This is a genomic window from Parapedobacter sp., assembly GCF_053550995.1.
Window position 1 is genome coordinate 1 of sequence record NZ_JBMQOC010000040.1, and the last position, 47,431, is coordinate 47,431.

General features: G+C 49.3%; 47 protein-coding genes. 18 read left to right on the forward strand and 29 right to left on the reverse strand.

Features of this window, described 5'->3' with window-relative positions; all coding sequences use genetic code 11:
• The 6 genes from ACO1NT_RS06150 to ACO1NT_RS06175 all read right to left on the reverse strand — a co-directional run.
• Nucleotides 1-584: RagB/SusD family nutrient uptake outer membrane protein (locus ACO1NT_RS06150; RefSeq protein WP_449047549.1), on the reverse strand; the 584-nt coding region annotated here is incomplete at its 3' end.
• A 16-nt stretch (nucleotides 585-600) separates the two neighbouring features.
• The gene (locus tag ACO1NT_RS06155) at nucleotides 601-3,777 is read right to left on the reverse strand and encodes a SusC/RagA family TonB-linked outer membrane protein (RefSeq protein WP_449047550.1); all 3,177 of its coding nucleotides are present in this window, start codon (nucleotides 3,775-3,777) and stop codon (nucleotides 601-603) included.
• Between the two features lie 182 nt (nucleotides 3,778-3,959).
• Nucleotides 3,960-4,826, reverse strand: a complete 867-nt coding sequence (locus ACO1NT_RS06160) for an AraC family transcriptional regulator (RefSeq protein ID WP_449047551.1) — start codon at nucleotides 4,824-4,826, stop codon at nucleotides 3,960-3,962.
• Between the two features lie 290 nt (nucleotides 4,827-5,116).
• Nucleotides 5,117-5,599 (reverse strand): DUF2231 domain-containing protein, encoded by a 483-nt coding sequence (locus ACO1NT_RS06165; protein WP_449047552.1) that lies wholly within the window; start codon nucleotides 5,597-5,599, stop codon nucleotides 5,117-5,119.
• Nucleotides 5,600-5,604: 5 nt separating this feature from the next.
• The gene (locus ACO1NT_RS06170; protein ID WP_449047553.1) at nucleotides 5,605-5,952 is read right to left on the reverse strand and encodes a hypothetical protein; all 348 of its coding nucleotides are present in this window, start codon (nucleotides 5,950-5,952) and stop codon (nucleotides 5,605-5,607) included.
• Nucleotides 5,953-6,077: 125 nt separating this feature from the next.
• A complete protein-coding gene (locus tag ACO1NT_RS06175) occupies nucleotides 6,078-6,458 on the reverse strand; it encodes a hypothetical protein (protein WP_449047554.1) in 381 nt (126 codons plus the stop codon).
• Nucleotides 6,459-6,846: 388 nt separating this feature from the next.
• Between ACO1NT_RS06175 and ACO1NT_RS06180 the strand changes: the two genes are divergently transcribed.
• The 6 genes from ACO1NT_RS06180 to ACO1NT_RS06205 all read left to right on the forward strand — a co-directional run bounded on the left by ACO1NT_RS06180 (nucleotide 6,847) and on the right by ACO1NT_RS06205 (nucleotide 12,127).
• On the forward strand, nucleotides 6,847-8,439 hold the full coding sequence (locus ACO1NT_RS06180; protein ID WP_449047555.1) for a molybdopterin-dependent oxidoreductase: 1,593 nt from the start codon (nucleotides 6,847-6,849) through the stop codon (nucleotides 8,437-8,439).
• A 29-nt stretch (nucleotides 8,440-8,468) separates the two neighbouring features.
• Entirely contained in the window at nucleotides 8,469-9,455 is a 987-nt protein-coding gene (gene moaA, locus ACO1NT_RS06185; RefSeq protein WP_449047556.1) for a GTP 3',8-cyclase MoaA, read from the forward strand.
• An 11-nt stretch (nucleotides 9,456-9,466) separates the two neighbouring features.
• Nucleotides 9,467-10,672 (forward strand): molybdopterin molybdotransferase MoeA, encoded by a 1,206-nt coding sequence (locus ACO1NT_RS06190; RefSeq protein ID WP_449047557.1) that lies wholly within the window; start codon nucleotides 9,467-9,469, stop codon nucleotides 10,670-10,672.
• Between the two features lie 15 nt (nucleotides 10,673-10,687).
• Nucleotides 10,688-11,161, forward strand: coding sequence for a cyclic pyranopterin monophosphate synthase MoaC (gene moaC / locus ACO1NT_RS06195; protein ID WP_449047558.1), 474 nt, complete (start codon nucleotides 10,688-10,690; stop codon nucleotides 11,159-11,161).
• Complete coding sequence (locus ACO1NT_RS06200) at nucleotides 11,145-11,780, forward strand: NTP transferase domain-containing protein (protein WP_449047559.1); 636 nt, start codon at nucleotides 11,145-11,147, stop codon at nucleotides 11,778-11,780. Before moaC ends, ACO1NT_RS06200 begins: the two co-directional genes overlap by 17 nt.
• 92 nt (nucleotides 11,781-11,872) lie before the next feature.
• Nucleotides 11,873-12,127, forward strand: a complete 255-nt coding sequence (locus ACO1NT_RS06205; RefSeq protein WP_449047560.1) for a HesA/MoeB/ThiF family protein — start codon at nucleotides 11,873-11,875, stop codon at nucleotides 12,125-12,127.
• Here the strand turns inward: ACO1NT_RS06205 and ACO1NT_RS06210 are convergent.
• The 7 genes from ACO1NT_RS06210 to ACO1NT_RS06240 form a co-directional block, all read right to left on the reverse strand.
• Nucleotides 12,116-12,823 carry a transporter gene (locus ACO1NT_RS06210; protein WP_449047561.1) on the reverse strand — a complete coding sequence of 236 codons (708 nt, stop codon included), beginning with the start codon at nucleotides 12,821-12,823 and terminating at the stop codon, nucleotides 12,116-12,118. The two genes, ACO1NT_RS06205 and ACO1NT_RS06210, sit on opposite strands and share 12 nt — an antisense overlap.
• A 13-nt stretch (nucleotides 12,824-12,836) precedes the next feature.
• The gene (locus ACO1NT_RS06215) at nucleotides 12,837-15,191 is read right to left on the reverse strand and encodes an FdhF/YdeP family oxidoreductase (RefSeq protein ID WP_449047562.1); all 2,355 of its coding nucleotides are present in this window, start codon (nucleotides 15,189-15,191) and stop codon (nucleotides 12,837-12,839) included.
• 11 nt (nucleotides 15,192-15,202) lie between these two features.
• Complete coding sequence (locus tag ACO1NT_RS06220) at nucleotides 15,203-15,556, reverse strand: DUF7009 family protein (RefSeq protein WP_449047563.1); 354 nt, start codon at nucleotides 15,554-15,556, stop codon at nucleotides 15,203-15,205.
• A gap of 157 nt (nucleotides 15,557-15,713) precedes the next feature.
• Complete coding sequence (fdhD, locus tag ACO1NT_RS06225) at nucleotides 15,714-16,598, reverse strand: formate dehydrogenase accessory sulfurtransferase FdhD (protein WP_449047564.1); 885 nt, start codon at nucleotides 16,596-16,598, stop codon at nucleotides 15,714-15,716.
• A 40-nt stretch (nucleotides 16,599-16,638) separates the two neighbouring features.
• A complete protein-coding gene (locus ACO1NT_RS06230; protein WP_449047565.1) occupies nucleotides 16,639-16,806 on the reverse strand; it encodes a molybdenum cofactor biosynthesis protein MoaE in 168 nt (55 codons plus the stop codon).
• 16 nt (nucleotides 16,807-16,822) lie between these two features.
• Complete coding sequence (locus tag ACO1NT_RS06235) at nucleotides 16,823-16,957, reverse strand: hypothetical protein (RefSeq protein ID WP_449047598.1); 135 nt, start codon at nucleotides 16,955-16,957, stop codon at nucleotides 16,823-16,825.
• Between the two features lie 15 nt (nucleotides 16,958-16,972).
• The gene (locus ACO1NT_RS06240; RefSeq protein WP_449047566.1) at nucleotides 16,973-17,749 is read right to left on the reverse strand and encodes a sulfite exporter TauE/SafE family protein; all 777 of its coding nucleotides are present in this window, start codon (nucleotides 17,747-17,749) and stop codon (nucleotides 16,973-16,975) included.
• A gap of 211 nt (nucleotides 17,750-17,960) precedes the next feature.
• On the opposite strand from ACO1NT_RS06240, the gene ACO1NT_RS06245 reads away from it, so the two are divergent.
• Genes ACO1NT_RS06245 through ACO1NT_RS06255 form a run of 3 tightly spaced genes read left to right on the forward strand, consistent with a single transcriptional unit; the run spans nucleotide 17,961 to nucleotide 20,848 of the window.
• Nucleotides 17,961-18,860, forward strand: coding sequence for a DnaJ C-terminal domain-containing protein (locus ACO1NT_RS06245; RefSeq protein ID WP_449047567.1), 900 nt, complete (start codon nucleotides 17,961-17,963; stop codon nucleotides 18,858-18,860).
• Nucleotides 18,861-18,871: 11 nt separating this feature from the next.
• Nucleotides 18,872-19,168 carry a chaperone modulator CbpM gene (locus ACO1NT_RS06250; protein WP_449047568.1) on the forward strand — a complete coding sequence of 99 codons (297 nt, stop codon included), beginning with the start codon at nucleotides 18,872-18,874 and terminating at the stop codon, nucleotides 19,166-19,168.
• A 45-nt stretch (nucleotides 19,169-19,213) separates the two neighbouring features.
• Nucleotides 19,214-20,848: a hypothetical protein gene (locus ACO1NT_RS06255; RefSeq protein ID WP_449047569.1), complete on the forward strand. Its 1,635-nt coding sequence runs from the start codon at nucleotides 19,214-19,216 to the stop codon at nucleotides 20,846-20,848.
• Here ACO1NT_RS06255 and ACO1NT_RS06260 read toward each other — a convergent pair.
• The 3 genes from ACO1NT_RS06260 to rocD form a co-directional block, all read right to left on the reverse strand.
• Nucleotides 20,845-21,468, reverse strand: a complete 624-nt coding sequence (locus tag ACO1NT_RS06260) for an alpha-ketoglutarate-dependent dioxygenase AlkB family protein (RefSeq protein ID WP_449047570.1) — start codon at nucleotides 21,466-21,468, stop codon at nucleotides 20,845-20,847. The two genes, ACO1NT_RS06255 and ACO1NT_RS06260, sit on opposite strands and share 4 nt — an antisense overlap.
• 7 nt (nucleotides 21,469-21,475) lie before the next feature.
• Nucleotides 21,476-22,867, reverse strand: a complete 1,392-nt coding sequence (locus ACO1NT_RS06265) for a Gfo/Idh/MocA family protein (protein WP_449047571.1) — start codon at nucleotides 22,865-22,867, stop codon at nucleotides 21,476-21,478.
• A 216-nt stretch (nucleotides 22,868-23,083) separates the two neighbouring features.
• Entirely contained in the window at nucleotides 23,084-24,322 is a 1,239-nt protein-coding gene (gene rocD, locus ACO1NT_RS06270; protein WP_449047572.1) for an ornithine--oxo-acid transaminase, read from the reverse strand.
• A gap of 155 nt (nucleotides 24,323-24,477) precedes the next feature.
• On the opposite strand from rocD, the gene ACO1NT_RS06275 reads away from it, so the two are divergent.
• The 5 genes from ACO1NT_RS06275 (at nucleotide 24,478) to ACO1NT_RS06295 (ending at nucleotide 28,447) form a co-directional block, all read left to right on the forward strand.
• Nucleotides 24,478-25,077 carry a TetR/AcrR family transcriptional regulator gene (locus tag ACO1NT_RS06275; protein WP_449047573.1) on the forward strand — a complete coding sequence of 200 codons (600 nt, stop codon included), beginning with the start codon at nucleotides 24,478-24,480 and terminating at the stop codon, nucleotides 25,075-25,077.
• A gap of 51 nt (nucleotides 25,078-25,128) precedes the next feature.
• A complete protein-coding gene (locus tag ACO1NT_RS06280) occupies nucleotides 25,129-25,761 on the forward strand; it encodes a nitroreductase family protein (RefSeq protein ID WP_449047574.1) in 633 nt (210 codons plus the stop codon).
• Nucleotides 25,762-25,806: 45 nt separating this feature from the next.
• Nucleotides 25,807-26,760: an aldo/keto reductase gene (locus ACO1NT_RS06285; protein ID WP_449047575.1), complete on the forward strand. Its 954-nt coding sequence runs from the start codon at nucleotides 25,807-25,809 to the stop codon at nucleotides 26,758-26,760.
• A gap of 125 nt (nucleotides 26,761-26,885) precedes the next feature.
• Complete coding sequence (locus ACO1NT_RS06290) at nucleotides 26,886-27,596, forward strand: DsbA family oxidoreductase (RefSeq protein ID WP_449047576.1); 711 nt, start codon at nucleotides 26,886-26,888, stop codon at nucleotides 27,594-27,596.
• Between the two features lie 92 nt (nucleotides 27,597-27,688).
• On the forward strand, nucleotides 27,689-28,447 hold the full coding sequence (locus ACO1NT_RS06295; RefSeq protein ID WP_449047577.1) for a superoxide dismutase: 759 nt from the start codon (nucleotides 27,689-27,691) through the stop codon (nucleotides 28,445-28,447).
• A gap of 101 nt (nucleotides 28,448-28,548) precedes the next feature.
• Here the strand turns inward: ACO1NT_RS06295 and ACO1NT_RS06300 are convergent, their stop codons facing one another.
• A complete protein-coding gene (locus tag ACO1NT_RS06300) occupies nucleotides 28,549-28,950 on the reverse strand; it encodes an SRPBCC family protein (RefSeq protein WP_449047578.1) in 402 nt (133 codons plus the stop codon).
• An 18-nt stretch (nucleotides 28,951-28,968) separates the two neighbouring features.
• Nucleotides 28,969-29,619, reverse strand: coding sequence for an orotate phosphoribosyltransferase (pyrE, locus tag ACO1NT_RS06305; RefSeq protein WP_449047579.1), 651 nt, complete (start codon nucleotides 29,617-29,619; stop codon nucleotides 28,969-28,971).
• Between the two features lie 22 nt (nucleotides 29,620-29,641).
• On the opposite strand from pyrE, the gene ACO1NT_RS06310 reads away from it, so the two are divergent.
• A complete protein-coding gene (locus ACO1NT_RS06310; protein WP_449047580.1) occupies nucleotides 29,642-30,229 on the forward strand; it encodes an NUDIX hydrolase in 588 nt (195 codons plus the stop codon).
• Between the two features lies 1 nt (nucleotide 30,230).
• On the opposite strand, the gene coaD is transcribed toward ACO1NT_RS06310, so the two are convergent.
• From coaD to fbaA, 8 genes are all read right to left on the reverse strand, one after another.
• Nucleotides 30,231-30,707, reverse strand: a complete 477-nt coding sequence (coaD, locus tag ACO1NT_RS06315) for a pantetheine-phosphate adenylyltransferase (protein ID WP_449047581.1) — start codon at nucleotides 30,705-30,707, stop codon at nucleotides 30,231-30,233.
• Between the two features lie 47 nt (nucleotides 30,708-30,754).
• Complete coding sequence (locus ACO1NT_RS06320) at nucleotides 30,755-31,930, reverse strand: RsmB/NOP family class I SAM-dependent RNA methyltransferase (protein ID WP_449047582.1); 1,176 nt, start codon at nucleotides 31,928-31,930, stop codon at nucleotides 30,755-30,757.
• An 11-nt stretch (nucleotides 31,931-31,941) separates the two neighbouring features.
• Nucleotides 31,942-33,207 carry an ABC transporter substrate-binding protein gene (locus ACO1NT_RS06325; protein WP_449047584.1) on the reverse strand — a complete coding sequence of 422 codons (1,266 nt, stop codon included), beginning with the start codon at nucleotides 33,205-33,207 and terminating at the stop codon, nucleotides 31,942-31,944.
• The gene (gene guaA / locus ACO1NT_RS06330; protein WP_449047599.1) at nucleotides 33,164-34,714 is read right to left on the reverse strand and encodes a glutamine-hydrolyzing GMP synthase; all 1,551 of its coding nucleotides are present in this window, start codon (nucleotides 34,712-34,714) and stop codon (nucleotides 33,164-33,166) included. Before guaA ends, ACO1NT_RS06325 begins: the two co-directional genes overlap by 44 nt.
• A gap of 53 nt (nucleotides 34,715-34,767) precedes the next feature.
• Nucleotides 34,768-36,204 carry an alanine/glycine:cation symporter family protein gene (locus ACO1NT_RS06335; RefSeq protein ID WP_449047585.1) on the reverse strand — a complete coding sequence of 479 codons (1,437 nt, stop codon included), beginning with the start codon at nucleotides 36,202-36,204 and terminating at the stop codon, nucleotides 34,768-34,770.
• Nucleotides 36,205-36,459: 255 nt separating this feature from the next.
• Nucleotides 36,460-37,251, reverse strand: coding sequence for a hypothetical protein (locus ACO1NT_RS06340; protein ID WP_449047586.1), 792 nt, complete (start codon nucleotides 37,249-37,251; stop codon nucleotides 36,460-36,462).
• Nucleotides 37,252-37,286: 35 nt separating this feature from the next.
• Nucleotides 37,287-37,976: a hypothetical protein gene (locus ACO1NT_RS06345; RefSeq protein WP_449047588.1), complete on the reverse strand. Its 690-nt coding sequence runs from the start codon at nucleotides 37,974-37,976 to the stop codon at nucleotides 37,287-37,289.
• 169 nt (nucleotides 37,977-38,145) lie between these two features.
• Nucleotides 38,146-39,225: a class II fructose-bisphosphate aldolase gene (gene fbaA, locus ACO1NT_RS06350; RefSeq protein ID WP_449047590.1), complete on the reverse strand. Its 1,080-nt coding sequence runs from the start codon at nucleotides 39,223-39,225 to the stop codon at nucleotides 38,146-38,148.
• 304 nt (nucleotides 39,226-39,529) lie between these two features.
• Between fbaA and ACO1NT_RS06355 the strand changes: the two genes are divergently transcribed.
• The 3 genes from ACO1NT_RS06355 (at nucleotide 39,530) to ACO1NT_RS06365 (ending at nucleotide 41,471) form a co-directional block, all read left to right on the forward strand.
• Nucleotides 39,530-40,303, forward strand: coding sequence for a carboxypeptidase-like regulatory domain-containing protein (locus ACO1NT_RS06355; RefSeq protein ID WP_449047591.1), 774 nt, complete (start codon nucleotides 39,530-39,532; stop codon nucleotides 40,301-40,303).
• 94 nt (nucleotides 40,304-40,397) lie between these two features.
• A complete protein-coding gene (locus tag ACO1NT_RS06360; protein WP_449047592.1) occupies nucleotides 40,398-40,967 on the forward strand; it encodes a YdeI/OmpD-associated family protein in 570 nt (189 codons plus the stop codon).
• A gap of 18 nt (nucleotides 40,968-40,985) precedes the next feature.
• A complete protein-coding gene (locus ACO1NT_RS06365; RefSeq protein ID WP_449047593.1) occupies nucleotides 40,986-41,471 on the forward strand; it encodes a YdeI/OmpD-associated family protein in 486 nt (161 codons plus the stop codon).
• Here ACO1NT_RS06365 and ACO1NT_RS06370 read toward each other — a convergent pair.
• The 3 genes from ACO1NT_RS06370 to ACO1NT_RS06380 all read right to left on the reverse strand — a co-directional run.
• On the reverse strand, nucleotides 41,468-43,912 hold the full coding sequence (locus ACO1NT_RS06370; protein WP_449047595.1) for a right-handed parallel beta-helix repeat-containing protein: 2,445 nt from the start codon (nucleotides 43,910-43,912) through the stop codon (nucleotides 41,468-41,470). The genes ACO1NT_RS06365 and ACO1NT_RS06370 overlap by 4 nt on opposite strands.
• A gap of 267 nt (nucleotides 43,913-44,179) precedes the next feature.
• Nucleotides 44,180-45,427 (reverse strand): efflux RND transporter periplasmic adaptor subunit, encoded by a 1,248-nt coding sequence (locus ACO1NT_RS06375; RefSeq protein WP_449047596.1) that lies wholly within the window; start codon nucleotides 45,425-45,427, stop codon nucleotides 44,180-44,182.
• Nucleotides 45,428-45,444: 17 nt separating this feature from the next.
• The coding region (locus ACO1NT_RS06380; RefSeq protein ID WP_449047597.1) for an efflux RND transporter permease subunit at nucleotides 45,445-47,431 on the reverse strand (1,987 nt) is incomplete at its 5' end.

Here is a 47,431-nt window from a genome sequence, read left to right on the forward strand (position 1 = left end):
ATCAATGCCACGCAATAATCCACCACTTCATCCACCGGCTCACGAAACACCTTCGTATCTTCGGTTGCCGACGTTACGGGCAAATTTTCCCTGATAATCGGGATGGGACCGTATTGACGCATCAGCAAGAAATGATAATATGCTTTCAGCACGTTGACTTCTGCAATCCAATATCCGCGTTCGTACTCCTCAATGTCGGGCACACGGTCGATATGTTCCAGGAAAATATTGCAATCGCGCAGCGCTCGAAAAATGTTACCGTCCCAACTATTGAATATGGGGTTGACAATTGACTGGGCCCCCTTCGCTACATCCAGCACATTTGCGCTATAGAAATTCACGGGGGTATAATGCCAGAATTCATTTCCCGCAAAATGGGCAGGGTTCGCGTTTGGATTCGAAAAATCAGGAATATAGCTATAACAGGTTGCAAGGTAACGCTGTGCTTCCGTACGCACCGCGAACGCGTTTTCGAGCTCCGCGACGTTGTCGGGTACTACATCCACAAACTGCTGGCATGACAGGGCGCCGAACATGCCACACAGGATCACGACCGATCGATATATTTTGATGATTATCTTCATGATATTACTCGTTTTACTACAGGGTTGTTTTAACACCGATATTGAATACGCGCTGCAACGGATAATTCAGGCCATCGCCAGCCATTTCGGGATCCCACATTTTGAACGGAGCCCATACTAAAAGGTTAGATCCACTTACATATAACCTGAATTCACCGAAGCCAAGCCTTTCGAAGAATCCTGACTGCCGCTGGTTGAAGTCGTAACCGATTTCGACTTGTTTCAACCGGATGAAAGAAGCGTCGCGCAAAAACCAGGTATTACGCACGCTGTTGTTCTGGAGCCCGTAGCTGCCATCAGCGGTTAGTCGTGGCCATAGGGCATAAATATTACGGTTGGTTTCGGACCAATAGTCATCTGCATAAGCTTTAAGCAGCTGCTTGTCGTTGATAAACGGTGCTGTGCCAAAATTATCGCTGGCGATTTCTGAGCCTGCATTGATCCAGAAGCTTTCGCGGGCGGAGCCCTGGAAGAAAACCGAAACGTCGAGTCCCTTATAGCCGATGGAAGCACCCGCTCCATAGGTAATCTCCGGCACATCCGGGAAGCCAATCGGAACCATGTCGCGTGTTGAAATCATACCGTCGTCATTGACGTCGCGGTACTTGATGTCGCCCGCGCCGTAATTCCCGAAACTCTGTGTTGGTGAATTCAACACATCTTCGTCGTCCACAAATAGGCGCTCCGCGATGTACCCCCACTGTTGCCGGAAAGAATAGCCGATCCGCGACCGGTAAGGTTCATCGTAATCGGGTTCTTCAAACTTCGTATACTTGCTTTGCGCGAAGGTGAAATTACCGAAGCCGGCAACGAACCACTTATTATTAATGGATTTGTTGAAGTTAAGTTGCACATCCACTCCACGGCTTTCCCCTTCACCGATATTATCCCGGGTAACAGCCGCCAGCCCCATGGTTGAGGGCAGATCGCCACGCGTCTGGAGCATATTCGTGCGTTTAAAATGGTACAAGTCTACATTGAGTGTATACGTGTTGAACAGCCCCAATTCGAAAGCCAGGTTTTTTTGGTAGGACCGCTCCCAAGTGATGCGCTCATTGGCATACCGCAGGGTATTGATACCCGAGATCGTCGGGTTGTCGAAGCTCTCCCCGAATCGGTATCCGCGCGCGCTGCTGCGTAGGTCGATTTCGGACAAGTAGAAAAACCGGTCGAAGGCGTCGCCTATGGCGTCATTGCCTATGATGCCATAGGTACCGCGCACCCGCAAGTTAGTAACCGCGTCTTTGAGCGGTTCGAAAAACGGCTCATTGGATATGGTCCAAGCCACTCCAAAGGAAGGGAAGAAGCCAAAGCGATTGTTCCGTGCAAAACGCTCTGTACCGTTGTAACCGAAATTGAATTCGGCAAAGTACCGGCTGTCGTACGTATACGTCGCTTTCCCCGATACCCCGATGTTCCGGAACGGCAATGACGTTTGCAGCGTCGCCGGCCGGCCACCCAAGCGGATGCCGCTACCCACCTTATCGCGCATCATGTATACGAAAAACAGCCCGATGTTGTGCTTATCGGCAAGTAATTTGTTATAGGTCAGTGTCGATTCCAAATGCATCACGGAAGTCACCTCCGGCGTGCTTTCGGTAAAATCCAGAAATTCGCGCCCACCATCGGGATTGATCGGAAGTAATAGATAATCGCCCGTCTGCCGGTCATAGGAACCGATATCGTAATAAAACGGCATGGCAGACCGATCTATTGAAAACCTCGCCTCCCGTGTGGTGTTTGCCATCACCCGGAAAAGGAGTCCGTCGATCCAATTGGAGAAATCATGGCGGTATTCCAGCATGGCGTTCATGTTCGATCGGTTCTGCTGTTGGTAGCCCCGCATCAGGTCGGCGTACGGATTGTATTTCGAAGGCGTGTTCGACTCGGCGTTTATCCGGGAATTGCCGAACATGATGTGCCGGATATGGGCCGTCCGCTCGTCGGCGGGATAATACGCTGGAAATAGTACGGGGTTGCTCCGCATGATGTTGCGGAACATACCCGCTCCTCCCGGGATAGGGCCCTTATACTGTTCAAATGTGCCGTTAAGCCGGACCAGCAATTTCGACTGCTTGCTGAAGTTCAGTGTCACGTTAGACAGCAACGAGAAGGTATTGTTGCGTGCATTGCTATTGAAGTTGTTGCGCTCGTCTACCATCAATAATCCGTTATCTCGCGTGTATGCTCCGGACACATAATAGGTGGCCAGTTGGCCTCCGCCATTGATATTGACATTCGCCCGCTGGTTCATGGTATACGGCTTAATGATCTCCTGTCGCCAGTCTGTAACCGGAAAAAGCAAGGGATTGGAGCCGGGTTGGCCGGTGTTATCGATTTTCTCATACGGATACAACAACTCTTGCAAGGGTTCGCGCGTAAGGATGGCCTCGTTGTGCATTTTCATGTAGGTAACGGGGTCTGCCAACTCGATGTGGTGCGTGGGTTGGGAAATCGAATTTTCCAAACGGACACTCACTCTCGCACGGCCCTCCTTCCCTTTCTTTGTTTCCACGAGGATCACACCGTTTGCTCCACGCGCACCATATATGGCCGTGGCCGTGGCGTCTTTCATGATCGAAAAGCTTTCCAGATCGTCTGTTTGCAGTACGGAGAGGTCATCGACCGAGCTTTCGATGTTATCAATCAGAATAAGCGGTTTGTTTTGCGTGCCGAATGTCGCAATGCCGCGGATAAAAAAGTCAGCATCGTCCCGCCCCGGTTCCCCACTACGTTGGAATCCGATCAATCCGGATACACGTCCCTGCAACGCCTGGGTGAGATTGCTGGCGGGCACTTTCAGGTCGGATGGCCTGACGGAAGTGATCGAGCCGATCATGTCGGTTCGCTTCCGCGTGCTCCCAAACCCGGTAACGACCACTTCATCGATTGCAGCATTGGCGAGTGTAAGGGTCACGTCGATTTCCGCATTACCCTTTACCGCAATCTCTTGGGATTCGTACCCCACCATTGAAAACAGCAGTACGGAGTTGTCGGGCACAGAAAGAATGTACCTCCCGTTAAGATCGGTCGTGGTGCCCAACGATGTTTTACCTTTTACGGTTACCGAGACACCCGACAACACATGTGCGGACGTGTCAGTAACCGTACCGTGCACCTCACTTTCCTGTGCTATTGAGCGAAAGGATACCATGCCTAGGAAAAGCAAACAAAGTAAGTTCAGTCTCATCATTAGTTGTACTGTTAGATTTATAAAATATTTGGTCGGCAATAATTACCTCGTACAAAGGTATAGGGGAAGAAGGGATCGACTCTTGTCTGCTATTGACAGACTATTACGCGAAATTGACTTGCTTCAGGACGGCTCGGGACAGCTCGGGATGGCTCAGGATGGACGATATGTCTTGGAAGTACTTATGGCCGGGTAACGTCATTTCGGTAATTCAGCGGGCTTTTGCCCACGGCCTCTTTGAAGCTCCTGTGGAAACTACTGAAATTATTGAATCCGCATTCAAAACAGATTTGTTTAATCGGCTGGGTATTTTCACATAATAAACGGCATGCTTCATCGATACGCATATTGTTGATGTATTGCGTAAAGGTGACACCGATATGGGATTTAAAAAATCGACAAAATGCACCTGGGCTCATGCTGGCAATCCCCGCGATTTCCCCAAGGGAAATCTCCCTTTTGAAATGAATGTGTATATAATCCATGATCAAGCTCCAGCGCTCATCTTTAGGATAAGCCCTGCCCTCCATCATCGGTTTGGAAAGATATTCGATTTTTTCGGATGCAATGGTAATCAATATACGGATCAGGCCCAACAGGCGGAACGCACCTTGCAATTTAAGCACGTTCGCCATCATCCGGCCCACCTTTTTCCCGTTACCTCCCGCAGCCAACCTTATGCCATGCTTTCCGTCTTCCAAAAGACATTTAAGCGATGCATTTTCGGGTAGGTTTAAGAAATCGCTACCCCATAAACCCATATCGAAGTGGAATACCTTGACGTCTACGGGCGATGCTACGTTTTTCATAAAATAACTTCGATCAAACCGGTAGTAATGGGGCTGATTAGGGCCGGTCAGGAATACATCTCCAGGCTGGAAGGACACGTTTCGGTCTCCGATATGCAAGATTCCGGTACCACTGGCTATGGCCACCAACTCATACTCCGGATGGAAATGCCAGCGGTTGTTTACCGTCGGCAGTTGGTCGTGCCGTACACTAAATGATTGAATGGGATTATTTGATATTCTAAGTAATTGTGCTTGCATATATCAAATCCGTTATCGGCCGTCGATGTAGCGGCTCACATTTCAAAACAAAACAGGTAGACTTATAACTGGCAGGTTATTACTTTAATCAATAACATCACCGTATTGTAACAATAATAACGACTCCATGTTACAATATCAAATTCCCTGCACACACAATCGATTGCGCAACGTCCGAAAACGTTTTCGTTGTAAAGCAATCCATTCCCGCACAGATGAAAAAGACGCTATTGCTGGCCTAAGTAGCCGGGGTACCCAACCTATTGACGACGGCAGCGGACAGACCGCCCTTAGTCGCAGTCTTTCGCCGACGGGCTAACACCGGCCCCCTGCTCATAGACCAACTCCGCACCGAGATGCCCTGTATAGCTTAGACAGATTGATGCCGCAATGCACATGACAACTACTACGGCTAATGGCCATCGTTTTCCAAGCTTCCGCCATGCCTCCAAAATTAATCCGAACACCGTTATTCCAGAAAAAGAATAACACGTTACATATCCCCAATACAAGTGCGCTTTTAGCTTGGAAGGAAAGCAGATTGTACGTACAACCGGACCATAAGCCATATTGCCGGTATAGAAAGCTACCCACAACAGCATGGTCCCACTGATCATTAGGAAAAGCATGGAATACCTTAGGTAACGAAACCATGCACCTTGCCGGAGAAATGGCAGAAAAACCCCTAAAAACGTGGCCAACAGAAGAAAGGAAATCGGCAGGTGTACCGACAACGGGTGCCATAGTTCCTGCCGATTAATTATCGCCTCCACGCTATTTATTCCATGATTTTTACCGTTACGGGCTCTAAGCGTTCGCCTTTTTTCTCGACCGTCACCTCCAAATTCTGGCCTTCTGCCAACGCAGAAAATTCAACGGGCTGTTCGTTTTGCAACAATTGGGTATTATCCGTAAAATACAACTCCAGCGTTTTTCCATCGCCGGTTTTCACATAAATTTCCTTTTCGTCGGGGTCAACCTTCTCCGCCACTCCGGTATAAGTGCCGGAAGGCACAACATCCGTATGTTCGATTTCTTCACTGCTACTATTTTGATTGTTATTGCAAGCAACAAAAATGGTTAGGGTGGCTACCCAAACAGCCACCGTTAAAACTATCTTTTTCATGATATTCGATTATTTTGTTTAAAAAATTATAACGCTCCTGACAAACAGAATTAAAGTCTGACACCAGTCCGGAGAAAGTAGGTAGGCCGGCCCACCCGTACTTCGGGCAGATCGCCAATAGGTAACTAGATTTCCTGTGGAGGCCGAAAAAGAGATGCGATATCCATAGTCGTAACAGCTTCCACGTAATGAGCACTACGCAATGCACATTGATAACCAACAGGGGATTTGAGGTCCATTAGAGGCAAGGTAAACATCACATCGCCATGAATGCTATTAGCTACTTTACCCTTAAATGGCAATTGCCTGTCCTTTGCCTCATCCTTGTCATTTGCGTCTTTTCCCCAATAATGCATGGAGAGAAAATCAACAAAGGATAACTCGGGATTACGACGGTTATGCTCGCAATAATGTTCAAATAATTTCGGCAACTTAGACAACTGCAGCACAAAATTGCTGTTAAAGAGCGTGACAGACAAAAGGATATATGCACTGAGCCGAAGCATGAGTCAAAATTAGCTAATAAATGGGTAAAACCCAATAATATCACAAATAACATTCTTTCGAAAAGGGTTCTTGGCTTCGCTGTGCGCCTGTGGTGATTTAACAATAATAGCATGGATTTATTGATTATTTTGCCATGTATGTTTCTTTGCTACTAACTTATGGGACGTCCCCAGCTTTCTTTTTTATATTTGTTGTCATGTTGCATCACGCAATCCAGTTCGGATGATTTAAATGAGGTGGTGGCAGATTGGCACAATGCTCGGCATCGTTGAAATTAACGAGCAGCCGATCAGGACGGACAGCAAAATGATTACGCATCTTAGCAAGAAAGAACAGGCGGTCCTCTATCCCAGAGATAGGAGGTTAGCGATGGTTATTAAACCATATATGTGGATCATATTTGGCGCTATTATTATAATCCCTATCGGTGTCGCGTGGGGCCAATACCTATTCCATGGCTTACCGACCGACCCCTCCGCTTCTTTTTCGGAGACCATTCCCGGTGAACTTGCCGGATTCCCTTTTTGGGCACGCATTAGCCATTGGGCCAATTTTCTTTTTCTTTCATTGATTATCCGAAGCGGCCTTTCTATTTTGGCCGATCATCCGCGCCTTTACTTTAACGATGGCTGCGCCCCGCAATCGGAATGGGTACGTTTCACTCCTGTCAAAATACCGAAGGACGCCCTTTGGACGGCGAAGGAAGATGCCCGATACATCAGTCCCCTGTTGGGCCTACCAGGCTATCGCCATAGCGTCGGGTTGGCAAGGGTATGGCATTTCCTGAACGTACCTTTTTTCGTCATCAATGGTATTGTTTTCATTGTCCTATTGTTTTGCACCGATCATTGGATACGCCTGGTACCTACCTCGTGGCAGATCATACCCGACGCCTGGAATGTGTTTGTACATTATGCCACCTTTCATTTCCCGGTGGAACCCAATGGTTTTTATCATTACAATGCATTGCAACAGCTCTCTTATTTCGGGGTGATCTTTATCTTGGCGCCTTTGGCCATGCTTACCGGACTGGCCATGTCGCCCGCCATCGAAAACCGCTTCCATTGGTATCCCAGATTGTTTGGCAATCGCCAGAGTGCACGCTCCCTGCACTTCATGGTGATGGTCTGTTATTTGGCATTTATTGTCATTCACGTAGCATTGGTTGTGGCCACCGGACTGGTGCGCAACATGAACCACATCGTTATGGGAACGGATGATGCTCACAGCCCCACGGGCCTATATGCCGGCATAGCCATCGTATTGTTTGTGGTGCTTTGTTGTTTTATTGCCCTTTGGCTCTGCTGGCACCGTCCACGATCTTTGCAAAAAACGCAGGCATTCATCAACGGCAATTTATGGCGGAGAAGCATCAATACCTTTGAACCGCGCCGCTTTTATAAAAAAGGGGATATTTCCCCGTATTTTTGGCCCAATGGCAAAATACCCGAAGACTCCGACGAATGGAATGCTCTTGCCAAAAATGATTTCAAGGACTATAAACTCCGGGTAAAAGGATTGGTGGAAAACCCGCTTGAACTATCATTGGATGAATTAAAGAAAATTGCCAAGGAAGAAAATATCACGATGCATCATTGCATCCAAGGGTGGTCGGGCATTGCAGAATGGGGCGGCATTCCTCTGCGCAAGATCGTGGAATTGGCAAAACCCCACCCATCGGTTACTGCCGTCGCCTTCTATTCTTTCGGCAGCGGGCTCTACGGCGGCGTTTATTACGATACCCATACACTGGATAACTGCATGAAGCCGTTGAGCATACTGGCCTGGGAAATGAATTACAAACCGTTGCCCATTGCGCACGGCGCTCCTTTAAGGTTGCGCGTTGAGAATCAATTGGGCTACAAAATGGTAAAATGGATTGATCACATCGAATTTATAACCTCGCACGAGGGTATTGGAAAAGGTTATGGGGGCAAAAATGAGGACGATGAATACTTCGACCTTTTGGCCGATACGTAAACGAAGAGAATCAAATAAGGGATCAACAGATGCTCAGGGACAAACAAGGAAGAAAAATCAATTATTTACGGCTGGCCGTTACCGACCGGTGCAACCTACGTTGCACGTATTGCATGCCTGCCGAGGGGCTCGACTGGCTACCCCGGAAGGAACTGATGACGTATGAAGAAATGCTCCGGATATGTTCCTTGTTCATCGCCATGGGCGTCGACAAAATACGCATCACCGGTGGGGAACCGCTGGTACGGCGAGATTTGCTGCCTTTCCTCTACCATTTATCGGCAATCGGCGGATTGAAGGAACTAACGCTGACCACCAACGGCTTATTGGCGGGAAACTTCGTTTCCGATTTCAAAGCGATGGGCATCACGTCTGTCAACCTTAGCCTGGATACACTGGACAAGGGCCGCTTCTTCCGGATCACGCGCCGGGAAGGGTTGGACGACGTGCTAGCAACGATGGACAAACTACTCGAAAACGATATCAACGTCAAAATCAACACCGTGGTGATGGCGAACCAAAATATCGCCGATATCATCCCGTTGGTGCGCCTTACGGAGCAGCTACCGATCAGTGTCCGCTTCATCGAAGAAATGCCGTTCAACGGCGGCACCCATCAGGTTACATTGGATTGGGACCATTCCCGTATATTGGAACACATTCAAGCGCAATTCCCTGCAATGGAAAAGATTCCCGATGCGCCGTATTCCACCGCATACAATTACCGCATCCCCGGCCACAAAGGGAACGTGGGCATCATTGCCGCCTATTCACGCCTGTTCTGCGGCTCATGCAACCGCATCCGCATAACCTCAACCGGCGTATTGCGCACTTGCCTATATGCGTCCGGCTCGCTCAACTTGAAAGAGGCCATACGGGAAGGGTGCACCGATACCGATTTACGCAACCGAATCACGGATGCCCTTTTGAAAAGGCCCAAGGACGGCTGGGAAGCGCAGGACACGCTCGTGGCACAACATCGCGAACAGGAATCGATGGCCACCATCGGCGGATAAACATCGGGATTATGGGACTGATTACAGTAGAAAACGCGGAAAAAATCATCCAGTCGCAAACTGGGGGTTACGGCACGGAGCAGATTCCCTACGAGCTGAGCCTGGGCAGGGTACTGGCAGAAAGCCTGTTTGCCGACCGCGACTTACCGCCCTTCAATCGCGCCGCCGTTGATGGTATCGCCTTGGCTTACCGTGCTTATGCGGCGGGGCTCCGCACCTTTACCATCAATGCTGTACAGGCGGCGGGAGAAGCACCCGCTGCTATCCCATCGACAAACGACTGCATCGAGATCATGACCGGTGCCGCCGTGGATCCCTCCGTGGATACGGTGATACGGTACGAAGATGTGGAAATAGCGGACGGCAGGGCCACGGTAAAAGACGTCGCCATCAGGAAGGGGCAAAATGTCCATCCGCAAGGTAAAGACTGCCAAGCCGGCGGTACCGTTGCCGATGCCGGCCGGCTCATTACTCCGGCGCTGATTGGCGTGGCAGCTTCCATCGGAAAAACCGATCTGTTGGTACAGCGGTTGCCCAAGGTAATCATCATCACCACGGGCGATGAGTTGGTACCCGTTGGCGATAACCCCACCCCCTACCAGCTTAGGCGCTCCAACGATGTAACGGTGCAGTCGGTTTTGGCATGTTACGGTATCCACGCCGACAAGCTGCACCTGAAAGACGATTACGAGGTCCTAAAAAGCGAGTTTGACCGGTGCCTGCGATTGTACGATGTGCTGCTGCTGACCGGGGGCGTTTCCATGGGCAAGTTTGATTACATCCCGCAGGCATTGGAACACCTCGGCGTAAGCAAGCTGTTCCATAAAGTGAAGCAGCGCCCGGGAAAGCCGTTCTGGTTCGGCACTTACCAAAACCAACAGCTGGTTTTTGCCTTTCCGGGCAACCCCGTTTCCGTATTTATGTGCCTGCATCGCTATTTCATCCCTTGGCTAGCGCGTTCGATGGGCGTACAAACACCGTCGCCCCAATACGCGGTTTTACAGCACGACATCGATTTCCCTTATCCGTTGCAGTACTTTGCACAGGTGAAACTGGAAACGGACCATCACGGGGTATTAATGGCACGTGCTGCCAACACCAACGGCTCCGGCGATTTTTCACACCTGATCCATACTAACGCCTTTATGGAGCTGCCATTGGAGAAAAATACATTCAAAAAGGGCGAAGTGTACCGGGTGTGGCCCTATAACGTTTAATCTCAACGCTTACAGATGACTGAATTTTCCCATTTGAATAAAAACAACCAACCCACCATGGTGGACGTGGGTGGCAAAATCGTGACCCGGAGAAAAGCCGTTGCGCAATGCGTCGTGATACTTCCGGGGCATGTGTGGGAAGCATTGCAAAAAGACGATTTCAAAACCAAAAAGGGTTCGGTATTCCAAACCGCTATCATTGCGGGGATCATGGCAGCCAAAAGAACCGGCGAACTGATCCCACTGTGCCATCCGTTGGGGTTGGATAATTGTGAAATCGACATTGCGTTGAGTGGTGGGCATGAAATCACCATCCATTGCTCGGCAAGCATCGAGGCCAAAACCGGTGTGGAAATGGAAGCCCTCACGGGCGCATCGATAGCCGCATTGACCATCTATGATATGTGTAAAGCATTGAGCCCCGATATCGTGATCAAGGAAATCAAGCTCATGGAAAAAACCGGAGGGAAAAGTGATTTCAAAGGATAACCCCCCCTTGCTGAACGGACTGGTACTGGCGGGCGGCAAAAGCAGACGGATGGGCCACAACAAAGGCCGCATCAACTGGCACGGAAAGCAACAGCGGTTCTTTGCGGCCGATCTATTGAAACCGTTTTGTGAGAACGTCTTCATCTCCTACCGGCACGACGCGTTGGAGGGGGTAGCCGCTGGCTATAACGCCTTGGCCGATACGTTTTTGGGTATGGGCCCTCTGGGGGGTATACTGTCAGCGCTTCGGTCGGATAGGGAAAAAGCTTGGTTGGTTGTAGCTTGCGACCTTCCCTTGCTGGATCGGGACACGCTTCGTTTTTTAATCGCAGACAGGCTGCCGGCCAAGGTGGCCACCGCCTACGAAAGCCCTTTGGACGGCCTTCCCGAGCCGCTAATCGCCATTTGGGAACCCAAAAGCTATCCCGTGTTATTACACTTTCTAGGCGAAGGCATTACCTGCCCGAGGAAGGTATTGATAAACGCAGACACCCATCTCGTAAAACCCCGGAACCCCGATGCACTGTTAAATGTCAATACCCCGGACGATGCCGCTACGGCGCGCGAAATCATGCAGCGGACAGCCGGGAATCCACTTCCCAAAAAACAACAGGAATGAGTGAGCATTTTGAACGATACCAATGCCAGGTGGCTTTGCCGGGGTTCGGCAGAGCTGCGCGGGAGCGCCTGCAAGGCGCCTAGGTACTGACCGTGGGCGCCGGCGGATTAGGATGTCCAACAGCGCAATACCTTGCTGCCGCCGGCGTCGGCACTATTGGCATAGCAGATGATGACATGGTGTCGTTGAGTAATTTACACCGACAGATCCTATACGGCCCGAATTGTGCGTTACTGCGCTACCGGAAAAGGGAGTGTTACTGCGGCTCCGTTGATAAAGCGCCGATACCCGGCATCGGCGGTCTATTCATTGAAAAATGGGATCGGGACAAAAGCTTAATTAAATAGATAGGATAGTCCAAAAGTATTGAAAAATCGGTCGTCAGCAGCAAAAATAGAGTGGCCAACCGCTATATCTGCCTGTAATAAAGGGGTTATCAGATACAAAATCCCTGTGTCCACATTATGTTCATCGTTGTTTCCATCCATTGACGAGAAATATTCTACGAAAGTTGAAATCCTATCTGTCGGCGCATAACCAAAGTTCAAACTCAAATCCAGGTTCTCAAATTTGTTTGCCGTTCCAATGTTGTATCCCAATGACAGCTTATCCGAAAGCCCATTTTCAAAAGCGAGTTTCAACTGGAAGGGCCATTGATTGTTCCTAAAGTCTTCGCTTGCCCATTGCCCGTAGGCTAAATAACCTACGAATGAAATAGAAGGGATAACACGGCGCTGCGTTATTATCTTTTGCTTTACGCTCCATGTGACGGGTTGCAGACCGCTACTCTCATCTTCTTTTCCCGCGTCAACGAGCACCCGTATTTCCGTTGAATTTGTAACGCCATAGCGCAGCATCAGGTTGCTGATGGCGGTTCGACGGGCCAATGTAAGCCCTTCTTCTACTTGGAACCTGTTAACCGGAACCGTTGAAACGCCATCACTTTGGTCTGGACGGTCGGTATTGATTGACAATTCCTGCGCCCTACAAACAGCAATTGATCCGAAAAGAAAAAAGAATATTGAGATGGTTTTGTATGTCATATCTTTGGGTGTTTTAACGGCACATGGTTGCCGGATCATGCTTCTTAATTTTAATTTTCACGTATTTGGACGCCGGCATATTGCTTCCCTTTACCACATTATTTACGGAAACCAATACGTTCGTTTCGGGGAAATACGTCATGGTATTCTTTTCCGGTATAGGATAAGGGACAATGATAAATAATGGCGCAATGCGCTCGATACCGTCATCATAATTGAATAAATCCACTTTATCGCCCGACTTGAATCCCGCCCGTGCAATATCATTCTCATTCATCATCACTACCCGGCGCTCATTGAAGATACCCCGATACCTGTCGTCGAGCCCATAGATAGTTGTATTGAACTGGTCATGCGTTCGGGTGGTAGCCATCAGATATTCATCCGGCGCAAGGGTATTATCTGGAAGGGTTGTCAATGTAAAGGGGGCACGATCATCGAACTGCTTGGCAAACCGCTGCTCATCGCGCGCTGCATTGGGAAGGTAAAACCCACCTTTCTGCTTTACCCTGACATTATAATCCTCAAAACCGGGGATGCATTTTTCGATGTCATCCCGCACGGCATCATAGCTATCATGGTACCGTTGCCAATCAACAACCGTCTTCCCCCCTATTGTCGCCATTGCCATGCGGCATACAATTTGTGTTTCATTAATGAGGTCATCCGAGATCGGCGTCAGTACCCCTCTTGACCATTCTACTACACCCATCGAATTTTCGGTACTCACAAACTGTTTCTCCCCGTTGACCATGTCAATCTCGCTCCTCGATTTGGTCGGCAATATCAACGATTCTTTCCCATGGATCAGGTGACCGCGATTCAGCTTGATGGAAACAAATGCCGTTAAGGCCAATTTCCTCATGGCTCCGGCGGTATAACCCGTATCGGGTGAGGCCGACAAGAAGTTGCCACCCATGCCGAAGAAGACACGGACTTTCCCGGCATGCATCGCCTTGATGGTGTCCACAACGTCATAGCCACCTGCCCGCGGTGGGTTAAAGCCGAATACCTGCTGCAGCCGATCCAGCTGCTCCGCTGTGGGATGGTGATTGATCAGCATGGTACGGTTGCCCTGCACGTTGCTATGGCCGCGGACGGGGCAGGCGCCCGCACCGGGTTTACCGATGCTTCCCTTCAACAATAGGATATTAACAATCTCCCTGATCATATCCACCCCATTATGCTGCTGCGTCAGGCCCATCCCCCAGCAGATGATGATGCGCTTTTTAAACGCCATCATCTGTGCTGCTTCATACAGCAAAGATGGCGGTACGCCGGCAGCCGCGGCAAGGTCTTCCAAACGATGGTCATCGAATTGTCTGATGAAATCGTCGTAACCGACTGTTTTGGCAGCGATAAATTCGTGGTCGAACACCTCACCAGGCGATTTCCGTTCGAAATCGAGCAACAGCAGCTCCAATGCCTTCAGCAAAGCCAGATCGCCATTTATCCTTACAGGAAGGTAAAGGTCCGCTAGGTTCACCCCTCGACCGATAACGCCGTTGAATTGCTGCGGATTGCGGAAACCCATCAATCCTGCTTCGGGCAACGGATTGACGGCAATGATTTTAGCACCGTTCCTTTTGCCTTTTTCCAGGGCGCTTAACATACGTGGGGAATTCGTCCCTGGGTTTTGCCCAATGACCACAATGACATCTGTATCGTAGAAATCGTGCAGTTTTACCGTCCCTTTGCCAATGCCGATGGTGGGCGACAACGCAAAACCGGAAGTCTCGTGGCACATATTGGAACAATCGGGAAAATTGTTGGTACCGAACTCCCGTACAAACAACTGATACACGAAAGATGCTTCGTTGCTTGTCCTTCCCGATGTATAAAACACTGCTTCGTCGGGCGAAGCTAACCCATTGAGGTGTCCGGCGATTTTCCCAAAAGCTTCCTCCCAACCGATGGGTTGGTAATGGGTGCCGCCCTCGGGCAGGTAAACCGGCTCGCTCAGCCGGCCCAGGTGACCGATTTCGTAATCGGATAGTTTCGCCAAGTCGTAAACCGAGTTATTTCTAAAAAACTCGGCGGTGATTTTTTTCGTGGTGGCCTCTTCCGCGAGCGCTTTCGCACCATTTTCGCAGTATTCGGCAATGGGCGACCGGTCGTCATCCGGATCGGGCCATGCACAGCTTGGGCAATCGAAGCCATCGAATTGGTTCATTTTGAATAATGCCCCGCCACCACGGAAAAGTGTCTTATCGACCATCAAATCCTTTACCGAAGCCAAGACGCCGGGTATCCCGGCGGCCCACTTTTTCACTCCGGTAACGGTAAGGTCTACTAATTCATAGGGTGGTTCTGCCGAGGGTGTTTTGTTCGCATGCGGGGTTCCCTTCATCCGGTTTCCTTCTTCCATAGCACGGGGTATTAATCACATGATAGTGACGGGTTGGGATAATTATCGCTTTGGTCTTCTTCCGTATTGTCTATACAGGCAAAGTCTTTCTCCACCAGTAGGCTCACCGCTCCCGACTTATCCCCAAAACCCACCTTATCAGTATGGTACAATTCGTCAATCATCGTCTTGGGCATCTTCAGCACGATTGTGCTTTCAATAAAATCCGCTGACAGCCGATCGCTGCTGGCAGTCTCTATCGCGTACGTAAATGTTTTACCGTCAAATGCTGTATGTTCTTCCAAACGACCCAAGGTTTGCAATTCAGCTACTTCCGACCGGGTAAGCCTGTACCGTAATGAGTTGCCTTTAATCCGTATTTTCATCTGATCAAATTATTGATTCATTGTTTGTTTTGATAAGGCATCAATGAATGCTTCTCAGTTTGTCCTTTATTCGGTGATGAAGCTTGCATAAATAAATCATGTCCTTTTTGTTTATGGCAATCCACACAGGGTTCATCTATCTATTTTTTTCCGTTTGCTAACGGACTTCGGTTTCACTCCCTATCCGTATTAAAACGTTAGCACCCAAATGATATATATTGAAGTTATCTTCTTTAAGAAAACCTATAAGCGTTATATCCAGTTCCGTTGCCAGTTCCAGCGCCAGGCTCGAAGGGGCACCAATGGCCGCAATAATGGATATACCAGCCATTGCCGCCTTTTGGACCAGTTCAAAGCTCGCCCGGCCACTCAACAGCACAATGTGGCGGTTCAATGGCAAGGCATCGTTCACCAATGCATTCCCAATCAATTTATCGAGCGCGTTATGCCGACCGACATCTTCCCTCAAAGCCACCAACTCACCCTGCACGGTAAAAAGGCCCGAAGCATGGATCCCTCCCGTAACAACGAAATCATTTTGGGCCGCCCTTAGGTTTTTCCGTAAACGATATAGGATATCGTTGGATAAATCCAGTTGTGGCCGTTTTTGCCCCCGGAATGGGCTTACTGTTTTTATGGACTGTATCGAGTTTTTCCCACAGACGCCACAACTGGAAGTCGTATAGAAATTCCGGTCAACCTGATGAAGCCGCGGAACGAAACCCTCCGCGAAATCTACCTGTACAATATTTTCCTTCTGCGAAGAACAATCTTTGTCTGCGTGCTGTGCACATTGTACCATTTCATTGGAAGCAATAACCCCTTCGGTGAATAAAAACCCTAACGCAAGCTCCGCATCGTTGCCCGGCGTACGCATGGTTACGGAAACATTCTTTTGCAGACGTTCACCCCCAGAATCATAACTGATCCTTATCTCCAAAGGCTCCTCGACGGAAAGCACATCGGTGAATAACGCATGAGTATGTCCTTTCACCTTCCTTGCTTGGATGTGTTTAATGGAACCTGTCGTCACTTCCCTCATTTCCTTATCGATTTATAGCCTTGGGTAAAGTTACCAAAACTTACGCATGTGCCGATACCCATACCTCACCATTTCCCAAAATTTCCTTTTTCCGGATAAGTACCGTCTTTTTCAATGTGTCTATCGCATACCGGCAGGCATCAAAAGCAGCGGCACAATGGGCAGTGCCTATAGCAATGGCCACTGCCATCCAATATTTCAATATCAATCATTCCATGTAGGTTTCAGCCGCCACTTACCGGTGGGATGATTGCAGTCTCATCTTCCAGGTGACGAATCAACTGGTCTTCGGCGTATTCATTATCGACGGCAACCATGTATGCCTGTAATGCCTTCATGTCTGGATACCTAAATCCAATATCGTTATATCCATCTCAGTTAAAAATATGGTTCAAAAATAAGGGCAAGTGCTTGAATAACACATTTGCCCCCGCGCCGCAGACCAAAACCGCCGTGATACGACGAATGATTAACGGGTCGAATCTGACCGCCATCCTTGAACCTAACTGGCCACCGATCAACACCGATAAGCATAACAGCCCGATACGTGTATAATTGATATTTCCGGGCACGCCCGTAAGCTGTCCGGCAATACCCGAAATGGAATTAACCAAGATAAAAACACTGGCCGTTGCGGCTATTTTCCTAGGCAAATCCCACTTCATCAGGTGAAGTACCGGCGACAGGAAAATACCCCCACCGATGCCTACCATGCCCGATAGGAAACCGATAGAACCACCCAATGCGCTATTCTTCAAAAGGGCATGCCCTTTCGGTTCTTTTAGCTGCTCAATCGTCTTGGGGCCTGTCTTTATCCAAAGCAATACAGCGGCCATGACCAAGCTGCACCCGAGGATGATAAAAAAGGTATGGCGGCTAATGTGCACAATCGCACCCAAGTAGGCCATCGGTATACTCAGCAAAACAAACGGAACGATTTTCTTCCAGTTCACCTGTTTATTTTTCAGGTAGACATACACCCCGCCTGATACGACGATGATGTTGCATATCAGCGCGATTAAACGCAGCTCTTTAAATGGCAGTGCGTACAATGCCAAAATAGCAAGGTAGCTGGAACCACCGCCAAACCCTACCGAGGCATATACGAAAGCGACGATGAAGAAAAAGAACAATAGTTCCCAATGTTGCATAGCAAATACAAATAATCGTAAGCAAATATACGCTTTCGGAAAAAAATGAACGTCGCGGATAACCGATTATCTCCATGGCCTAGCCGTGCTACCATGAGGGAAAATTCTAAAATTACTTATATATTTGACTAAGCACGAGGGTGATTTGCTGGCATTATCGTCGAATACAACCCCACTGACATCAAAAGGCCCTTGAAACAGATCTGAAACGATGGATTATATTGATTATTATAAAATTCTGGGTATCCATAAAAATGCAACGGCAGAAGAAATTAAAAAAGCCTATAGGAAGTTGGCCCGGCAGCACCACCCCGACTTGAACCCGGAGGATCGCGAAGCCGAAGAGCTGTTCCAACAGATCAACGAGGCAAATGAGGTATTAAGCGACCCCGAGAAACGAAAAAAATACGACCAATATGGAAAAGACTGGAAGCAAGCCGATCAATACGAAGCGTCCGGAGCCCAGCAACGACCATCCGGAGCCCAAGCAGGCGACGCGCCATTTGAGGAGGGTAACCATCCGTTTGGCGATGGAGGCGACTTTTCAGATTTCTTTGCATCCATGTTCGGCGACCGCGGCAATGGGAATAGGCATATCAAATTCAGGGGGCAGGATTTCCACGCGTCATTTCAGTTAAACCTATCAGAAACATACAGGACCCATAAACAGAGATTTACCGTAAATGGCAAGAATATCCGGATTACCGTCCCCGCCGGAATAGAGAACGGCCAGGAAATAAAATTGCCGGGTTATGGTGGCCCTGGCATCAATGGTGGCCCAAGTGGCGATCTGTATATCACCTTTGAAATCAAAAATGATACTGCCTTTACCCGCAAAGGCAACGACTTATACAAAATGGTTCCATTAAATCTTTACAAGGCCATACTCGGGGGAGAAGAGACCATAGAAACCCTGTCGGGCAAAGTAAAGATGAAAATCCCACCCGAAACCCAGAATGGCACCAAGGTACGGCTTAAAGGAAAAGGGTTCCCCCTATATAAAAAAGAGGGCATATTTGGCGACCTATACATTACCTACCAGGTGCAAATACCCACCCACCTTACGGCCAAAGAGAAGGATTTATTTGAACAATTGGCTAACGAACGGTAAAAGAAATGGGCATGGGAAAGACAAAGAAAATATCCGTAGAAGAATGCTGCACTTATTACAGCATTGAAGCATCATTCATTTTTGAACTGGACGAGCGTGGACTGATTGAACTGAGCCGCTCCGGTAAATCGCAATTTATCACCGACGATCAGTTGCCCAATTTGGAGAAGTATATGCGCTTGCACTATGAGCTCGAAATTAATATGGCTGGCATGGAAGCCATACGACACCTGCTTGAGCGGATGAAAAACCTGCAACAAGAGGTAAAAAGACTGCAAGAGCTTTCAGCCAATGAAAAATCAGTTTAATAGAATATTTTACTTAACATAGTTTCACATTCAAACCATAGAATTATGAGATTTGCGTTGATGTTCAGCTGCTTAATCGCTTTCGTTATTGTTTGCAAAGGCCAAAACGACGTGGTGATTACCTCCCATAAGGGAAAGATAGAGGTGCGCGCCAACGACGATGGCCGCCTCCACATCAATGTCCCGCCCAAACATACCCTTAACTTTAAAGCCAAGGGGTGGGTACAGTATAGCGATTTTGGTGCGAGAGGCGACGGAAAAACGGACGATATCGATGCCATCGCGGCCACCCATGCGTTTGCTAATGCAAACCAGTTGGTAGTCAAAGGGGACGACAAAGCAACTTATTACATCGGTGGAAAAGCACGTACGGCCATCATCAAGACCGATACTCACTTCGGAGCGGCCTCCTTTATCATTGATGATACGAACGTCGAGAAGCGGAATGCCGCGGTATTTATGGTGAGTTCCGGAATGCAATCGTTTACACCGAAGGGTGTAACCTCCTTGGAAAAAAACCAACCCAAAATCGATGTTACGTTCCCTGGACCCTGTCTCATCACTGTTGTCAACAGCAACGTCAAACAATATATCCGTTTCGGCCCCAACCAAAACAACGGCTCGTCACAAACGGATATTTTCGTCGTCGACAAAAACGGCAATGTAGACATGGACGCGCCTATTATATGGGACTTTGCCGAAATTACCAGTATCGCGGCGCTTCCCATCGACGAAACCCCGCTCAACATCACCGGCGGTGTCTTCACCACCATTGCCAACCAAGCTGAATCAAAGTACACCTATTACAGCCGTAATTTGGCTATTCGACGTTCGAATGTAACCGTGGATGGACTTGTACACCGTGTTACAGGCGAAGGGGATCACGGCGCCCCCTATAGTGGATTTATCGATGTAGGGAACTGCGCTTATGTAACGGTAAAAAACACCGTTCTTACCGGGCGGAAAACCTATACCACCATCGGCGCCGCAGGGAAGCCGGTATCTATGGGAACCTATGATATCTCGGTAAACCGCGCACTCAACGTTTCGTTTATCAACTGCACCCAGACTAACGATATCAATGATCCGACATTTTGGGGCATCATGGGTTCCAATTTCGGCAAGAATCTGTTGTATGACGGCTGTACATTATCTCGGTTCGATGCACACCAAGGTGTAGCCAACGCTACCGTACGCAATTCCACACTCGGCCACATGGGCATCAATGCCATCGGCACCGGAACATTCACCGTTGAGAATAGCACCATTTTGGGCAGAAGCATCGTCAACCTGCGCCCCGACTATGGTAGCACATGGCAGGGCGAACTCATTATACAGAACTGTGTTTTCAAGCCCTCCGTGAAGAACCTTTCCCGTGTAACCCTGATCACCGGCAGACAGACGGGGTTGCATGACTTCGGTTACATTTGTTATATGCCCGAACATATTACGATTGAAAACCTTCGGATTGACGATTCCAATATTCCGGTGGACTATAACGGTCCGGCTCTTTTCGCCGACTTTAACCCCCAAATGACGGACGAGTCGTACCAAGAGGAGTTCCCATATGTAAAAACCAAGGAAGTGATACTCGAAAATGTGACAACAACCTCAGGCAAAGCCTTACGGATCAGTGACAACACATTTATGTTCAAAGACGTGAAGGTATTGCGTAACTAACTTTCCACCATTGATCGGAAGGTAAGATTCACCCGGGGTACGCTTATTTTCTTGGTCGGCGGCAACCGGTGGAGCCAATGTGTTTGTGTGGCATCTTTCATTACTAGCAAGCTACCATGTTCCAACACAAGTGCCACTTTTTCTTTACTTTGCTTATGTTTAAATGCAAATTTCCGCTCCGCACCGAAACTTAAAGAGCCTATAGTTCCGTCCTTTTGAAGGTCGGTTTCACCATCGCTATGCCAAGCCATGCCTTCTTCCCCGCTGTGGTACAGGTTAAGCAAGCAGGAGTTAAAACGTTCGCCCGTTGCCTTTTCCAACAGCGCTTTCAATTCCAGTAAATCCGCCGTCCAATGCAACGCGCGTTTCGTGGTGTTGGAGTACGTATATTCATAAGGGGCATTACCATACCACGCTACCTTGCGTTTGGTAATGATCTTCTTTCCGAAGATGACCGCCTCGTCATTGCGCCATTCAATCGTTTCCAATAATCGGGCTAGGTAATGGTCGGCCTGTGCCTTGGACAATAACCGACCGTAATAATGAACCGTTCCATCGTAAGGCAGCCAATTTCTATGTCTATCGTTGGTCTGGCTAAATAAGTCCGTCTGTCTATTCATGGTATGGCTACCGTTTATCCAATTGGATGTAATTCGACCACACACCCGGATGTTGCCAAGGTGCCCGGTACGGTCTTCTCAACAATGCTGTCGCTTCCGGATCCTCTGTGCATATCTTGCGCTGCGGATCATACCTCACAGGACGGTTCAAGCACATGGATACGTTGGCAAGTATACAGCTGGCTGTCGATATGTGCCCTTCTTCTACGTCCGCCACCGGTAAATGGTTTTTTTCGATAGCCGATAGCAAGTTCTGCATGTGCATCCGCGTAGCGGGAGCTGTGTGTAACTCAATCCGCGGCTCATCCACATCCTCCGGAAATTCCTCCCGCTCATACACCACATCTTTGGTTATCCGATCCCCTTTGCCTGCCGGGATAAACTCATACTTCATCACGCTTCCTTTGAGTGTACCCTTATCGCCATAGATCATAAATGCCCAAGGGTATTCCGGATCCACCGGCGTTCCCCATGTACGGTGTTGCCACACACAGTTCAACTCATCATATTCAAAAACAACGGTTTGCGTATCAGCAATGGTCGACTTCCCTCCTTTCTGCACATAAATGCCGCCAGTGGCACTCACCTGTTTCGGCCAGCCAAGCTTCAACAGCCAGCGCACCGTATCAAACATATGCACACACATATCGCCGGTGATGCCATTACCATATTCCATAAAAGTCCGCCACCAACTACCATGCGGCAGTACATCATACGGCCGCATCGGTGCGGGGCCGGTCCACATGTCATAATCGAGAAAATCCGGAACCGGCGCTTCGGGCGGATTGCCATTCCGGCGCATGTGGTAATAGCAGCACATTTCCACGTGCGAAACTTTGCCGAGCAGTCCGCCATCGATTATCCGTTCTTTGGCATCGATGAGATGAGACGTACTCCGTCGCTGGGTACCGATCTGTACTTTCCTATTATATCGACGTGCGGCGTTGACGATGGCTTCTCCCTCCAACACATCCACGCTAACCGGCTTTTGCAGATAAAGGTGTGCACCTGCTGCCATGGCGTCTATGGCCTGCCGCGCATGCCAGTGGTCCGGCGTTCCGATAAGAACGAGATCGAATGCATGGTCGGCCAGCATTTTCCGATAATCCGCGTACAACGCGGGTACTTTCCCAGATGCTTGCCGCGCTCCCACCGACGTAGCGGCCTCTTCAAGCTGACGGCGGTCCACATCACACAGGGCAACCACATCTACATCACGCACTTGGAGGAGCCTGAAGAGATCGCTTTTGCCGTACCACCCTGCACCAATCAGGCCCACACGTTTCACCTGTGGTGCATCGTAGACCCCCAGTGCCCTAGCCGGAAGAGCAGACCAAGTCAATGCCGCGCCGGCACCCCATATGAATGTTCGACGGTTCAACTCAAGGTTTGTCATCATCTGTTGGTTCATTATGGACAATCAAAAAAACGAAGATAACCTTTTCCCAAGAAAAAACCCCGGCCCATTTATCGAAAAATGAGACGGGGTTTTAATCATCTTCCCGGGAAAAGATGTCGCCCCCAAGGGATTGGGGACTATCAACCTAAACCTAGGACCAATATCGGTATTAAATCAGCACCATCCAAGGATTTTGTTGAAAAAATCTTTTGCGTACTATTTCAATGTCTCAAGACTGGTTTCAATAATAGAAATACAGGTTTCCAATTCCGTTTTCGCAATTACCAATGGCGGTGCAAAACGGATTTTGTCGCCATGGGTGGGTTTAGCCAACAAACCACGATCTTTAAGTACAAGGCAAAGATCCCAAGCCGCTTCTGGATTTTCATGGTCGATAACAATGGCATTCAGCAATCCCTTGCCCCGGACCTCCTTCACGTTGGGATGGTGCAATGCACGTAATCTTTCTCGGAAATAAGTGCCCAGTTCGGCCGACCGCTCTGCCAGCTTTTCGTCTTTGATAACTTCCAGCGATGCGATGGCTACTTTACATGCCAGCGGGTTGCCGCCGTAGGTAGATCCATGTTCGCCGGGCTTGATACAAAGCATTACATCGTCATCGGCCAACACGGCCGATATCGGTAACGTACCGCCGCTTAGCGCCTTACCCAATATCAAGATATCCGGTCGCACGTCTTCATGGTCACATGCCAGCATCCTGCCCGTGCGCGCTAGACCTGTTTGTATTTCATCGCCAATGAATAATACATTCGCCTGTTGGCACAAAGCATATGCTTTAGCCAAATACCCTTCATCCGGCACATAGACCCCCGCTTCGCCTTGGATGGGCTCGACAAGAAAACCTGCTACATCCGGATCTGCCAAAGCACGTTCCAACGCCACCAGATCGTTGTAGGGGATCACCTGGTAACCCGGCATGAACGGCCCGAAGCCGTCGCGCGACGACGGGTCGGTACTGAACGAGACCACATTGAGCGTACGGCCGTGAAAGTTGCCTGCCACCGTTACAATCTTGGCCCGGTTGGCCGCAATACCTTTCTTATCATATCCCCACCGGCGGGCCAATTTGAGCGCGGTTTCTACCGCTTCCACCCCACTGTTCATCGGCAATACCTTGTCATAACCGAAGTATGCAGTGATATATTGGGCAAATTCGCCAAGCGAATCGCTATGGAACGCACGCGAAGTAAGCGTAAGCCGTTGGGCCTGGGCTATCAATGCGCCCACAATCCGTGGATGGCAATGGCCTTGGTTCACGGCCGAGTATCCCGAAAGGAAATCGTAATAACGCTTGCCGTCCACGTCCCATAGGTATATGCCTTCACCCCGCTCCAAGACCACGGGCAGCGGGTGGTAATTATGGGCACTATATGCTAATTCCTTGGCTATAAATTGCTGGGTTTTTGACAAAGGGGTTGTTTCTATGAATGACATGTGCCAAAGTTAACATACTTTCGCATAATTGCAGCACCCGATGTGGCAATTATAGGAACGTCATCCAATTGTCGTTTTCCGCAATCGAATGTTGGATTTTCGTTTACATGCGTTACTTTTGCTGACAGTGTTAGTTTTTAATCACACTGTTAGAAATGGGAATATCAGAACGCAAGCAACGCCAGCACGAAGAAGTGCGAACCACCATCCTCCAACAATCGTGGCAGATCGTTGAAGAGGAGGGTTGGGAAGCGCTTTCCATCCGTAAAATTGCAGATGCTATCGAGTACAGTACCCCGATGGTTTACAAGCATTTCGAAAACAAAGATGCCCTATTGGAAGCCTTTTCCCGTGAAGGATATGCCCGCCTGGCCGATATCCTTGTTACTGCCAAGGCTTCCCGCACCTTGCCGGCAGAGCAACTGGAAGCAATTTCTGAAGCGTATTGGCAATTCGCCCAAGAGCATCCCAAACATTACCAAATCATGTATGGCCTAGGGATCCCCACGTGCCAAATGGTGCGTGACATCCCTGAAATCAGGCAGGTAAGCGACCTATTACACGCAACCATCGATGAAGCGATCGCGTCGGGCAAGAACCCCGATATAGATGGTCACTTGAAAGCAACCACTTTCTGGTCAATCCTACATGGGCTTGTGGCCATGACGATCATCTCAGCCCACGGCGGACCAGAAATGGCCCGGCGTACCCTTAACGATGCAGTACAAGGATTCATCAAGGCACTCCTCAATTGATAGCAGTGCTCTATTCAATACAATTTTCACAATCAAATTTAATACGCGCATATGCAATTATTAGAAGCATTAAACTGGCGCTACGCCACAAAGAAAATGAATGGGGAGACCGTTCCACAAGAAAAAGTAGACCAAATACTGGCCGCGGCGCAGCTAGCACCGACATCTTCGGGTCTCCAGCCGTTCAAAATCATCGTGATTACCAATCCTGAATTGAAATCGAAAATCCAGCCCATCGCCATGAACCAAAGCCAAGTTGTCGACGGGTCGCACCTCTTGGTTTTTGCCGCGTGGAATAATTACACAGCGCAACGGATTGACAACGTATTTGCCCACACCGCAGCCGAACGTGGTATCCCCGCCAGTACGTTTGAAGATTACAGCAACCGGCTTAAGGGCCTTTACCTGGATCGTCCCGCCGAACAGAATTTCGAACATGCAGCACGCCAGGCCTATATCGCTTTCGGGCTTGCCATCGCAGCCGCGGCCGAACTGCAAGTAGACGCCACCCCCATGGAAGGGTTCGACAATGCAGCGCTCGATGATCTATTGGCGTTACCACAGCAAGGATTGAAAAGCCTTACCCTTCTGCCATTGGGTTACCGCGATGCGGAGAACGATTGGCTGGTTAGTCAGAAAAAGGTACGCATGCCCAAATCCGTATTCCTATCTCAGATCGCTTAATACATGCAAACAATACGTAATAAATAACTGTACTATAAAAACAGGATGGCAACACAACGAACATTAGGAAAATCCGACTTACAGGTTTCACCCATCGCCTTCGGTGGTAATGTCTTCGGTTGGACATTGGACAAACAGCAGTCGTTCCGTATCCTGGATGCTTTCGTAGCAGCAGGATTCAACTTCATCGATACAGCAGACACCTATTCGACGTGGGTACCGGGCAACAGCGGTGGCGAGTCCGAAACCATCATCGGACAATGGCTCAAACAACGGGGTAAGCGGGACGACATCATTATCGCCACCAAACTGGGTGGCGATATGGGCGATGGTAAAAAGGGGCTAAGTGCCGATTATATCTCCAAAGCAGTGGATGCTTCCCTGAAACGATTGGACACCGATTACATCGACCTGTACCAAAGCCACTACGACGATCCGGAAACGCCCGTGGAGGAAACAATGGAAGCCTTCAATAGGCTCATCAAAAACGGGAAGGTCCGGCACCTCGGGGCCTCCAACCTCTCGGCCGAGCGTATTGTGCAATCCAACCGGTTTGCGGCGGAGAACGGGCTACTGGGTTACATTAGCCTGCAGCCCCTTTATAACTTATACGATCGCCGAAAATTCGAAACCGAGTACCTCCCTACCGTAGAAGCGGAAGGTTTGGCCGTTATTACGTATTATGCGTTGGCCAGTGGATTCCTAAGCGGCAAGTACCATGGTGAGGCCGACCTCAACAAAAGCCCGCGTGGCGGCGGGATAAAGAAATACCTCGATGAACGTGGCTTCCGTATCCTGAAGGCGCTAGACCGTGTATCGGCCGAGACGGGCGCCCCAGCGGCACAGTTGGCCCTTGCGTGGCAACTGCATAAACCGGCTGTCACTGCCCCCATAACCAGTGCGACAACGGAAAAGCAGGTTCACGATCTTGTTGCGGCAGCTAGCGTCAGGTTATCTAGCGAACAGCTGGACTTATTGGATGAAGCAAGTGCATATTGACACGTTCATACCCCTCGTATACAGCATACAATCATGATCAGTGGTGATCCGCTTAAATAAGTTACTGGTCAAACCGATGTCATGATCCGTATGGAAAAATTAGTTATCAGCTAAATAGATAAATCATGAAGATAGAAATATGGTCCGATATCATGTGCCCTTTTTGCTACATCGGCAAAAAGCATTTGGAAACGGCGTTGAAGCAATTCAATGATGCCGACGCCATTGATGTGGTGTGGAAAAGCTACCAACTGGACCCCTACATCCCGCGCAATCCTGAATATAAAGACACCTATCAGTACCTGGCCGCTAGTAAAGGGATGAGCTACGAGGAGGCCAAGCAAATGACAACCGGAGTAACACAGACGGCTGCCAAAGCTGGTTTAACGTTGGATTTCGAGCACGCAGTGGTGGCCAATTCGTTCGACGCGCACCGACTCGTACACCTCGCGCAAAGTAAGGGTGTAGCCAATGCCATGAAGGAGGGCCTTTTCCGCGCCCACTTCACCGACGGCAAAAACATCAACAGCTACGATGTATTAGTAGCGGTCGGTACGGCTGCAGGTCTGGCAGGGGCGGATATCACTGCCGTGTTGGACAGCGACCGGTATAGCGACAAGGTGTCGTACGACATCCGCGAAGCACGCGAGATCGGTGTAAGGGGCGTGCCTTTCTTTGTATTCAATCGTAAATACGCGGTATCGGGGGGCCAGCCGCCCGAGGTGTTTTTGCAAACCTTAAGGAAGTCGTTTGCCGAGTGGCGGGCCGATCACCCGAAGATCACACTCGCCGTCACCGAAGGGCCGACATGTAGCCCCGATGGCCGCTGCGATTGATATTCAATAAAATAGGGTAAATCCAGTAGATTTAAAAACAAATTTCTACCTTTGGATGTATATAAGCTGTAAATCAAAATCTTTTATCCGCTATGGCAAGTACCAACAGAAGGAAATTTTTGAAGACAACCGTGGGTTTTTCGGCGGCAGCAGTTGCCACGACCGCCCTCGGGGTTAACCCGCTGAACGCATTGGTGGGATGTACATCCTCTAATTCGTCCGGCGACTCGTCGGACTCAGGTGGCGTACTCGAGTTTTCACAAGACCCGCTGGGTTATGATTATAATGCGCTGGAGCCTTACATCGATGCACGGACCATGGAAATCCATTACACCAAGCACCATACTGGTTATATCAGCAAGGTCAACGACGCTCTTAAAGCAGATGGGGTAGCCTATTCGACGGCAGAAGAGCTTTTTGCTAATATCTCGAAGCTTTCCGACGGTATACGTAACAACGGTGGCGGCGCGTGGAACCACACCTTTTTCTGGAAATCCATGCGCGCTCCCGTAGAAGGGAACGCGCCAACCGGCGAACTGCTTGAAGCCATTAACGGGGCGTTCGGGTCTTTCGATAAATTCAAGGAAGAATTCGCCTCTGCGGGGGCTACCCGCTTCGGGTCAGGTTGGGCGTGGTTGGTGAGCGATAATGGCTCGCTAAAAATTGGTTCCACCCCCAACCAAGACAACCCGTTGATGGATGATGCCGAACTGAAGGGCAAACCTCTTTTAGGTATCGACGTATGGGAACATGCATATTATCTCCACTATCAGAACAAACGCGGCGATTACATCAGCAATTGGTGGAACGTCGTCAATTGGGATTTTGTAGCGGAACAATTGAACGGTTGATCTTTTGTCGACAACACTGACAACGCAACAGCAAAAGGTCCGATGTGCTTAATAAGCCATCGGACCTTTCCTTCTACGATTATGCCAGTCTGTTATATTTATTACGCTTCCAACGTTTTCTTCAGCGCCTCCAGCTGACTATCCACCAGCTTTTGCAGTGGCTTGAGTGCCAGCATTTTCATCATCATGTTGAGGTCTGCCTCGATGACCAGTTCGGCCAACGTAGCGTCATTGCCCGATGGTGTAACCTTCCATTGCAGCGCCACGTCGAAGGGTGCTTTTTCGGCAGGCACGAATACCACCGTGCTGTTTTCCGTACGGCAGTCTACCTTGAGTGCCAGCTTCGCCATGTTCCGGATGGTAAATCGGGCCTCATCCCGGGTTGACGTCCAGTCATATATGCTATCCGGCATCAATTGCTCATGGTTATTGCAATCGGCTAAAAACGCATATACATCAGCAACCGGCTTATCGATTGAAATTTGATTCTTTATAACCGTCATCAATTAGTGTTATTATCGTTATGCGCCACTGGGTGACCAGTTCGCCGGGTCTATGCGCCACGCTTCCAATAATTCGATGTCGCTATTGAGGATGTAATTATGTCTCGCTGCCACGTCAAGCAAAGCATCGTAACTGCAAAGACTGATGGTCCTGCACTTGGCTTCGGTGAAATTTGCTTCTGCCTCTGCAAACCCATAGGTGAATATCGATACCAATCCAACCACGTTGCAATCGGCATCGCGCAGCGCCTTCACCGCATTCAGGCTGCTCTTGCCTGTTGAAATCAGGTCTTCGATCACTACCGCCCGCTGGCCACTGACAATCTCCCCTTCAATCTGGTTTTGCCTTCCATGGTCTTTGGAACTTCCGCGCACGTAGGTAAACGGTAAACCAAGATCCTGCGCCACCAACACCCCCTGTGGGATGCCTGCCGTGGCCACACCGGAAATCATCTCAACGGCACCAAACTCCTCCTGTATCAATTCGGACAGCTTCTGGCGAATATACGTACGGATTGGCGGATGAGATAAAGCTACACGGTTATCGCAATATATCGGCGACTTCCAACCCGAAGCCCATGTAAATGGATTTTTGGGTTGTAATTTAATTGCTTTAATTTGCAACAATGATTCGGCAACTTTTTGTGCAACCTCATTCATATCATTCATGGCGCAAATCTATAAAATTTATATGAACCAATCTGCCCTTGTTTTGGCAGAGTACCCCCCAAAAAACATCAGCGACATTCAATCAATTGACCATCAATATCTTGACATAGAAAAACTTTTCAAGCAATGCCGACCAAATAAATCTGGGACGACATATTTCGTCCAAACAGACGATCCCCATGCCTATTTCAGCCTCATCAGGAAAAAATTAAAGGTCATCAAAGCAGCTGGTGGACTTGTAAAGAATGGGGAAGGCAACTATCTTTTCATCTATCGGCTTGGCAAGTGGGATTTGCCCAAGGGCAAGGTGGACCCCGGCGAATCGATGAAAAAGGCGGCGGTGCGCGAAGTGGAAGAAGAATGCGGCATACAAGTTGACTATCTGGGGCAAAAACTGGTCACCTCCTACCATACGTACCAGCTAAAGGGCGAGTTGGTTCTCAAAAAAACGAATTGGTACGAAATGGGCGTGAATAAAGTGCCTAAACTCAAACCGCAATTCGAAGAAGACATCACGGAGGCGGTGTGGTTACCGAAAACAAAATTCGAAAAAGTCCGAAAGAATACCTACCCTTCCATTGTGGAAGTATTGGATACCGTGTTTTTCTGATTCATGATTTACGGCTCACGGCTTCAATCACCGCTTCCGGCACCAGTTGTTGGATGTTACCGCCATTTGCGATGATTTCACGGACGATTGTGGACGAGATATGCGATAAGCCGCTGCTACTTACCAAGAAGACGGTTTCGATTGCGGGGGCCAATGTCACATTATTCTGTGCAATGGCTTTTTCAAACTCAAAATCACCTGCATTGCGCATACCACGAAGGATAAACTGGGCCCCGACCTCCCGGCAGAAATCGACTGTTAGGCCCTTAAATTGCGCAGCTGTTACTCCCCCTCCATGCGAGGCAAATACCGACTGCACAATAGCCAATCGCTCGTCAGGGCCAAAAAATCCCTTTTTGGTGCTATTGGTACCTATGGCCACATAAATTTTATCGAAAAGTACCGTGGCTCGCTCCACGATGTCAACGTGTGCCTTGGTAATGGGGTCGAAAGATCCGGGAAATACAGCTATCTTCATGCGCTATCCTTTCTCCAAAAGTAGCATATTGTAGGATAAATGGCAAATCAACCGTGTATTAACCGGGCCACAAACATACTATCCGCTTTATGCCGATAACCCTCCAATACGCTGACTCGCTGCACCTGCATTTGAAAGGTTTCTCGTAGATAGTCGACCACCTTTTCGTTTTCCTCAGCAAATACTGAACAGGTAATGTATATAAGTGGCCTGCCCGGCTTCAGGTGCTTTATGACCTGTGCTGCCAACTGTCGTTGCAGGGTAGCGAAGCGGCCTATCGATTGAATGTCGAATAACGAAAGCATCTCCGGTGTACGGCCCCACGTACCCGATCCCGAACAGGGGGCATCGAGGATGATACCGTCAAACTGTTCATCGTCCATCACAGTTGCCGTATCTTTGGTGAGGTCGGCAACACGCTGTCGGTATGATGTTATACCCGCCTGCCCAAAGCGTTCATCGAGGTTGCGCAATATGCTACGCCGCGTATCAGATACCAAAATGCCCACACCTGGCGATCGATCCAACAGCAGGAGCGATTTGCCTCCAGCTCCGGCACAGGCGTCCCACCATTGTTCGCCGGCAGCAGCCTCGAAATACGCACCCGTCTGTTGCGACGAAAAGTCCTGCACTTCGTATTTACCGGCAATGCCGGCTAAACGGTCTAACGCGGTGCCGTTGGGTAACGATACCGTATACGTATCAACGATCTGGTAATCAATCCGTGCCAGTTGTAATGCCCTTAACACATCGTCGCGATGACGCGGCCGTAGCCGGATATAGAGGTCTGGCTGTACAAAAAGACTTTCCACAAATAGCTGGCGGTCGATCCCTGCTGAGAGGGACTGTCTAAACGGGAACACATCGTCCAAGCGAAAAGTGGTGTGGGATTCTAGCAATGAAATTTTTCCAGAAAGGTCGGCTTGGCGGTATGCATTAAATTCGGGCAGAAAAACGGAAGCCAACTCGCTGTCATTGCTGCAAAGGAAATCGGCCATCGCCAGCTTCATCGCCAGCGCTTCGTGAGCGGCGGCGCCACCGATGCGGAAATAATGATAAACCAACCGCGAGGCCATCCGCCGATCTCTACTTCCCATCTGCCGATTACGCTTGTAAAACCCAGTAAGGAAACGGGCCAATGGTATGCCTTTTTCTTTTGCATACTCATGGAGCAGGCGTTCAACCGTCCGGATCTGCTGCCGCACCCGTTTTTCTGAAACCATAGGAGGTTGGTTTAATTGATCGGCCGGAAGCCTCCACTACCATACTGCAAAATGGAAATGGCGTTATTCACATAGCCCCAAGCGGCATTATATTCCCACTTAAACGTATTATGTAACCCTCTATACGCAGTCTCTTCCAGATGCGACCGGTAATCGGGACCATACTTCACGAGCAAACTACCAAAATAATAAGCGGCATCGTAGCCCTTATATGCAAATTCGGTGGGTGCTATGCCGAACTCATTTCGATACTGCTGGTCGAACCGGCGTACGTCGGCGGCATTTTTGTCGATATAGTACGAGGTAGTTATACGGGTGTCGAACGCTGCGAGTCCGTCATCAGCGTCGAATCCCAGCTTCGACCAACTTGGATGCCCAAATAATTGGATATCATAAGATAGTTCTTCCTGCAGCCTCTGTAGCTGCGCCAAAATCGGTGATATCTCATACTTGTTGGTGGTGGCCAATACGATCAGGTTTTTGCCTCCAAGATGCACCCGGCTCCCGAGACCATCTTCATCTTCTACTTCTACCACTTGGATGTGGCCATTCTTCAGTTTGCGAAGCTCCGTTCTAAGGGGCGTCAGTAATTGCTTACTCGCCTCGTCGGGCGTTTGATAGAAAATCACCACATCCCCCTGCTTGTACTGGCCGGCAATATGGGTTGCCAGTGCACGGACGTGTACCGGAAGCGGTGCCGTCATGGTAACCAAGTTGGAGAAATTAAACTCTGATGGCATACTTGCCGCCAAGGGCGAAATCTGTAATGTTTGATCGAGCTGCGCATTGAAGCCAAACACCTGTATTTCCTTTGGATACACCGGCCCTACGACCAACGCGGCCTCGCGCACCTCCTCTAATTTGGCAATGCGCGCATTTTCGCCAGCGTCATCGCGCGTATCCAATACGTTCAGTTTGAAATTCGCGCCTTCGGCAGAAAGTACATCCAGTCCAACCTTAAACCCTTGGTAAAAGTCCAATGCCAAAGCGGACCGTTTGATATCCACGGCGCTTGGGGCGTGCTGATTGGCCTTATTGAGCTCAAACGGCAAAAGCAACGCAATTTGGTTAAAGTCAACTGCTTCCTTTCCTGCCGGCTTGGCAACCGCATCTTCTTTCTCTGTGGGCGTTTCCGTTTTTTGGGTAGGTTCCTTACTTCCCGGTGCCCGCAGTACTCGCACCTTGGGTGTACATGCCACCAACCATACCAATACCGATAAGCCTATAAGGCACTTACTCCCATTCAATAGTCGCCGGAGGTTTTGAACTAATATCATATACAACCCTATTTATCCCCTTTACATGATTGATTATCTCGTTTGATATCTTCGCCAACAACTCATAGGGCAGGTGTACCCAATCTGCCGTCATCCCATCGAGTGAGCCAACCGCACGGAGTGCCACTACGTGCTCGTAGGTTCGTTCATCGCCCATTACCCCTACCGACTGCACTGGCAGGAAAATCGTTCCCGCTTGCCACACCTGATCATACCAGCCCGATTCCCGCAGGTTACGGATGTAGATATCATCTGCTTCCTGCAAAATCCGTACCTTTTCGGCCGTGATTTCTCCCAAGATTCGGATAGCAAGGCCGGGACCGGGGAACGGGTGTCGACCGAGGATGCTTGGTGCCACCCCAAGCGCTTTGCCCACCCGGCGCACTTCATCTTTAAAGAGCGTGTTGAGGGGTTCAACCACCTTCAGTTTCATGAAATCGGGCAGCCCGCCCACATTATGATGCGATTTGATGGTGGCGGAAGGACCATTTACCGACACCGACTCGATGACGTCGGGGTATATGGTACCCTGCCCAAGCCACTTCACTTCCACACCGGCCGGTAGCTCCGCCTGCACGGCGTGTGCGGCATCGTCGAATTCGTCGATGAATGCCGCACCGATGATTTTACGTTTCTGTTCGGGCTCACTCACACCTGCCAGCTTCCCATAAAAACGTTCTTTGGCATTTACACCTTTGATATTAAGCCCCATATGCTGGTATGATTCCAGCACTTGTTCAAATTCATCCTTCCGTAGCAATCCATGGTCTACAAATATACAATGCAGGTTATCGCCGATTGCCTGATGCAGCAAAACCGCCGCTACCGTCGAGTCGACACCGCCGGATAGCGCCATGATCACGTGGTCGTTACCCAGCTTTTTCTTCAACGCTGCAACTGTTGTTTCCGCAAATGCATCAGCTGTCCATGACGGTGTGCACCCACAGATGTCGATGACGAAATTTTTCAACAATGTCGTACCATCGGTGCTGTGGGTTACTTCGGGGTGAAATTGGATACCATACGTCTGTGTACCCTTGATGTGGTATGCTGCCACATTTACCTTATTGGTGCTGGCAATGATATCAAACGTTTCGGGAATGGAAGAAATAGTATCTCCGTGCGACATCCACACTTGGGAGTCGACGGGGATATCGGCCATCAGTGGGCTAACACGGTCTACAAAATGGAGGTTGGCCCGACCGTATTCGCGGATGGTAGACGCCACCACCGATCCACCCGAATGCTGCGCCAGATATTGGGCGCCATAACATACGCCCAATAATGGAAACCGGTCCTGGATAGATTGGAAATCGACCTGGGGCGCGTCATCCTGCCGCACGGAGTATGGGCTTCCCGAAAAGATAACCCCTTTTACCGATTCGTCAAACACAGGAATATTGGTGTAGGGATAGATTTCACAATATACATTCAACTCCCGAACCCGCCTCGCAATCAATTGGGTATATTGAGAGCCGAAATCAAGGATAATGATTTTTTCTGGCATGGGCCAAAGGTACGTATAAGATACGAAATCGTAGATACGAAAAAGAAAATCGGCTACCTGTCTTTCCGTATCGACCACTCGTCGGCATGCTTGATGTCCCACTCGTCTGCATTGAACACGGGGTCTTTGCCTTGAGCCTTCTGTTTGCGGTAATCCTTGAGGGCTTTCAATGCCGGCTTACGCAGCAATATAATGGCAATGAGGTTAAGCCACGCCATCAACCCCACCCCGATATCGCCCATGGTCCACGCCAGTGCGGCAGTCTTTACCGTACCGTAATAAGTGGCAAACAAGATAAGGATACGAAGTGCCCATACCGCCCACCGCTGCTTTCCCTGTTTATCGAGGTAGCTGAGGTTGGTTTCGGCCATGTAATAATAAGCCATGATGGTCGTAAAGACGAAAAAGAACAACGCCAGCGCAACGAAACCAGCACCAATGCTAGGAAAATGATGGGCTACCGCGTATTGGGTATATTCCGAACCGATCTGTACGCCCGGTATGTTTTCAACATGATAGCCACCTGCTGGATTTTGTACGTTATAGGCTCCTGTGAATAAGATCATGAGTGCAGTTGCGGTACACACAAATAGGGTATCAACATACACGGAAAACGCCTGCACCAGTCCTTGTTTGGCCGGATGGCTTACTTCGGCGGCTGCAGCGGCATGCGGGGCGGTACCTTGCCCTGCTTCGTTGGAATAGATGCCCCGTTTCACACCCCATGATATGGCCATACCCAGCATCCCACCAAAGGCCGGTTCGAAATCGAAGGCGGACCTGAATATCAGCCCAAATACAGCGGGAATTTCCTTGTAATTCAGTGCAATGATAATCAATGCCATCAAAATATAGGCACCTGCCATAAAGGGCACCACCACTTCGGCCACCTTCGCGATACGTTTCACCCCGCCGATAATGATAAGGCCAAGCAGTATAACCAGTGCGATACCGGTATATTCAACGGGTACGTCAAATGCATTTTGTACCCCCAAGGCAATGCTGTTACTTTGCACACCAGGCAGGAAAAGGGCCGTACTCAGGATCGTGGCAACCGCGAAAACCACGGCATACCATTTAACGCCCAGTCCTTTTTCGATATAGAATGCGGGGCCGCCGCGGTATTGTCCGTCTTTCACTTCTTTGTAAATCTGGCCCAAGGTTGCTTCCACATAAGCCGATGCCGACCCCAAGAATGCGATGAGCCACATCCAAAATACGGCTCCGGGACCACCCATGGCAATCGCCGTGGCCACGCCGGCGATATTGCCGGTGCCAATCCGGCCCGATAAGGCCAATGCAAAGGCCTGAAAGGAGGACACACCTTTGGTGGATGAGCTGCCGCCAATCAGCAGCCTCACCATATCTTTCAGGTACCTGACCTGTAAAAACCCGGTCGCAAACGAAAAATAGACCCCTACCCCGATACATAGCACAACGAGCGCATTACTCCACACCACGTCGTTAATGGCTTTAATAAACTGTTCCATAAGGTTTTGCAGCCGAATCGGCTGTTTTACTCTGTGTGTTAACGGTTAGTAAATTTTCCAAGGTCCGCAAAATAGGGAATTCTGCGGCATTCTACCAGCCTTTTTTCAACAACCGTCCAATAGAAACCAAAGTGGTTATGTAAACGCTTACAGCCGGGAGGATGCTGTTAAGGGCTGTAACATCCTCCCTGCGGCGTATAAGCGTGGTTTAATCATGAGGTACCTGGCTTGCAAGGTCGATAGCTACCACGTCTGTTAAAACATTTGGAGCCCCAGTTTCAGCTGCAGGACGCCCATCGGCATCTTTCTATCCATTTCTTGTGGTGTGTTGTCATAGACCGATTCACTACCATCATTCTCATAGTAAGTGATGGGTACTTCAAATGTGCCGCTTTCATAGCTAGCTGTGAATGTCATCTTTCGGTACCGAAGGGTAATGCCCATATCGGTCTTTAGCCCAAAATTTACGTTCTCGTCAGTATTGAAATACAGCACTTCTGCATCCGGATCATATATGTCGCCTTTGAAATGATAAGGCGGCTCAAACGACAACAATACCGTGGGCGCCGCTTTAACGAAAATATCCGCGTAAAAACCTTCCATGGGGTTGAACGAAACCACTGGTCCCAGCTTCACGCTACCGGTAACAAAGTCGAACGGATCGGCAACTTCATCCGGATGGGGCAACGATTTACCCATGTTGTAGCCGAAGGAAAAGAAGGTGGCATCGAGCCCCACCTTAAACAAATCACTGATGGGATCCTCATGGAAAAAGAAGTACCGGCCCAATTCCATGGTGGCACCCAACTCGGCCCCTATTGCGCCGTCTTTGGCGATATTCTCGTATAATGGCACGGCGGCATCGAGCGCCTTACCAAAGCCGCCTTGTGGAATGTTAACGCCCAAACGGATATAAAATTTCCCATAATCGGACTCATTATAATAACCTTGGTTTGCAACCGTTGCCTGTTGTGCGACTGCACTGGTAACAAAAAGGCTCGCAACAACACAGGCTACTGCTTTTTTTAAAGAAGCATTTGTCTTCATAATCGTATAGATTGCATCTTGGCTTTATACGGATATTATTTTACCGATAAACGGCTTTGTAGGTCGGGGATTACATTTTCGTAGGTACGCAACACGCGGTCCCACTTGCGAAAAGACTCATCGGCTATCACACTCGTACCTGGCGGCGCAATCTCGGACACCAATTTTGCCTTATACTCCAACGGGTCGGTGTTGCTGGTCCTGATAATTAGCCGCGTGCGTACCACGGCAGAATTGAACGATTTGGCAGACCAGGCGGTTGCCATATAGCCGGTAGTCTTATCCATGATGGCAATAACATCAAACGTACCGGTGACGATACGATTAAGCAACACCCATGATTCTTCCGCATTGCGGGCTGGCCGGATATCGATGTCCTGGTTGGCTAGGTTGGTAACAAACGAGTTCTCGTACGCTTCGTCTTTTACCAACTGGATATAATCCGTTTTCGGGATAACATTGACCCCGTTGTTTTCATAGTTACGTATCTCGGTAACGAATCCCACCTTTTCAACCCGGATATTAACGGTAGCGTACTTGTCAATTTTGATTTTGGCAGGTGCCGTCACCTGCTTCCCATCCACGAAAAGGTTAGCCCCACTTTCCGTACTGATTGTAACGGTACGTTTTTTTGCCTTTTGTGCAAAGGCGGGTGTCGAGACGACGAATAACGCACAGCTGAATATCGCTAACGCAATAAAAGATAGAAGTTTACGTGTTTCCATAATGATGTGACTACGATTAATTAATTAGTTGATTAAAGTGAATTTTTCTCCCCGTTTTGGGGGGTGTTATTAATTGTCGTCACAAAAGTATAGGTCACATTAAGCAAAAAAAATACCCAGTGTCGGGTATTTTTCAGGTATTTTGCAAAAGAAGAAGTCGTCTTTAGCCTTATAGCTTGCTATTCACATCCAACGCGTTCAATTCTTCAAATGCCTGGGTAAGGCGCTTCACGAAGTGCTCTTCGCCCTTGCGCAACCACACACGTGGGTCGTAATATTTTTTGTTTGGCGAATCCGCCCCTTCCGGGTTGCCGATTTGGCTCTGCAGGTATCCCTCATTTGCCTGGTAGTATCCACGTACGCCATCCCAAAATGCCCATTGCATGTCGGTATCGATATTCATTTTGATTGCCCCATAGGATATTGCCTCCGCAATTTCTTCGGGAGCCGAACCGGATCCACCATGGAAAACAAAGTTCACTGGCTTCTCGGCAGACAAGCCAAACTTCTCGCGGATATATTCCTGCGAATTGCGAAGGATAACGGGTTGCAATTTCACGTTGCCCGGTTTATAGACGCCATGTACGTTTCCGAAAGCTGCAGCCACGGTAAACTTATCGCTCACCTTGTTCAGTTCTTCATAGGCGTAAGCCACCTCTTCGGGCTGGGTGTACAATTTGGAACTGTCAACGTCGGTGTTGTCCACACCATCCTCTTCCCCACCGGTTACGCCAAGTTCGATTTCCACAGTCATGCCAAGCGCCTTCATCCGTTGGAGGTATTTCTTCGATATCTCGATATTCTCTTCAATGGGCTCTTCAGACAAATCGAGCATGTGCGATGAAAACAGTGGTTTGCCGTTTTGCCTAAAGAATTGTTCGCCATGGTCCAGCATACCATCGATCCAAGGCAATAACTTTTTGGCCGCATGGTCGGTGTGCAGGATAACCGCTACGCCGTAATGTTCGGCCAGCAAGTGTACGTGGTGCGCCGCCGACACGGCACCAAGCACGCACGCTTTCAGCCCGTCGTTACTCATGGATTTACCAGCGTAGAACTGCGCACCGCCATTAGACAGCTGGATAATCACAGGGGAATTTACCGCCTTGGCGGTTTCCATTACGGCATTTATCGAATCCGTACCGATGACGTTCACTGCGGGCAATGCAAATTTATGTGCCTTCGCGATCTCAAATAATTCCTGTACGGCATCACCGGTAACAACCCCTTTAAAATCTTTTAAACTCATGGTATTCTCTTAGTTATCGTTGTTTAAGGCCTCGAAAGTAGGTAAAATTTTTGGAAATCGGTAATCCATGCATAGCCGGGCTTTACACCGACCAGGACAACTCCGATGGGTTGATCGTCAAAAATTCTTCCCAAGGGGATACCTGATCTGCCAACCAACAACACGCTCTCCCCACCTGTCGGCAAAAGAACAATGTTCCAGAAGGTTGAATAAGTATACGCGACATATGTAGTAAATCAAATATTGGTTAACAAATGTTAAAACCACTGGACATAAGCGAGCCTACTATTACCTTTACCGCACCATGTATAGAAGTCGTCGCCTCATATCGTTGTATTGGCTCATTTGCAGCAGTATGTTGTCGATACCACTGGCGCAAGCGCAGTATCTCGGCGGTGTGGTGCGCGATCGTGAAACTGCGCAGGCCATCCGGGCGGCCAGCATTACGATAGGTAACCGCCGCGCGGCCACCGATGCTTCGGGGCGTTTCGGCATCTCGGGTTTCACCAACTTCCCGATCACCATTTCCGTCTCGCACATTGGCTACGAGCCAGCATCCCTTACCTTGTACTCGCTCCCGGATACGCTGCTTTACATTTCATTGTTAAGCAAAACCATCGGCCTCGCTGAGGTCCGTATACTCGGCAAGCGCAATTCTGTGAAAGATTCGCTGTGGATGCGCGAAGAGTATGCTGATCAGTTCAATTTCAAGCCTGTGAAGCCTTGGGAGGCACTGACGCTCGCACCCGTGGGCATTGCCATCAACCTCAATGTGCTCTTTGCTTCGTTCTCGCGCGAGCAGAGACGGAGCAAGCTACTAAAAGCAACCCTCATGCGCGACGAGCGCGAAGATTACGTGGACCGCCGGTATACGAAGGCGCTCATCCAAGCGCAGACGAATATTCCCGACGGGGAACTGGATGTCTTCCACTGGTTTTTCAGGCCTACCTACGAACAGTTGCTCGGGTTTTCAGACTACGACCTATTGCTATATATCCGCAACAAGTATCAGGATTTCAACACACACAGGGAGGCCTACCCGAGAAGGGTACCGTCGCTTATGGGGCAAGTGCAGTAACCGTTCCCCAGCAAAAACCCACTCCTGCCATAGGGTTGTCACTACCGGATCGTACCTTTGGCTTAGCGATGATGAAACGGCAAAAAACGATTTGATGGATGACGAAATGGTATACGCCTCCTCCACCGCGGAATGGCGCAATTGGCTTCACGGCAACCATCACCTCCATCAAGGTGTATGGCTTATCCAGTACAAAAAGCAATCCGGCATACCCACGATCAGTTGGGCTGATGCGGTCGACGAAGCCCTATGCTTCGGATGGATAGACAGCATCAAAAAGAAACTCGATGATGACCGTACCGTACAGTTCTTCAGCAGGCGTAAACCCACCGGCACATGGTCGAAGATCAACAAGGAAAAGGTGGAGCGGCTTGTCATCGCTGGACAAATGACGCCGGCCGGATTGGCCTGCGTCGAGACGGCGAAACGGAACGGCTCGTGGACCATTCTGGATAGTGTTGAAGCCTTACTGATGCCGAGCGACTTGGCCTTTGCCATCGGTCGCCACGTCGGTGCTCAAGCTTATTTCGACAGCCTCAGTAAATCTGTCCGGAAAGCGCTGCTGCAATGGGTGGTGTTGGCTAAGCGTTCCGAAACACGCCAAAAACGCGTCGCCGAAATAGCAACGGCTGCAGCGCAACGGCGAAAGCCAACCGGATACTAAACGAAGTGCTATACAACCATGTGGAAATTCAACGCCAATCTGGACATCATCGGCATCAATCCCTTCGTATTTGTGCCCCAAAAGGTACTGACCGCCATTCAGGCGCAAGCGGGGAAAGACAAAGGGCCGATACCAATTAAGGGTACGATAAACGGTAAAATGTTCCGACAAACGCTGGTAAAATACAGCGGTGCCTGGCGACTGTATGTGAACGTCGAAATGCTCAAAAACTCACCCCAACGTATCGGCGAAACCGTGGTATTGGAAGTTTCCTTTGACCCGGCCGACCGGCCCATCCACCCCCACCCTAAGCTGCTAGCCGCGCTGGCCAAGAACAAGCAAGCTCGAGAGTGCTTTGATGCACTTGCCCCATATAAACAAAAGGAGATTATGCGGTACATTGCATCCCTCAAAACGGAAGCCGGTATCGAGCGGAACGTAGCTAAAGCCATGGATTTCCTTTTGGGAAAGGGGCCGTTTGCGGGGCGGAAAACCTTGGATTAATGGGTGTTGAGAGTCAACCGGTTTTCCCGCTGGCTTCGCCAAACCGTCAATTGTAACTGCCCTTTCCATTTGTTGGCAGCTTCCACTTTCACCAAATCGATTACCGCATCCATTTCGGTTCCTTCGCAGACCAAAAGAACATCAGCCGCCTGCAAACCTGCTTGCGCCGCCTGCGAGCCTTCTGATACACTCACTAATAATATCCCCCTTATCCGGTCCAGACCGGCGGCAGATTGCTCACCAAGGGTCTCTACGGACTTCACTTTTGCGCCGTGCCATTCCACGACCTCGCCTGCTGAAAAGGTTTCTGCGGCCGCCAATGGCGATATCACCGGACCCTCCGCTTTTGCTTTCAATCCGGGAGAAAACACGCCGAAATCATCCATAGCAAAATTCTCAAAACCCTGTTTGAGGAATACCGATTCGTCTCCTACCGTAAAATCTGCCGCTGGTGCGCCCGCAAAATGCGGATGGCCCACTATTCCGTCATCTTCGACTCCGTATTTCCGGCTTGCTTCAAGATCAGCGCTATCCACAAAAAAATTATGGTCCACCATATCCCCCCAATGGTCCACGCGTATCGCCTGATGGGCGGTCATCACGATATTTTTCGTAAACACATCATGGCTTTTATCAAACCACACATGCGGGTGGAATCCATTGTTCACCAAGATATTATTATAGACTCTCCGGTAAAACCCTTCCCGCAATTTGAGCCCTCCGGCCAGGCACAGGTTGTTGTAGATTTCATAGTTGCTCGAACCATCGTCCAAATCGATATCCCACCCATGGTCGCACCGGAAGCGGTTGTTTCGAATGATGGTCGTTTCCACGGCATCCAATAAGATCCACTCGGGATGGACCTTAACCAAACTGTCCATCACCTTCCGATCCGGATGCCAAAAGCGGTCCCTGCCCCAAGAATTGAAGGCACCGTGGTCGCCCGTTTCAAGTACCGTTTCAAACACGTCGTTATGTTCAATAAGGTGTCCTCCCCAGGCACCATCTCCAATATTAATACCCGCGCGCGGCACTTGGTAAATGGTATTATGGCGCACTTGGATACGAGCTGCTAGCTGAATCTGCACACCGGCCACCTGTTTTTCGATGGAGCCAATGTGGCGGATGAGGTTATCTTCCACTATGCAATCTGCTGGATAGTCGCCGCTTTTAGGGCCCGGTATGGTATCTATATCGCTGGCAGGCACAAACTCTTCGTAGCGGAAAGAAGGGGAGCGGACAGCATTAATGTTGCCCACAAGACAGACAGCGCTCCCGCCGATGTGCTCAATGAGGTTCCCCGAAATTTCAGCCTTCCGGTTGTAATTGCTCACAAACACGGCGTTGCCGCCGAGCAAGCTGAACGTACCTTTATGCACACCGCAACGCTCCGTACCATCAAATACCACCGCCCCGTTTCGGTGAATGGCCCAATCGCTCCGCATAAGCTGTTCTTCTGTTTTCATGAAGGTTGGGGTAGTGTGCTGAAAGACCATCCCTTCGACATGGATATCGGTCACAGGGCGCTGTTCACTACCTTTCAGTTGGATCAGGCTTTCGAGCTGGGCAGCCACGAATTGCATATCCTCGACTTGCTGCCCCTCCTCGGGAATATAATACAACATCCGTTCGGCTTCCGCAAAATACCATTCGCCCGGTGCGTCGAGTTCCTCGAAGATGTTCTCCACATAACGCTGCGTCTTGTGCATCGGGCCGGGCCGGTTGTTCTGCCAGCCTCCCTCGTAAACCAAGTTCCCGGCATCATCCTTACCCGTAATCCGGTAATGCATACCTCCCCATCTACTACGATGCATCGCATGGATAAACCCGCCCGCCGGGTTTTCCCAGCTGGCTACCCGTTCGTGGTCAAGCGCATCCGCGGCAAACCCACCAAACGGAAGTTTCCCTTCTTCCTTGTTCGGGTACCGTGCCCTCGTCAGCGCCCTCTCTTCGGCAAACAGTGCTGTTATGTTATTTACTCCGTGAACGGGGCTCTTCCATATCCCACCTTCCTGAGGTTCCCAATCTAATTCGAGTGGCACTCCCCCACTCAGTATCACTTCCGCACCATCGTCTGCACGGATCGTATATGGTGCTTTGGGGGTTCCGGATTCTTCCGCGTGGAAAACCAATGGCGCCGACAAGTGATACGTGCCTTCCAGCAGCACCATTTCAAACCGATCGGTGCTCCCTCGCTCCTTGAGATCCGCCACGGTACGTTTGGCCGATGCTAAGGAGATAAATGGCCGTTGCTTTGTGCCATCGCCCTCGTCGCTGCCGTTAGGGGCCACGTAATAGGTGGTCACCACTGTACTGCAGGCACCTAACGCAAAGATGCCGCTCGCCCATAATATCAGGGCCAGTCCCATCCTACCCTTTATAACGTTGTCGTTGGTCATACTTAAATTGTTATGGGTACCGAGGGTTCTGTGGGATATCATTTGTCGTTATCTCGCCAATCGGGATAAGCTTCTAACATCCTGTATCTTAACGAACGTAAGCAAAAGTAGCGAGCGTATCACCTACCCAATTAACTTCAGTTAACCAGCCATTCAATCAGATTAACATAAGCTGTCTCAATTTGCCACATAAATGATATCCGCAACACAGTGTTGGCCAAAATGGTCGACTTGAGGGTTTCTTTTCATATTAGTATCAAAAAAACAGATTCCCTAGAAAAGCCGCCAGAACATCAATTTTGTATATCGCTAATGGGCATGTGCATCGCCCGCATTGCTCAACTTGGCATTTACGAAAAAAGCTCCTTTCACAACGATATGCGTCTCCTGTGGAATTTCAATAACAGGCGAAATCGCGGTATAGCCCAATTCCGTAGCACCTTTCATCACTTCGATTTTTTCGAAACGCGTACCCTGTTCAGAACCGAGATTATGCGATTCGCCCTCCTTATGGTCATGGAGCGCCCCTTCCTCTTCTTTGACCAAAAAGATATAGTATTTACCATCCGCATTGACGATTGCGTCATTGGGGACAGCCGGACCTGACTCGCCTCCCCGATCAACGATACCGGTAATGTTCATGCCGTCGATAAGTCCTGTCTTATCGCCGATTACCTCGCTGTGTATCGCAATGGTCTTACTATCGCTATTGAAAGAAGAGCCGATATTATATACTTCGGCAGTATACGTTTTGTTCGGGCTGTTTGTTACAACGAAATCTATTTTCTGACCGACTTTGATCAGCGGGATATCTTTTTCAAATACCTGTAAATCTAAATGTAGGGCACTGTTTTCTACCAATTCTGCAATGGGCGACGCGACATCTACATAGCTTCCTATTTTGGCAAAAACATCACTGACCGTGCCATTTATCGGGCTGGTGACGGTCAATGAAGACTTCAGGCTAGCATTTGATAATGAAAGCGGATCGATACCCATCAGCCGTATCTGTTGTTTCAGTGAAGCTTTACGCGTTCGTAACGTATTCAATTCGGCTGTAGCACGTTGTAAATTTTTCTTGGCACCCACATCGCCTTCGCTCAAATCCTGTTGCCGGTCGAACTCTTGTTCAGCGAACGCGATGCTACTATTGATATTCAGGTACTCTTCCTGCAATTGTATGAATTGCGGGTTGGAAATGACAGCTACGGCCTGTCCTTTCTTTACGTTATCGCCTATCTCCACCGTCAGGGTCTTCACGATACCGCCGAATAGCGAAGTAGCGTTCGCCTTGTTATTATTAGGCACTCGCAAAAAGCCGTTGGCCTTCATGGTTGCAGACAGTTGCTTTTGCTCAATGGTACCGATTTCAATACCAACCGTTTTTAACTGCTCATGGGTAAGGGTTACCGCGTTACCTTCCTCATGTTCGTGTGACGACGTTTCCATCGATTCGTCGTGATCGTGGGCTTCTTCTGGTTCATGACCGTTTGTACAGGCATAAAAGGAAGCCAAGGCCCCTGCCAGGAAAACGAAAAAGAATAATTTATTTATCATCTGTTGCATCGTATGTCTTATTTACTGATTAGTGAATGGATAAGTGTTACCGTCTCATTGATTTCCTGTATGCTCTTCAGGTAATTCAGTTTGGTGTCAGTTATTGTCTGCAAAGCATAAAGATATTCAACATACGATATTTCGCCGGTCTCATATCCCAGTTTTGCAGCTTCGATGATCTCACCTGCATTCGGAAGCGCCTGCGCTTTGAAGTAATTAAACCGTGCCAAACTGTGCCTATACTGGTTTAAGGCATTCGCCAGTTCGGCTTTCAACTGTTGCTCCTGCCATTTTGCATCCAATGCGAGCGATTGAACCTCGTAATCCAATGAACGTATTTTAGCGTTCGTAGCGCCGAATGTCAACGGTATGGCAATGCCTGCCTCGACCGAACTAAACCGTTGGCCTCTCCCATAAAATTGTTCCACTCCGTTTTTGCTGTGCACCCCCACCAACGATATATTATTATAGCCCAGCGTAAGGTCTGGCAAGGAGGCAGCCCGTTCCACTTTCTTGCGCTGTTCGGCAACTTTGGCCTCTTGGTATAATAGCTGGACGCGCGGATGATTACCGACCGCCGCACTATCAATGATCGTACTTAAACGCATCGGTTCATAATCCGATTGTATCTCAACGGTGAAATCCGTCTGTGTTTGCATTAAGGTCTTCAAACCGTTGTATGCATTTTGCCTAGAAACCTCGTTCTGTTGGAACAGCAAACTTATCTCGCCCTTTTTGGTAACGGCAGCATTAACATCCAATTTGCCGATATCGCCCGTTTTATACCGAAGTTCTGCAACTCGGATAAAATCGGTGTAAACGCCGTCCAAGTTTTTCAATACGGCAGCGTTGTGCGCTAAATAAGCCAGTTGATAATAATACGTCCGCACTTGCTTTTTCAGTTCGTTGGTTGTCAATGCCTTTTTCCATTCACGGCTTACCACCTGTTCGTTGGCGAGGTTTTTCCGTGCGCTGAAAAGTGTGGGGAACGGTATGTTCTGCGAAATTTGAATGCCATCATTATATTCAAACCCATCGGTATTGCCGTATTGGACGTTCACGGCCGTTTTGGGCAATTCAAACGCCGCCTTCCGTAGGCTTTGCGCTGATTCGATATCCAATTTTTTGGACTGGATCCCGATATTGTTCTGCAAAGCGATTTCGATGGCCTCATCTACCCCGATGGTTTGGGCGCTAGCGTTTTGCGAAAAACCGAAGAAGAAGAACACGAATAAGACCGGTATTACCGTCGATGCTACCGCGCCTAACCGCGAGCCTCCACGTGGTTTATTGTTTTTCATAAATACCAGATATAATAAGGGAAGAACGAATAATGTCAATACAGTTGCTGTAACCAGCCCACCGATAACCACCGTTGCCAATGGCTTTTGTACTTCAGCACCTGCACTGGTACTCAATGCCATCGGCAGAAACCCCAAACTCGCTACCGACGCCGTCATCAGTACCGGCCGTAGCCTGGTTTTAGTCCCCTCGATGATCCGTGGAATAATTTTATCCCAACCCTCCCTTTCCAATCGGTTGAAGGTTGCAATCAACACAATTCCGTTTAATACGGCTACGCCGAACAATGCGATAAACCCAACACCGGCCGAAATACTGAAAGGCATGTCCCGTACGAGAAGGGCAAACACGCCACCGATAGCGCTCATCGGAATAGCCGTATAGACTAAAATGGCCTCTTTCAGGGAATGGAAGGTGAAATATAGCAGTATAAAAATCAAGAGCAGTGCGATCGGGACTGCAACCAGTAACCTGTCTGTGGCTTTTTGGAGATTTTCGAACTGGCCGCCATAGGTAAAGTAATAACCCGTGGGGAGCTTCACCTGTTCCGCCAACCGCACCTGGATTTCGTTTACCACACTTGCCACATCCCTTCCCTGCACATTGAAGCCGACATAAATCCTGCGTTTGCCATCCTCGCGGCTGATTTGCGCCGGGCCCAACTTATAATCGACTTCAGCAATCTGCGAAAGTGGTATCTGG

Coding starts and splice junctions, on each gene's coding strand:
- ACO1NT_RS06190 (WP_449047557.1), top strand. CDS start 9,467: ATGGGACTGATTACAGTAGAAAACGCGGAAAAAATCATCCAGTCGCAA.
- ACO1NT_RS06345 (WP_449047588.1), bottom strand. CDS start 37,976: ATGGAAACACGTAAACTTCTATCTTTTATTGCGTTAGCGATATTCAGC.
- ACO1NT_RS06155 (WP_449047550.1), bottom strand. CDS start 3,777: ATGATGAGACTGAACTTACTTTGTTTGCTTTTCCTAGGCATGGTATCC.
- ACO1NT_RS06170 (WP_449047553.1), bottom strand. CDS start 5,952: ATGAAAAAGATAGTTTTAACGGTGGCTGTTTGGGTAGCCACCCTAACC.
- ACO1NT_RS06340 (WP_449047586.1), bottom strand. CDS start 37,251: ATGAAGACAAATGCTTCTTTAAAAAAAGCAGTAGCCTGTGTTGTTGCG.
- ACO1NT_RS06160 (WP_449047551.1), bottom strand. CDS start 4,826: ATGCAAGCACAATTACTTAGAATATCAAATAATCCCATTCAATCATTT.
- ACO1NT_RS06365 (WP_449047593.1), top strand. CDS start 40,986: ATGTGGAAATTCAACGCCAATCTGGACATCATCGGCATCAATCCCTTC.
- coaD (WP_449047581.1), bottom strand. CDS start 30,707: ATGAAGATAGCTGTATTTCCCGGATCTTTCGACCCCATTACCAAGGCA.
- ACO1NT_RS06355 (WP_449047591.1), top strand. CDS start 39,530: ATGTATAGAAGTCGTCGCCTCATATCGTTGTATTGGCTCATTTGCAGC.
- moaA (WP_449047556.1), top strand. CDS start 8,469: ATGCTCAGGGACAAACAAGGAAGAAAAATCAATTATTTACGGCTGGCC.
- ACO1NT_RS06310 (WP_449047580.1), top strand. CDS start 29,642: ATGAACCAATCTGCCCTTGTTTTGGCAGAGTACCCCCCAAAAAACATC.
- ACO1NT_RS06325 (WP_449047584.1), bottom strand. CDS start 33,207: ATGATATTAGTTCAAAACCTCCGGCGACTATTGAATGGGAGTAAGTGC.
- guaA (WP_449047599.1), bottom strand. CDS start 34,714: ATGCCAGAAAAAATCATTATCCTTGATTTCGGCTCTCAATATACCCAA.
- ACO1NT_RS06260 (WP_449047570.1), bottom strand. CDS start 21,468: ATGAATAGACAGACGGACTTATTTAGCCAGACCAACGATAGACATAGA.
- ACO1NT_RS06180 (WP_449047555.1), top strand. CDS start 6,847: ATGTGGATCATATTTGGCGCTATTATTATAATCCCTATCGGTGTCGCG.
- ACO1NT_RS06320 (WP_449047582.1), bottom strand. CDS start 31,930: ATGGTTTCAGAAAAACGGGTGCGGCAGCAGATCCGGACGGTTGAACGC.
- ACO1NT_RS06280 (WP_449047574.1), top strand. CDS start 25,129: ATGCAATTATTAGAAGCATTAAACTGGCGCTACGCCACAAAGAAAATG.
- ACO1NT_RS06295 (WP_449047577.1), top strand. CDS start 27,689: ATGGCAAGTACCAACAGAAGGAAATTTTTGAAGACAACCGTGGGTTTT.
- ACO1NT_RS06210 (WP_449047561.1), bottom strand. CDS start 12,823: ATGACATACAAAACCATCTCAATATTCTTTTTTCTTTTCGGATCAATT.
- ACO1NT_RS06360 (WP_449047592.1), top strand. CDS start 40,398: ATGGATGACGAAATGGTATACGCCTCCTCCACCGCGGAATGGCGCAAT.
- fdhD (WP_449047564.1), bottom strand. CDS start 16,598: ATGAGGGAAGTGACGACAGGTTCCATTAAACACATCCAAGCAAGGAAG.
- fbaA (WP_449047590.1), bottom strand. CDS start 39,225: ATGAGTTTAAAAGATTTTAAAGGGGTTGTTACCGGTGATGCCGTACAG.
- ACO1NT_RS06245 (WP_449047567.1), top strand. CDS start 17,961: ATGGATTATATTGATTATTATAAAATTCTGGGTATCCATAAAAATGCA.
- ACO1NT_RS06250 (WP_449047568.1), top strand. CDS start 18,872: ATGGGAAAGACAAAGAAAATATCCGTAGAAGAATGCTGCACTTATTAC.
- ACO1NT_RS06370 (WP_449047595.1), bottom strand. CDS start 43,912: ATGATATCCCACAGAACCCTCGGTACCCATAACAATTTAAGTATGACC.
- ACO1NT_RS06290 (WP_449047576.1), top strand. CDS start 26,886: ATGAAGATAGAAATATGGTCCGATATCATGTGCCCTTTTTGCTACATC.
- ACO1NT_RS06375 (WP_449047596.1), bottom strand. CDS start 45,427: ATGATAAATAAATTATTCTTTTTCGTTTTCCTGGCAGGGGCCTTGGCT.
- ACO1NT_RS06255 (WP_449047569.1), top strand. CDS start 19,214: ATGAGATTTGCGTTGATGTTCAGCTGCTTAATCGCTTTCGTTATTGTT.
- ACO1NT_RS06220 (WP_449047563.1), bottom strand. CDS start 15,556: ATGAAAATACGGATTAAAGGCAACTCATTACGGTACAGGCTTACCCGG.
- rocD (WP_449047572.1), bottom strand. CDS start 24,322: ATGTCATTCATAGAAACAACCCCTTTGTCAAAAACCCAGCAATTTATA.
- ACO1NT_RS06285 (WP_449047575.1), top strand. CDS start 25,807: ATGGCAACACAACGAACATTAGGAAAATCCGACTTACAGGTTTCACCC.
- ACO1NT_RS06275 (WP_449047573.1), top strand. CDS start 24,478: ATGGGAATATCAGAACGCAAGCAACGCCAGCACGAAGAAGTGCGAACC.
- pyrE (WP_449047579.1), bottom strand. CDS start 29,619: ATGAATGATATGAATGAGGTTGCACAAAAAGTTGCCGAATCATTGTTG.
- ACO1NT_RS06300 (WP_449047578.1), bottom strand. CDS start 28,950: ATGACGGTTATAAAGAATCAAATTTCAATCGATAAGCCGGTTGCTGAT.
- ACO1NT_RS06335 (WP_449047585.1), bottom strand. CDS start 36,204: ATGGAACAGTTTATTAAAGCCATTAACGACGTGGTGTGGAGTAATGCG.
- ACO1NT_RS06240 (WP_449047566.1), bottom strand. CDS start 17,749: ATGCAACATTGGGAACTATTGTTCTTTTTCTTCATCGTCGCTTTCGTA.
- ACO1NT_RS06215 (WP_449047562.1), bottom strand. CDS start 15,191: ATGGAAGAAGGAAACCGGATGAAGGGAACCCCGCATGCGAACAAAACA.
- ACO1NT_RS06175 (WP_449047554.1), bottom strand. CDS start 6,458: ATGCTTCGGCTCAGTGCATATATCCTTTTGTCTGTCACGCTCTTTAAC.
- moaC (WP_449047558.1), top strand. CDS start 10,688: ATGACTGAATTTTCCCATTTGAATAAAAACAACCAACCCACCATGGTG.
- ACO1NT_RS06265 (WP_449047571.1), bottom strand. CDS start 22,867: ATGATGACAAACCTTGAGTTGAACCGTCGAACATTCATATGGGGTGCC.